The organism is Brevibacillus massiliensis, from assembly GCF_000311785.1.
GTDB lineage: Bacteria > Bacillota > Bacilli > Brevibacillales > Brevibacillaceae > Brevibacillus_C > Brevibacillus_C massiliensis.
In genome coordinates this window covers 1-49,797 of record NZ_HE978545.1, presented here as the reverse complement: position 1 = coordinate 49,797, position 49,797 = coordinate 1, and the positions used below count along the sequence as shown (strand labels likewise).

Annotated in this window: 53 protein-coding genes; 22 read left to right on the top strand and 31 right to left on the bottom strand. The window is 52.5% G+C overall.

Features of this window, described 5'->3' with window-relative positions:
- Window positions 1-405: 405 nt before the first annotated feature.
- Both HGBM_RS19520 and HGBM_RS19510 read right to left on the bottom strand, forming a co-directional pair.
- Window positions 406-894 carry a DinB family protein gene (locus HGBM_RS19520; protein ID WP_019122766.1) on the bottom strand — a complete coding sequence of 163 codons (489 nt, stop codon included), beginning with the start codon at window positions 892-894 and terminating at the stop codon, window positions 406-408.
- A gap of 382 nt (window positions 895-1,276) precedes the next feature.
- A complete protein-coding gene (locus tag HGBM_RS19510) occupies window positions 1,277-1,720 on the bottom strand; it encodes a CBS domain-containing protein (RefSeq protein WP_019122764.1) in 444 nt (147 codons plus the stop codon).
- Window positions 1,721-1,899: 179 nt separating this feature from the next.
- Between HGBM_RS19510 and HGBM_RS19505 the strand changes: the two genes are divergently transcribed.
- Window positions 1,900-2,244, top strand: coding sequence for a YugN family protein (locus tag HGBM_RS19505; protein WP_019122763.1), 345 nt, complete (start codon window positions 1,900-1,902; stop codon window positions 2,242-2,244).
- A gap of 68 nt (window positions 2,245-2,312) precedes the next feature.
- Complete coding sequence (ftsW, locus tag HGBM_RS19500; protein ID WP_019122762.1) at window positions 2,313-3,482, top strand: putative lipid II flippase FtsW; 1,170 nt, start codon at window positions 2,313-2,315, stop codon at window positions 3,480-3,482.
- Window positions 3,483-3,558: 76 nt separating this feature from the next.
- Here the strand turns inward: ftsW and HGBM_RS19495 are convergent, their stop codons facing one another.
- Window positions 3,559-3,897: an Asp23/Gls24 family envelope stress response protein gene (locus HGBM_RS19495; protein WP_019122761.1), complete on the bottom strand. Its 339-nt coding sequence runs from the start codon at window positions 3,895-3,897 to the stop codon at window positions 3,559-3,561.
- 251 nt (window positions 3,898-4,148) lie between these two features.
- Here HGBM_RS19495 and sleB point away from each other — a divergent pair, with 251 nt between their 5' ends.
- Window positions 4,149-4,916 carry a spore cortex-lytic enzyme gene (gene sleB, locus HGBM_RS19490; RefSeq protein WP_019122760.1) on the top strand — a complete coding sequence of 256 codons (768 nt, stop codon included), beginning with the start codon at window positions 4,149-4,151 and terminating at the stop codon, window positions 4,914-4,916.
- Window positions 4,917-4,980: 64 nt separating this feature from the next.
- Here the strand turns inward: sleB and HGBM_RS19485 are convergent, their stop codons facing one another.
- Window positions 4,981-5,223, bottom strand: coding sequence for a hypothetical protein (locus HGBM_RS19485; protein ID WP_019122759.1), 243 nt, complete (start codon window positions 5,221-5,223; stop codon window positions 4,981-4,983).
- 123 nt (window positions 5,224-5,346) lie between these two features.
- On the opposite strand from HGBM_RS19485, the gene cax reads away from it, so the two are divergent.
- Window positions 5,347-6,390 carry a calcium/proton exchanger gene (gene cax, locus HGBM_RS19480; RefSeq protein ID WP_019122758.1) on the top strand — a complete coding sequence of 348 codons (1,044 nt, stop codon included), beginning with the start codon at window positions 5,347-5,349 and terminating at the stop codon, window positions 6,388-6,390.
- A 42-nt stretch (window positions 6,391-6,432) separates the two neighbouring features.
- Here the strand turns inward: cax and HGBM_RS19475 are convergent, their stop codons facing one another.
- Window positions 6,433-6,693 (bottom strand): Fpa/YlaN family protein, encoded by a 261-nt coding sequence (locus HGBM_RS19475; RefSeq protein WP_390620996.1) that lies wholly within the window; start codon window positions 6,691-6,693, stop codon window positions 6,433-6,435.
- A 247-nt stretch (window positions 6,694-6,940) separates the two neighbouring features.
- Here HGBM_RS19475 and HGBM_RS19470 point away from each other — a divergent pair, with 247 nt between their 5' ends.
- A complete protein-coding gene (locus tag HGBM_RS19470) occupies window positions 6,941-7,438 on the top strand; it encodes a molybdopterin-binding protein (RefSeq protein WP_019122756.1) in 498 nt (165 codons plus the stop codon).
- A 73-nt stretch (window positions 7,439-7,511) separates the two neighbouring features.
- On the opposite strand, the gene sda is transcribed toward HGBM_RS19470, so the two are convergent.
- From sda to HGBM_RS19450, 3 genes are all read right to left on the bottom strand, one after another.
- Entirely contained in the window at window positions 7,512-7,673 is a 162-nt protein-coding gene (sda, locus tag HGBM_RS29795; RefSeq protein ID WP_019122755.1) for a sporulation histidine kinase inhibitor Sda, read from the bottom strand.
- 588 nt (window positions 7,674-8,261) lie between these two features.
- A complete protein-coding gene (locus tag HGBM_RS28060; protein WP_019122753.1) occupies window positions 8,262-9,644 on the bottom strand; it encodes a TolB-like translocation protein in 1,383 nt (460 codons plus the stop codon).
- Between the two features lie 124 nt (window positions 9,645-9,768).
- A complete protein-coding gene (locus HGBM_RS19450) occupies window positions 9,769-10,974 on the bottom strand; it encodes an MDR family MFS transporter (RefSeq protein WP_019122752.1) in 1,206 nt (401 codons plus the stop codon).
- Between the two features lie 127 nt (window positions 10,975-11,101).
- Between HGBM_RS19450 and HGBM_RS19445 the strand changes: the two genes are divergently transcribed.
- Complete coding sequence (locus HGBM_RS19445) at window positions 11,102-11,983, top strand: LysR family transcriptional regulator (RefSeq protein ID WP_019122751.1); 882 nt, start codon at window positions 11,102-11,104, stop codon at window positions 11,981-11,983.
- Between the two features lies 1 nt (window position 11,984).
- On the opposite strand, the gene HGBM_RS19440 is transcribed toward HGBM_RS19445, so the two are convergent.
- Complete coding sequence (locus HGBM_RS19440) at window positions 11,985-12,437, bottom strand: DUF188 domain-containing protein (protein WP_019122750.1); 453 nt, start codon at window positions 12,435-12,437, stop codon at window positions 11,985-11,987.
- 88 nt (window positions 12,438-12,525) lie between these two features.
- On the opposite strand from HGBM_RS19440, the gene HGBM_RS19435 reads away from it, so the two are divergent.
- Window positions 12,526-12,840, top strand: coding sequence for a hypothetical protein (locus HGBM_RS19435; RefSeq protein WP_019122749.1), 315 nt, complete (start codon window positions 12,526-12,528; stop codon window positions 12,838-12,840).
- Window positions 12,841-13,621: 781 nt separating this feature from the next.
- Here HGBM_RS19435 and HGBM_RS19420 read toward each other — a convergent pair.
- The 3 genes from HGBM_RS19420 to rnz all read right to left on the bottom strand — a co-directional run bounded on the left by HGBM_RS19420 (window position 13,622) and on the right by rnz (window position 15,603).
- Window positions 13,622-14,170 (bottom strand): hypothetical protein, encoded by a 549-nt coding sequence (locus tag HGBM_RS19420; protein ID WP_019122747.1) that lies wholly within the window; start codon window positions 14,168-14,170, stop codon window positions 13,622-13,624.
- A 128-nt stretch (window positions 14,171-14,298) separates the two neighbouring features.
- Window positions 14,299-14,457 carry a hypothetical protein gene (locus HGBM_RS30480; protein WP_019122746.1) on the bottom strand — a complete coding sequence of 53 codons (159 nt, stop codon included), beginning with the start codon at window positions 14,455-14,457 and terminating at the stop codon, window positions 14,299-14,301.
- 201 nt (window positions 14,458-14,658) lie between these two features.
- On the bottom strand, window positions 14,659-15,603 hold the full coding sequence (gene rnz / locus HGBM_RS19410; protein ID WP_019122745.1) for a ribonuclease Z: 945 nt from the start codon (window positions 15,601-15,603) through the stop codon (window positions 14,659-14,661).
- Between the two features lie 130 nt (window positions 15,604-15,733).
- Between rnz and HGBM_RS19405 the strand changes: the two genes are divergently transcribed.
- The 3 genes from HGBM_RS19405 to HGBM_RS19395 are packed head-to-tail and all read left to right on the top strand — an operon-like array spanning window position 15,734 to window position 18,323.
- The gene (locus tag HGBM_RS19405; protein WP_019122744.1) at window positions 15,734-16,729 is read left to right on the top strand and encodes an ABC transporter substrate-binding protein; all 996 of its coding nucleotides are present in this window, start codon (window positions 15,734-15,736) and stop codon (window positions 16,727-16,729) included.
- A gap of 3 nt (window positions 16,730-16,732) precedes the next feature.
- Window positions 16,733-17,530, top strand: a complete 798-nt coding sequence (locus tag HGBM_RS19400) for an ABC transporter ATP-binding protein (RefSeq protein WP_019122743.1) — start codon at window positions 16,733-16,735, stop codon at window positions 17,528-17,530.
- A complete protein-coding gene (locus HGBM_RS19395; RefSeq protein ID WP_019122742.1) occupies window positions 17,517-18,323 on the top strand; it encodes an ABC transporter permease in 807 nt (268 codons plus the stop codon). The genes HGBM_RS19400 and HGBM_RS19395 overlap by 14 nt, the downstream gene beginning before the upstream one ends.
- 100 nt (window positions 18,324-18,423) lie before the next feature.
- On the opposite strand, the gene HGBM_RS19390 is transcribed toward HGBM_RS19395, so the two are convergent.
- Window positions 18,424-18,801 carry a hypothetical protein gene (locus HGBM_RS19390; RefSeq protein ID WP_019122741.1) on the bottom strand — a complete coding sequence of 126 codons (378 nt, stop codon included), beginning with the start codon at window positions 18,799-18,801 and terminating at the stop codon, window positions 18,424-18,426.
- A 383-nt stretch (window positions 18,802-19,184) separates the two neighbouring features.
- On the opposite strand from HGBM_RS19390, the gene HGBM_RS19385 reads away from it, so the two are divergent.
- Window positions 19,185-19,613, top strand: coding sequence for a DUF2621 domain-containing protein (locus HGBM_RS19385; protein ID WP_019122740.1), 429 nt, complete (start codon window positions 19,185-19,187; stop codon window positions 19,611-19,613).
- Between the two features lie 153 nt (window positions 19,614-19,766).
- Window positions 19,767-20,912, top strand: coding sequence for a glycosyltransferase family 4 protein (locus tag HGBM_RS28055; RefSeq protein WP_019122739.1), 1,146 nt, complete (start codon window positions 19,767-19,769; stop codon window positions 20,910-20,912).
- 64 nt (window positions 20,913-20,976) lie between these two features.
- Here HGBM_RS28055 and HGBM_RS19375 read toward each other — a convergent pair whose 3' ends face one another.
- The 4 genes from HGBM_RS19375 to HGBM_RS19360 are packed head-to-tail and all read right to left on the bottom strand — an operon-like array spanning window position 20,977 to window position 23,901.
- Window positions 20,977-21,498: a hypothetical protein gene (locus HGBM_RS19375; RefSeq protein WP_019122738.1), complete on the bottom strand. Its 522-nt coding sequence runs from the start codon at window positions 21,496-21,498 to the stop codon at window positions 20,977-20,979.
- A complete protein-coding gene (locus tag HGBM_RS19370; protein ID WP_019122737.1) occupies window positions 21,495-21,776 on the bottom strand; it encodes a hypothetical protein in 282 nt (93 codons plus the stop codon). The genes HGBM_RS19375 and HGBM_RS19370 overlap by 4 nt, the downstream gene beginning before the upstream one ends.
- Window positions 21,769-22,875, bottom strand: a complete 1,107-nt coding sequence (locus HGBM_RS19365) for a glycosyltransferase family 4 protein (protein WP_019122736.1) — start codon at window positions 22,873-22,875, stop codon at window positions 21,769-21,771. Before HGBM_RS19365 ends, HGBM_RS19370 begins: the two co-directional genes overlap by 8 nt.
- Window positions 22,876-23,901 carry a CotS family spore coat protein gene (locus tag HGBM_RS19360; protein WP_019122735.1) on the bottom strand — a complete coding sequence of 342 codons (1,026 nt, stop codon included), beginning with the start codon at window positions 23,899-23,901 and terminating at the stop codon, window positions 22,876-22,878.
- A 312-nt stretch (window positions 23,902-24,213) separates the two neighbouring features.
- Between HGBM_RS19360 and HGBM_RS19355 the strand changes: the two genes are divergently transcribed.
- From HGBM_RS19355 to HGBM_RS28050, 3 genes are all read left to right on the top strand, one after another.
- On the top strand, window positions 24,214-25,068 hold the full coding sequence (locus tag HGBM_RS19355) for a YheC/YheD family protein (protein ID WP_161605075.1): 855 nt from the start codon (window positions 24,214-24,216) through the stop codon (window positions 25,066-25,068).
- Window positions 25,069-25,223: 155 nt separating this feature from the next.
- Window positions 25,224-26,225: a GDP-mannose 4,6-dehydratase gene (locus tag HGBM_RS19350; protein WP_019122733.1), complete on the top strand. Its 1,002-nt coding sequence runs from the start codon at window positions 25,224-25,226 to the stop codon at window positions 26,223-26,225.
- Window positions 26,222-27,223: a sugar phosphate nucleotidyltransferase gene (locus HGBM_RS28050; protein ID WP_019122732.1), complete on the top strand. Its 1,002-nt coding sequence runs from the start codon at window positions 26,222-26,224 to the stop codon at window positions 27,221-27,223. The genes HGBM_RS19350 and HGBM_RS28050 overlap by 4 nt, the downstream gene beginning before the upstream one ends.
- A gap of 62 nt (window positions 27,224-27,285) precedes the next feature.
- Here HGBM_RS28050 and HGBM_RS19340 read toward each other — a convergent pair whose 3' ends face one another.
- From HGBM_RS19340 to HGBM_RS19330, 3 genes are all read right to left on the bottom strand, one after another.
- A complete protein-coding gene (locus HGBM_RS19340; RefSeq protein ID WP_019122731.1) occupies window positions 27,286-28,701 on the bottom strand; it encodes a phosphomannomutase/phosphoglucomutase in 1,416 nt (471 codons plus the stop codon).
- A gap of 139 nt (window positions 28,702-28,840) precedes the next feature.
- Window positions 28,841-29,512 (bottom strand): hypothetical protein, encoded by a 672-nt coding sequence (locus HGBM_RS19335; protein ID WP_019122730.1) that lies wholly within the window; start codon window positions 29,510-29,512, stop codon window positions 28,841-28,843.
- A gap of 64 nt (window positions 29,513-29,576) precedes the next feature.
- Window positions 29,577-30,605, bottom strand: coding sequence for a hypothetical protein (locus tag HGBM_RS19330; RefSeq protein ID WP_026074537.1), 1,029 nt, complete (start codon window positions 30,603-30,605; stop codon window positions 29,577-29,579).
- Between the two features lie 275 nt (window positions 30,606-30,880).
- Between HGBM_RS19330 and HGBM_RS19325 the strand changes: the two genes are divergently transcribed.
- The gene (locus HGBM_RS19325) at window positions 30,881-31,726 is read left to right on the top strand and encodes a sulfurtransferase (protein ID WP_019122729.1); all 846 of its coding nucleotides are present in this window, start codon (window positions 30,881-30,883) and stop codon (window positions 31,724-31,726) included.
- Window positions 31,727-31,875: 149 nt separating this feature from the next.
- On the opposite strand, the gene HGBM_RS19320 is transcribed toward HGBM_RS19325, so the two are convergent.
- A complete protein-coding gene (locus HGBM_RS19320) occupies window positions 31,876-32,640 on the bottom strand; it encodes an exodeoxyribonuclease III (RefSeq protein ID WP_019122728.1) in 765 nt (254 codons plus the stop codon).
- 170 nt (window positions 32,641-32,810) lie between these two features.
- On the opposite strand from HGBM_RS19320, the gene HGBM_RS19315 reads away from it, so the two are divergent.
- Window positions 32,811-33,608, top strand: a complete 798-nt coding sequence (locus HGBM_RS19315) for a DUF817 domain-containing protein (protein WP_019122727.1) — start codon at window positions 32,811-32,813, stop codon at window positions 33,606-33,608.
- Here the strand turns inward: HGBM_RS19315 and HGBM_RS28045 are convergent.
- Window positions 33,598-34,767, bottom strand: coding sequence for an MFS transporter (locus HGBM_RS28045; protein ID WP_019122726.1), 1,170 nt, complete (start codon window positions 34,765-34,767; stop codon window positions 33,598-33,600). The genes HGBM_RS19315 and HGBM_RS28045 overlap by 11 nt on opposite strands.
- 183 nt (window positions 34,768-34,950) lie before the next feature.
- On the opposite strand from HGBM_RS28045, the gene HGBM_RS19305 reads away from it, so the two are divergent.
- Window positions 34,951-35,736 (top strand): methyltransferase domain-containing protein, encoded by a 786-nt coding sequence (locus HGBM_RS19305; protein WP_019122725.1) that lies wholly within the window; start codon window positions 34,951-34,953, stop codon window positions 35,734-35,736.
- Window positions 35,737-35,800: 64 nt separating this feature from the next.
- Here HGBM_RS19305 and HGBM_RS19300 read toward each other — a convergent pair whose 3' ends face one another.
- A complete protein-coding gene (locus tag HGBM_RS19300) occupies window positions 35,801-36,562 on the bottom strand; it encodes an FkbM family methyltransferase (RefSeq protein ID WP_245553025.1) in 762 nt (253 codons plus the stop codon).
- A gap of 42 nt (window positions 36,563-36,604) precedes the next feature.
- Entirely contained in the window at window positions 36,605-37,615 is a 1,011-nt protein-coding gene (locus HGBM_RS19295) for a class I SAM-dependent methyltransferase (RefSeq protein WP_245553022.1), read from the bottom strand.
- A 309-nt stretch (window positions 37,616-37,924) separates the two neighbouring features.
- On the opposite strand from HGBM_RS19295, the gene HGBM_RS19290 reads away from it, so the two are divergent.
- From HGBM_RS19290 to HGBM_RS29060, 3 genes are all read left to right on the top strand, one after another.
- Window positions 37,925-39,052 (top strand): glycosyltransferase family 4 protein, encoded by a 1,128-nt coding sequence (locus HGBM_RS19290; RefSeq protein WP_019122722.1) that lies wholly within the window; start codon window positions 37,925-37,927, stop codon window positions 39,050-39,052.
- 39 nt (window positions 39,053-39,091) lie between these two features.
- On the top strand, window positions 39,092-41,335 hold the full coding sequence (locus HGBM_RS19285; protein WP_019122721.1) for a glycosyltransferase: 2,244 nt from the start codon (window positions 39,092-39,094) through the stop codon (window positions 41,333-41,335).
- 66 nt (window positions 41,336-41,401) lie between these two features.
- Window positions 41,402-44,689, top strand: coding sequence for a glycosyltransferase (locus tag HGBM_RS29060; RefSeq protein ID WP_019122720.1), 3,288 nt, complete (start codon window positions 41,402-41,404; stop codon window positions 44,687-44,689).
- 37 nt (window positions 44,690-44,726) lie between these two features.
- Here HGBM_RS29060 and galU read toward each other — a convergent pair whose 3' ends face one another.
- Window positions 44,727-45,602, bottom strand: a complete 876-nt coding sequence (gene galU, locus HGBM_RS19275; RefSeq protein WP_019122719.1) for a UTP--glucose-1-phosphate uridylyltransferase GalU — start codon at window positions 45,600-45,602, stop codon at window positions 44,727-44,729.
- Window positions 45,603-45,634: 32 nt separating this feature from the next.
- Window positions 45,635-46,711 (bottom strand): glycosyltransferase, encoded by a 1,077-nt coding sequence (locus tag HGBM_RS19270; protein WP_019122718.1) that lies wholly within the window; start codon window positions 46,709-46,711, stop codon window positions 45,635-45,637.
- A gap of 288 nt (window positions 46,712-46,999) precedes the next feature.
- Between HGBM_RS19270 and HGBM_RS30475 the strand changes: the two genes are divergently transcribed.
- Window positions 47,000-47,152, top strand: coding sequence for a hypothetical protein (locus HGBM_RS30475; protein ID WP_019122717.1), 153 nt, complete (start codon window positions 47,000-47,002; stop codon window positions 47,150-47,152).
- Window positions 47,153-47,233: 81 nt separating this feature from the next.
- On the opposite strand, the gene HGBM_RS19260 is transcribed toward HGBM_RS30475, so the two are convergent.
- The 5 genes from HGBM_RS19260 to HGBM_RS30465 all read right to left on the bottom strand — a co-directional run bounded on the left by HGBM_RS19260 (window position 47,234) and on the right by HGBM_RS30465 (window position 49,580).
- Entirely contained in the window at window positions 47,234-47,725 is a 492-nt protein-coding gene (locus tag HGBM_RS19260; RefSeq protein ID WP_019122716.1) for a hypothetical protein, read from the bottom strand.
- A gap of 17 nt (window positions 47,726-47,742) precedes the next feature.
- The gene (locus HGBM_RS19255) at window positions 47,743-48,231 is read right to left on the bottom strand and encodes a hypothetical protein (protein ID WP_019122715.1); all 489 of its coding nucleotides are present in this window, start codon (window positions 48,229-48,231) and stop codon (window positions 47,743-47,745) included.
- 19 nt (window positions 48,232-48,250) lie between these two features.
- Window positions 48,251-48,712, bottom strand: a complete 462-nt coding sequence (locus HGBM_RS19250; protein ID WP_019122714.1) for a hypothetical protein — start codon at window positions 48,710-48,712, stop codon at window positions 48,251-48,253.
- Window positions 48,702-48,851, bottom strand: coding sequence for a hypothetical protein (locus HGBM_RS30470; RefSeq protein ID WP_019122713.1), 150 nt, complete (start codon window positions 48,849-48,851; stop codon window positions 48,702-48,704). Before HGBM_RS30470 ends, HGBM_RS19250 begins: the two co-directional genes overlap by 11 nt.
- Before the next feature lie 114 nt (window positions 48,852-48,965).
- Window positions 48,966-49,580, bottom strand: a complete 615-nt coding sequence (locus tag HGBM_RS30465; RefSeq protein WP_154653334.1) for a hypothetical protein — start codon at window positions 49,578-49,580, stop codon at window positions 48,966-48,968.
- Between the last annotated feature and the right edge of the window lie 217 nt (window positions 49,581-49,797).

Here is a 49,797-nt window from a genome sequence, read left to right as displayed (position 1 = left end):
GATCACATAAGTGATTTTTATATGTCGCCATCCATGCCGCGTTTACATGTTTGAACAATCGCAATTGTCCGCACGCACATGTAAAGCGCTTTCATTTCGCCGTTACATACGCAGTCATCCTCTTGAATAAACAGTGTTTTCTGAATTGAAAAAAATTTTCCGTATTTCTATATTATATATGTACGTATAAGTTTTCAAGAACCTTTTGAAAAATAATGGATCCCAAGACGTCAGATACGCCTCGACATGCATGTTTCCCAGGATAAAAGATTGACCGCTTCGCCCAAGATGTCCGTACGTTTTTTCGCTAAAACAAATACCTCCGCATCCAGTCCCGGTCATGCAACCGCAACGGATATACGGAGGTATTTTATCAATCTTGGCGCGATGATGGACCCGCGGTCCCTATCCGTACAGCATGAAAAAGCTCAGCTCGTGTCCCAGCTGCTTCAGGTAGTTGTACAGCTGCGAGCGGTGGTGAAAGAAGTGCGTGACGATTTCAATCAACCACCTGATCTGCACGGTTCCGTGATCCAGGTAGAACGCCTTCGTCGCTTTGTGCAACAGCTCGTCTTCGTCAAGCGACAGCATGTACTGCCGCAGAGCATCGCAATTCGACCGGAGACGTTGGCACAATTCGAGCGGGGCAGATATGTCCCTGGCGCCGTTCTCGACCGCTTCCACTTCCGGTTGTGTCTTCTCCTGCAGGATCGCCAAATCGGAAGCGGGTATCGCCGCAAGATGATGGACCAGTTCGAGCAGCGTGCGCATGTTTTCCGTCGGACGCCAGTCCCACTCCTCTGGCTTGATGCGCATGATGAGCGCTTGGCTCGTGCGGACGGCCAGCTCCAGCTCGTCCAACAGATGATCGCGAATTTCCATGACACCGTTCATCTCATCAATCCTTCCTTCGTGCGTTTGCCTCAAACTGCATGATTCCATTGTAAGGGTTGGCGCCTGTTGCGGATTGTAAAAATCGGACATCCTGCGGCAAATCCGCGAAAAAGACAAAAACGACCCCTTGCAAGGTCGTTTCGCGGATAGACTGCTCAGTTCCGGTCGTTAAATAAGAACAGAAGAATCACCACTACAATAATGATCCAGAGAAGCTCTTCATTTTCGCCAAAATCAAAAAAGCCCATATGGATCCTCCTTTCCGTCTCGTTACCAGCCTATGCAGGCGTATGGGAGGATGCCATGGTCGATCAAGCCCATTTCGAAAAAATGCGAAGGGCCTTTTCTCCCATCAATGGAGAAAAGGCCCTTCGCTCAGCGATTAATGGCGGGAAGCCGGTTCGGAAATCTGGTTCAGCGCTTCACTGGCTTCGTCTTGATGAACCTGGCGCACAGCCATGTCTGCCAGGGCGACGATGCCCACCAGCTTATTATTTTCGACTACCGGCAGGCGGCGTACCTGGTGTTCCGCCATCAGCTTTGCCGCTTCGTCTACCGTCATGTCAGGCCGGCCGAGCACGATGTCACGAGACATGACCTGCTCGATCGCAGCCGATCCTTCCCGTTTCTCGGCAATGCCGCGAATGACGATGTCCCGGTCGGTGATGATCCCGATCACATTGTGATTTTCGTCTACCACGGGAATGGATCCTACATTCCAGTCGCGCATTTTGCACGCCACTTCGTAGACATTGTCCTTCAGGCTTACGGTTTCTACATCTTTTGTCATAATTTCACGCAAGGTGCGATTTTCCACTTTTGCCATCCCTGTTTCCTCCTTTTTTCATGAACAGTTTGTAGTTTTTCCCGCCCCCTTCGTTCTCATGCACTGTGACAAGTTCCGAAAGAATCCCGTTTACACATTGCGTTAAGGCGGAAAACCTACTATCATAAGAGAGTGAATGATTCCCTACAAACAGGAAGGTTAGTTAAGGAGGAAAACATATGCAGTTGAAAGACACAGGGATTGGCAACAAAGAGCTGATTCTTGCTGAATTAGACGAAATAATGAACGGGCTTGGCTTTATTCGCTGGGCATGGGATTACAATCACGCTACATACGATTATAAAATGGAAGATCGTTCCAACACATACTATCTTCGCGTTCCGGCGAACGTTGTCGAAGGCGGCCTGGAAGATCCGCACACGCTGCTCAGGACGGATGAGCCATTTATCGGCAAGCACCTCTTCCCGCACGGTTTGGACTACGATGCAGAAGTGCCGAAAGCCATTCTCGACTCCGCCAATCGCAAATTGAGCCAACTCAAAGAAAAGTTGTCGAGTTACTAAATATACTCCACATTTGGCAGAGAGGGAGCAGGGATCCTCTCTGTTTTCCGTCAAGGGGGTATCATCTGTTGAAAACGCGCGGTGTCCCGGACTTTTTACTCCTGTTTTTGGCAGCTTTACTGGTGGGATTCGGCATTACCATGGTGATCAGCGCCAGTTCGATTTACGCATACGTCGATTTTAGCATTCTCGGATGCGGCGATCCCTGTAAAGGAGACTCCCTCTACTTTATCAGGAAACAAATCACCTGGGTCTGTATCGGTACAATCGGGATGTTTATCGCCATGAATATCCCCTTTTCGTTCTACAAAAAAAACTTTCTGCTGATCGCCGTCTTGAGTTTTATCTCGCTCGTATTGGTGTATGTACCAGGTATCGGGGATCCAATCAAGGGGGCGCGGTCATGGATAAAACTTGGACCAGCCAGTTTGCAAACCTCTGAATTCGCCAAATTGGGCCTGATTCTCTACTTGGCCGCGATCATTTCCAAAAAGGGAGAGCGCTTTCGCGATTTCAAAACGGGTCTGATGCCGGCACTGGTGGTAACAGGAGTGTTCTTCCTCCTGATCGCCCTGCAGCCCGATCTGGGAACAGCCGCGATTCTTTTGGGGACAGCCGGAATTGTCATGATCTGCGGCGGCGCCAATCTCAAGCAGCTGATCCTGCTGACAGTTCCCCCCGTCGCTCTCTTTTTAACCTGGTACATCTCGGTTAAAAATCACGCCCTTGCGCGGATCCTCTCCTTTACCAATCCGTGGGCCGATCCCAAGGGTGACGGGTGGCAGATCAGCCAGTCGCTCTTCGCCTTTGCCCGCGGCGGGATTACGGGAGCCGGGTACGGGAAAAGCATTCAGAAGTATTTATATTTGCCGGAAGCCCATACCGATTTTATTTTTTCCGTCATCGGCGAAGAGTTCGGATTTATCGGAGCGACGATCTTTTTGCTCGTGTACCTGGCGTTTTTGCTGCGCGGCCTGTACATCTGTCTGAAGTGCAAGGATGCCTTCGCCAGCCTGACGGGGATTGGCGTGGTCGCGATGATCGGCATCCAGGCGCTGATCAACATCGGGGGCGTTACGGCCTCTATTCCGCTGACCGGAGTACCGCTGCCCTTTATCAGCTACGGAGGCTCCTCCCTGTTGGTCTGCTTGCTCGGAACGGGCCTTTTGCTCAGCGTGTCGCGTGAAGTAAACCGGCAAAAGGCCTTGGAGCTGGTTCAAGCCAGGGGCCAAACCTGAAACCCGCCTTTACTGCTGCGGTGCTCCTTTCAACGAAAAAGAGGCTTTCCCGCGAAGGAAGGCCTCTTTTTTCTACTCAAGCTGTTTGGATTCCCTCGACGCGGACGTTGATCTCCCTGACCGGGATCCCGGTAAGCTGCTCAACCAGCTGTTTGACCTGAGCCTGCAGCGCCCGGCAAACCTGGTGAATCTGCAGTCCGTACCGCACGACTACCCGCATGTCAATCGTCGTCTCCCCTTCCTCCAGCTTCACCTGTATGCCCTTGGCCGTATTTTTGCCTCCCACGCGCTTGGAAAATTCTTCGTACAATCCACCTTTGGTCACAATTCCCGGAATATCCTGAGCTGCTACACTGGCAATGACTGCCACCACGTGGTCGGCAACGCGCACTTCTCCCCTGATTCTACCTTCCATGCTTCACACCTCTCCCGGATATAAGTAGGTCAATCCGTACATGCCATGTATGTTGACACGCCGTGTGAAAGCGTGCTCAAATGCGAACTTTTACTTCATTATACCGGGCGAAAGCTTGGGTGTAAAAGAGAAAAAACGGATGATTCGACCGGCAAAAAATGACCAGTATTTTACTCCCATGAATCCTCCTAAAAGAGCGCGGAACGGGACAAAATAACCGCAGAAGCAAGATCAGGAAGGAGATACTTTACATGCGGATGACAAAGCGGATGAAATTTATCCTTCTGACCGTTCTTCTCTCCCTGGTTGCCGTTACATCCGGAATCCAGACTGTGACAGAAGCGTTCAGCAACCAAGTGATCAAGGTGGGCGCGACGGGCAAGGACGTTCGCGAATTGCAATACCGTTTGAAGCATTTGGGTTTTTACCATGGCGCTGTCGACGGCCAGTTCGGTTGGCAGACGTACTGGGCACTGCGCAACTTTCAATACGAATTCGGCCTTGAAGAGGTAGACGGAGTTCTGGGGCCGAAAAGCAAGCTGATGCTTTACAATGCAACCAAGGACTACCGCCCGACTGCCGAGGAATTGGGCGTCGGAACTGCACCTTCAGCCCAGCCTGCTGCGCCGTCGAGTCCGGCTGGCACCACGCACTCGAAGCGCTTCCCGGAAAATGAATTGAGGATCATGGCTCAATGCGTTTACGGGGAGGCGCGCGGGGAACCGTACGAGGGTCAGGTCGCCGTGGCCGCCGTGATCTTAAACCGGGTAAGAAGCCCGCAGTTTCCCAATACGCCGTCCGGTGTCATCTTTGAACCGCTGGCCTTTACTGCAGTAGCCGACGGGCAAATCTGGCTGACCCCGAACGACACCGCGAGAAAAGCTGTACAGGATGCCATCAACGGGTGGGATCCAACTGACGGTGCGCTGTACTATTTCAATCCGGAGACGGCCACCTCGAAGTGGATATGGAGCAGGCCGCAAATCAAGAAAATCGGCAAGCATATCTTCTGCTACTGACAAGCCGGAAACAGCGAATAAAAGGAGGAAGCTGCTGAACAATAGCAATCAGCAGCTTCCTTTTTTATCCTTTTTGTGCCATTTTGATGAAGCGCTCTTCCCGCTCGATGGTCCCGCACACTCCGCACTGTACCAGAAAAGCGTCCCCGCGATAGGGCTGATGAAACGCATCGAGCTCTTCGATGGATAAGTTTTTTACGATCTCGCCCGTTTGCGGATCCATCCGAACCGCTTGCGGAACCTGTTGAATGATGTTGAAGCGCATCCGATTGGATGTGCAGGTCGGACAAAAATACGGTTGTGTCAAGCAAACTCCTCCTTTCCTCCAGCCCGTTTTTGTCTTTCCTATTTTTTCACGTCTTCTGCACGATATGCATTCGTCATATAAATAGAGCAGCCGCAGGACAGACTATGTACCGAGGTGACACGGGTGAACCTGAAACGCTTTTATACCTTGATTGCAGCCAGCCTGCTGCTTGCAGCCGGCTCTCACTATCTGTTACAAAATGAAATCATCAAGTTTGTCATGGCTTCGCTGTCCATCATCATCCTTGCCGCTTGGCTGGGAAAGGCAACGGAGAGTGTAGCCTACTACGCCGGGGACCGAATCGGCGGATTTCTCAGCGCTACATTCGGAAATGCCGCTGAACTGATTATCGCCTTTTTCCTGCTGAAAGAGGGCCTGTTCGATATGGTGAAGGCCTCCATCACCGGCTCAATCATCGGTAATATGCTGCTCGTGCTGGGCCTGAGCGTGCTGTTTGGCGGCTTCAAGTACAAGGAACAAGAGTACAATGGAACGCTTGCCGGACACAACTCCTCCTTGATGGTTCTGTCGGTTATTGGCTTGTTTGTACCAGCTGTGTTCATGGGCGGCTTGGCGGAGGAACAGATCAACCTGCTCAGCGTTGTGATCGCGATCATCCTGATCGTGGCCTACACCCTCTGGTTGTTGTTCTCCATGGTGACGCACAAAGAGTTTCTTGCCGACATTGAGCCAAACGAGCACGAACCGCTCTGGTCGAAAGGCGTCTCCGTCATCATGATGATCGTCGCCACATTCTTTGTCGCCGTCGTCTCGGAATGGCTGGTTCACAGCATCGAATCCGTAGTGGATACATTCGGCTGGTCAGATCTGTTCGTGGGTGCCTTTGTCATCGCAATTATCGGCAACGCTGCCGAACACAGTGCCGCCGTCATACTGGCGATGAAAAACCGGATTGGCGGCGCAGTAGAAATAGCCATCGGCTCCAGTCTGCAAATCGCTCTCTTTGTCGCCCCGACACTCGTTCTCATCAGCCTGCTGCTGGGCACGCCGATGAACATCGTCTTTACCCCATATGAACTGACCGCCATTACCGTAGGGGCTTTCATTGCCATCTCCATCTCGCGCGACGGGGCAACAAACTGGTACGAAGGCGTCCTGCTGTTGGCCGTCTACCTCATACTTGGAACTGCCTTTTACATCACGTAAAATAAGCTTGAATCAAAAGCGAGGGATGAGATCATCCCCCGCTTACTTGTCTTTATTGAACATTTCGTGAAGCAGTGCAAGCTTCCGTTCCAAATCCCCCATGATTTCCCGCCCGGCCTCTTCCTCGATCAGACCCAAGCGAACGGCAAACTCAATTTCACGGGAGAGCCCAAACATTTGCGTGTCCAGTACCTCCTCATAGAGAGGGCACTGCGGCATGGTCAGGTTTTCCATCTGTACGTCAATCAATTTATAGATCTTATTCGCATCATCTCGCAGCAGAGCGAGTGCTTTATTTGCCATGTCCGGAATCCTAACCTGTGTCAAAACCTATCCCTCCGTTTGCCACTATCTATCATACATAGTACGCCATTTACGTCCATTTGAAAAGAGGAGAAGCGCTCTGATTGTGTTTCCAAGGAAAATTTAGCTGATTGAAACTGGGATGAAGGCGTGATTTTCGGGCAGGCGAAGGGCAAAGGCTGCCGCGGGACTGTACTTATCCACCGTGATGAAGTAATGTAAATAAGTGAGCAAAGGAGAGATGGATATGGCTGACGTAATTGTGATTAAAGGGGCCGTTCGCTTTGGGATTACGCTTGACCCCAGCGTTTGGATTTTTGATGATCGAAAGTTCGATCTGCGCACGTATCGGCCAGATGGCGAAGATGCTGACAAAGAGCAATCCGCTTATCTGCAAGGCACAGGAGCACAATGGGACAAGGAACTGCAGGAAGGAGCAACCCCGCCTTCTGAACAGCGAAGCCTGCTTCAGGTGCGGAAAGTACTGGATGGCGACTACGCAATCAAGCTCGAGCCGTTTTTGGAAAATGCCGAACCGCTGCCGGAGGCGACCCTTCTGCGCATCCATCGCGAAAACAAGGAAACCATTACCCTCCCGTTGGAGCGGGCGAAGCGGGCGATTCTCCAGTTTGCCAAGGATGGGAAGCCGATTCGCGAACGCGGACCGGTTCTGTTCTATCTGCCGGAACAGGTAAACGGGGAGCCGATTGACTCCATAACGGCCTTTGAACTGGCGGCGGAGTAAGCTCCACTTTATGAAAAAGCCGCCCGTGCAGAAGCGGGCGGCAACAGGCTCGAGGCAACGTTCGGATCGATTGCTACGCCGTTCTTGTTGCCTGGTCTTGAGTGGAAGCTTCAAATTGGACTAAATTGCGGTCTTGCATCTCAGAGTAGAGTAGCTCGATAAACGCCTGCTCTAATTGGAGTTCTTTAGCCCGTTGATACACTTCCAGCAATAGAGCATCGCTTAGGTACTTCACGTCTTACACCTCCACTCATTTTTTTCATTGTAGCATGTCCGTCCAGGCTCGAACAACCGTTCCGATATCCACAGGTTCTGTGGACATCACTGTTGGTAACCTGTGAATAGCTTGTGTAAAACTGTTACAAAACGAAGAATACCAATGTGGATTTGACTCTGCTTCTTATCCACAGAAACTCGATATTTGTCGAAAAAAAAGGAGCTTTCCCCATAATCTCAGAGGAAAAGCTCCTTTTTTCTGGCAAGCACTGCCTCTATACAATCGGTTTATTCATTACCGTATAACATGAACAGATAAACGCACGATCTCGGTGACGACGACCATTGCGAACACAAAGAAGCCGATCGATCCTGTAACAAACAGCATTTTTCTTAACTTTTTACGCTCATCCATAGCAACACTCCCTCTTTTCATCTATAACCAAAGGTTTCTATTATATTATACGAGATAAAGGCGGAAAAAGTTACATTCGTTATGGTATTTTTTAGGAAACAAATTTCTCCATCAAACGTCAGGTTTCTCTCCGCTCGCCTTTCCTCTGTTCTTTCGCTGAAAATCTTTCGCAGAAAAAAGAGGGATTCGCTTTTATCCGCTGCGCCGCGGCCGTTCCCAGAAGACCTGTATCCAGCTTGGATAGTAGTTGCCGTAATATCCGAACTCACCCGACAGTCCCGTCAGCCATGGAACGGCAGGGCCATTGGGGTACTCCTGAACGTAAAGGGAGCCTTTGTGAGCTTCATGCAGCCGCATAAACAGCAGCTGCCTGCAGTCCGGGGACACCTGCGGATCGTAGTCGGCCGTGCTGTCCGGTCCTACGGTGATCGCCTGCTCCTGACCGTCCCGGCCGCGTATCCAGATGCGCTGTCCCGGCACCAGAACGCCGCCGGATTCTGTCGTGCCCATCTTGAACGATTCCCTCCCCCGGGCAAACACAACAGCGTAAGGCTGCTTGGCTGTCCAGCGTGGCTGGGTATCGACGTAGCCTTTCATTCCGCTGTCCACGATGGCAAATCCGGCGCTGACATCGACGATGAACAAATGCTTGTTGTCCGTCGCTTCCCGCCGCCCGCCTTGAATATAGGCCAACTGTCGGCTGTCGGGCGACCAGGCCAGCCACTGCGGGTATCTCAGTCCGACACCCAACTCCACGATCCAGTTGGGTTTGGTGGTATCCAGCAATTGAATGGCCACCCCGTCCGCCGACATCGATCCGGAACTGACCGTAACGTGGAAGGCCAAATACTTGCCATCCGGCGACCACGTAAGGCCGGAAGCCAGGTATGGGTAGATTCCGACATTCGGATCAACCGGCCCTCCCTCGGCCATCAGACGGGTGCGTTTTCCCGCAAGCGTGACCCGGTCGATCAGCAGCGGTTCAGTTTTGAGCCGCTCCAGCGAGACGGCGAGGCTCTTTCCGTCAGGTGCCCAGGCAAACGCTCCGACCCTGCTCTTGCCAGGCAAAAGCACGCGTGAAGAAATCTGACCGTCGGCGTACACCGTGGCGATCTTTAGATTTCCTTCGGGCAGCTGCCCAGCAGGATCCAGCGTACTGTAAGCGATCATGTTCTGTACGGGCGACCAGGAGGCTTGATCAGACAACGGCTGGGAATCAACCTGCCGGGTGACACTGCCGTCCGCCTTGGCTGCCCACAGATAGGCTGGACCAAATTCCTTGGTTCGCTGCTGGTACAACAGCCACGCCCCATCGTGTGACCAGCCGATGGCGTCTACAGATCCCTTGGTCTGAACCTTGACGGGCTTGGCCTCCGGCTTGCTCCCCTCTACGATCCAAAGCGCATTGCCGGAAACAAGCGCAATGCGGGCCGGGATCGTCACAGGCGAGACCCGCATCGGCAGGGGTGGCGCCGTTTCATCCGAGACTGCCGGCTGTTCCGCCGTCACCTGCAGCGGTTGCAAAATCAGAGTGGCGAGCAGCGATAGTACAACAGTCCCATACTTCAGCATCATCGTTTCCGATCCTCCCATGCTTGTTACTGGAATGAATTCTTCCCTCAGGGTATCCAAAATCCGCTTCGGTATCCCCTGCAGAAGAGCTTCGCTGTTTTTGCCGATGGGAGAAATCTGTCTTGATCTAGGCTGACTGGCCTCTTACTTTTACGTGCAGCTTCCCTTCCAATGTATACAATCCCCAAGCGACCAGCATGCCGATGACCAGGCAGATCGACCAGGGGAGCCACGGCAGATCGAGCTGTACTCCCAGATCGTACATCCAGCCGCCGAAAAAGGTGCCGATGGAGCCGCCAAACGCCAGCGAGTACCCGTTGAACCCGTAGTAGGCGCCGATGTATTCTTTGGGTGCAAACCGCGGGACCATGTCGATCAGAAAAGGCGCAGAGATCATGGTGCCGATCGCAAAAATAAATACGTCGAGCATCATCGCCCAAAGCGAGCCCGCGAAGGAAAGCAAAAACAGCCCCGCTCCCATGACCAGCGCTCCTATGCCGATCAGGGTAAAACGCTGCTGAAAGCCTTCAACCCAATGCAAGATTTTCATTTGAAACAGGATGACGGATACGGCAACCGTAGCAAGCACAACCCCGACGCCAGTCTTGCTGCCCAGCACGTGCTCCGCCATCTGCGGCACAGACAAGAACAACTGCATATTCACATAGTAGAATCCGATCAGGATCCCCGTGTAGCTGAGAAACGAGCCGTCCCGCAAAATATGCCGGAAGCCGGCGCCCATCCCCCCTTTTTTGTTGCCAGCCTGGATTGGCGGCAAATAGAAAAAGGCGACTGTGGCACAGCCGACGTACAGCATTCCGGAAAAGAGCGACAGCCAGAAAAAATCCACTGTTGCGAGCACGGTGCCGATCAGCTGCGAGCCGACGACGCCAACGTTGTTCAGCACGTTCTTGAAGGCGAAGACTTCCTGGCGAATGGACCCGGGTGTCAGGATGACGTACGCTGCGGAGACGGCAGGATCAAACAGGGAGCCGCCCATTCCGGAGAGAAACGCCGCCAAAAAGAACTGCCAGGTCTCCGTGCAAAAAGCAAACATGGTGAAACCGGCGGCCCGCACGATCAATCCCAGCAGCATTGTGGCCTTGTAGCCAAATTTGTCGGCCGCCATCCCGCCGATAAAGGCAAAGCCCTGTTGGGAAAACTGCCGGACGCCAAGCATCAGTCCGGCCATCGCGACCGTCCAGGCAAAGCTTCCGGTCAGATACAGGGTTAAATAGGGGATGAGCGCATAGAAGCCCATGTTCATCAAAAACGATACGGCCAGCAAACATTTGACTGAAACTGGAGTTTGCCGCCAAACTTCTCGATTCATGTAAATCCTGCCCACTTTCAACCGTATTTCAATGAAGCTACCCCCAGCTTACATAAAATTGTATAATTTGAGAAACGAACAATTTCGTTCAGTGTTATCAATCTTTTTCATAAGAGGTAATCATTTGATGGACTTCGAGCAGCTAAAGGCCTTTTATACCCTGGCACAAACGAAAAATTTTACCAAGGCGGCGGAAAGCCTCCACCTCGTACAGTCGACCATTACGATGCGGATCAAGCAGCTGGAAGAGCGGGTGGGAAAACCCCTGTTTATCCGCGACAAAAGGAGTGTGGAAATTACACAGGCGGGACTCGCCCTCCTTCCTTACGCCGAGCGGATCCTGAAGCTGGCCCACGAAGGTTTGAGCGAAGTGGCCGCTCTGCAGCCGTACGAAGATCGCTTTACGATCGGCAGCCTGGACTCGATCTGGACCTTCATGCTGGAACCGATCTTGAAGGAATACCACCTGCGCTATCCAAAGATCGCCATCGGGACCAAAACCGGGCATTCCTCAGACGTCATCGGTTATCTGCTCGACCACATCATCCAGCTGGGGATCGTCTACATTCCGCCGTCCCTGCCCAACTTCGAGGTCATCCCGTTCTACGAGGACGAGATTGTGCTGGTCGGCTCGCCTTCCCATCCGGTGACACAAAAACAGGTTGTCGATGTATCGGAGCTGGCGCAGCTGCCGCTGTTGTACGTCAACTGGGGTCCGCCCTTTCACGAATGGATTCACCAGTCCCTGCCGCCCAGTTACGTGCCCAAGCTGCAGCTTGACAAGCCGCAATTGGCCATCGACTTCGTCAAGGAAGGACTGGGTGTCAGCCTCGTCACCCGTTCGACGGTAAAAGCGGAGCTGGCTGACGGGACGCTCAGGCAAATTACGATCAGCGGCAGCACACCGCCGAAGCGCTCCGTCTACATCGTGCTGCCCCCGGAAAAAAAGCATCGGTCAAGCGTCGAAAAGTGGTTGAACCTGATGCGTGAATTCGGCTACCCCGTTTAGGTCACTCGCGCTCATCGGCTGCGGCGAGCAGGAGGCGCAGCGAGGCGGCAAAGCGCTGATCGTCTTTGCCGGTGCGGGCAGAGGGTCCGCGAGTCCTTCCTCCCCCGCGGCGGTACCTGGCCTGTTCATTTCGCTTTTCCAGCTGAAAAGCGATATTCTCGTGGGAAAAGACTTCGCCGTGGGGCGAGAGGGCCTTTGCCTGTTTGGCCAGGATCAGCGCTGCCAGACCGATATCCTGTGTGACGACGATATCGCCTGGCAGCGTGTCGTTTGTCAGTTTGATGTCGACCGCTTGCGGTTCGGCATCGACGACTGTGTGGTTGGGACCGGTTCGCAGATGGTTGTAACTGGCGTAAGTAAGGCATGTCCAACCGTATTCTTTGCAGACCGTTTCGACGATGGCAAGCGCCGACCTGGGACATGCATCGGCATCAACGAGCACCCGATGAGGCAACGGAATCAACCCCTTCGCTTTTTCTCTACATTGTACCACGCTCTTCTGTGATATGATGTAGAGGACGAGAGAGGAGTGAAGCAGGATTTTGGACCATTTTGTCTTGGATCATCGACTGGGGATTCCCCTTCCCGCCCTGGATCGGGAGTGGGACATGTACTCCACTCAGGAGCGGGCCGACATGCTGCTGAAGTGGGAAGAAATTCGCGCGCGAATTCCTGATCGGATTCTTCAGTTGGAGAGAATCATCAACCAGAAGCAGGAACAGCTGCATGACGAAGAAAATTTCCAGCGTTCATGCGAGCTGATCAAAGAAATCGCGGAATTGGCCAGCGTCATCAACGATTTGAACATCTGGTTTCGGGTTCAGCAGGACTTTGAACCCGGGCAGACTCACCAATAAGTGCACCACAGTGAAAGCCACCCGTCGGCGTCCCCAAGCGCCGCGGGTGGTTTTTGGCAAATTTGGTTGATCGACCAGAACAGGAATGAAATTGTCCCATATACTTCTTATTGAAAGAGAAAAGGATCTGGAAAAAGGAGTGATTGATGAATGTCCCGTTATAAGCGAGCTTTGGCAGGGAGTATCGGAAAATGGTCGATGGTTCATACCAAAGCGGGGGCCTACTTGGGGAGGATTGAAGGCATCCATCGACGGGGAATCACGGTTTTGGTACCGGGCCATTACGCGGCCCAAGGTCCCATCAAGGTCCTGAAAAAAAATATCAGTCTCAAGGCATCAGAGACAGCCGGCGTGCCTTATCCTTACGGTCGTTTGGCGTCCGGGCCATTTGTGCAATGGTTTATTCCTTTCTGGTTCCTTCTCCCGTTCCTGCTTATCCCCTTCATTTAAGCAGAGAGCAGAAATCAGACCCATGCAAAAAGAGCAGTCAGCCTCTCGTTCTGAAGGCTTTCTGCTCTTTTTGCATCCATCAATGGCATTCGCAATCAGCCTGGGCGTCGAAGGAGGAACCTCTTGTCTGCAAGCTTAATTTTCGAATTCGGCGATAATCACTAAAAGAATAAACAGCACTAAGATGATGAGGAAGTTATCGAATTCAAAGAAACCCATTCCTGCTCTCTCCCTTCCATGAAAGATGTAACAGACAATACAAGGTATGATGGAGAGCAGCGAATTTCTTTAGATGCTTATCCCAAATTGACAAAAATGGATGTTTGTCCTCTCAGGAAATGTTTTTCAACAGGTCTTGGATATCCGGATCCTGCATCATTTTCATAATTTTCGAGAAATCGAGCTGATGATCATTCAGCAGTTTGGAGTGTTTTTTCAGCGCTGCCTTTGTCTTTGGATCCTGGAGTCTCTCCATGATTTGCGACAAATCAATCCCTTGCAGCAGTTCAGACAGCTGGTTGGCATGATCGGTACGCGGTTGTTGTCTCTGCGGGGCGCGAGAGGCGCCAGTTCCAGGCCTGACTTGCGGCGGGGCAGGGACTTGCGCTTCCATGACAGGCCTTTTGGACTTCGCTCGCCCCTCCGATCTTTCCTGTCTCTCGGCTCTTTCGCGTTTCCTCCTGTTTTTGGAAAACAGCGACAGGATTGGCTTGTTGCGCTTTTGCATCTGCAGCTTGATTTCATTAATATCGCTTTGGATCAGGCCCAACACCTCGGAAGTCCGCTTCAGCGACGAATCCATGGTCGTCAGTGAGTGGGCAATGTCTCTCAGATTGATGTGTCTAGCGGGCGAATTTCGCTTTTTCCTCTTTTCAGCCACGGCATAACACCTCCCTCGTATATCCAATGTATGTCGAAATACGCTGTGTGGGATAGGCTATACACTAAAATCATTCGGGAAAAAACAAGCAGACAGACCCGCTATGGAGGCTGTCTGCTTTGCAGGATTCATTCGGCAGCTTCCGTCACGCCGCGGCGAAGGACTCGCCTCCCCCAGCCGATCCGGTAAAAGACTCGCTCCAGAAGCGCAAAGATCGAACCGGCCACCCAGTACAAAGCTGTTGCCGCAGGTGCTTTCCACAAAAACAGCAGCAGTACTGGAACCATCCGTTGCCCACAGGTCCCTCCAGGCAATCATGCGGGGCTGTGCCAGCGGTCTGGCCAGAATGAAGCCAGACAGGCAGCTCACAATCCCCGTCAACAGCAAAAGCAGTGCCGGATCAAATGTCCACTCCACCATGCACACCTCCTTTCTCCCTTGCTTGTACCATACATGTTCCATATCGTCGAGACTCGATCAGCTGATGACTATGTAAGCCGCCGACGCTTTACCTCAAAGCGGGCAAAATCTTCCGCGAGCCATGTGTCGGGAAATACGTCTCTGGCCTCGCTGAGCAGCGTCTCAAGGGTAACTTCGGCTTCGGGATCGTCATAGCGCGGGCTGAAATGGGTCAGGATCAACCGTCTGACCTGTGCCTCGCGGGCGATGCCGGCGGCCCCTGCGGCAGTGGAGTGTGCGCTCCTTTTGGCCAGCTCCAGATGCTGCTGTGCGTAGGTAGCTTCGTGGATGAGCACATCCGCTCCCCGCGCCAGCGAAATGAGCGCTTCGCACGGTGCCGTATCGCCGCTAAAGACGATCTTGCGGCCCGGCTGGGCGGGGCCCACAAAATCTTCGCCGCGAAATACGCGTCCATTCGCAAGCCGGATCGTCTCGCCGCGCTTCAAACGCCCGTAAAGCGGCCCGGGCGGAATGCCCGCTGCCTTTGCCAATGTACTACGAAAAGCGCCCGCTGTCGGTTTCTCTGTGAGTGCATAGGCGAATGCAGGAATGCGGTGGGAAACGGCGGCGCAGCTCACTTCAAGCGTATCGTCCTCAAAGACCTTGCCCGCTTCCACCGTCTGGATGGACAGCGGGTACTGCAAGTGAACCGGGCTGACCGACATCACCGCTTCGACGTACTGAGCCAGCCCGGGCGGACCGTACAGCTGTACGGGCGACAGCGCTCCGCCGCGCAGGGATCTGCTGGCCAACAGCCCGATCAGTCCAAACAGGTGGTCGCCGTGCAAATGGGTAAGAAACACCTTCTCCAGCCCGCTCAGCCTGAGCGGGGTGCGCTGCAGCTGGTGCTGGGTCCCCTCGCCGCAGTCAAACAGCCACCATTTGCCTCGTTGGATAAACCAAAGCGCGATGGCGCTCACATTCCGTTTTGTGGTGGGAGCGCCCGAACCGGTTCCCAAAAAGATCACGATCACAAGCACCTTGCCTCCTTCGTACGGTCTCTTTCCTCTAAGGATTCCCAGCCCGGAATGAAAGGAGCTGGGCATTCACCATTTTTTCCGGGCCGCATACCCTATTCTAGACATACGCCTAGGAGGGATTAGCATGAAACGATGGCTTTCACTCGCATTTGCCTTAAGCCTGGGGGTTGTGGCTTTCCTTTCCGGCTGTTCTGGCAGCAGTCCGGAAAAAGTGCGAATCGGCGAAGTAACGCGCTCTCTTTTTTACGCTCCACAATATGTCGCGATCGAAAAAGGATTCTTTAAAGACGCCGGACTGGAAGTGGAGCTGACCACCCTCTGGGGAGGTGACAAGACGATGACTGCGCTCTTGTCCGACGGGGTGGACATCGCTTTGGTCGGTTCCGAAACCAGTATTTACGTACATCAGCAGGGGGCAACCGACCCGGTTGTCAACTTCGCGCAATTGACTCAGACAGACGGAACCTTTCTCGTCTCCCGCAAGCAGATCGCAGGTTTCACCTGGGATCAGGTAAAGGGAAAAGACTACCTGGGGCAGCGTCCCGGCGGGATGCCGCAGATGGTGGGAGAATTCGTCTTGAAGAAAAACGGCATCGATCCGAAACAAGACGTGAACATGCTGCAAAATATCGACTACGCCAACATCCCGGGGGCGTTCGCGTCAGGCACCGGAGACTTCGTCCAGCTGTTCGAGCCGCAAGCCTCCCAGTTTGAACAGGAGGGCGTCGGCCATGTCGTGGCGTCGTTCGGAAAAGAGAGCGGCACAGTGCCGTACACCTCATATATGGCAAAAAAGAGCTATATCGACAAGCACAAGGATGTCATCCAGAAGTTTACCAGCGCCATCTACAAAGCACAGCAATGGGTCGCCGCCCACTCTCCCGAAGAGACAGCACAAGTGATCGCCCCCTACTTCCAGGATGTAAAACCGGAGATCTTAACCAGCTCGGTAAAACGTTACCTCGAGCAGGGTTCTTACGCGACCGACCCGACTCTGGGCGAACAGGCATGGAACAACCTGCAGGATATCATGCAGGAAGCAGGCGTCCTGAAAGAACGTGCCGACTACGCGAAGCTGGTAGACACATCCTTCGCCCAGGCAGCGAAAGAGGGGAAATAACAGATGATTCATCTTTCTTCTACGCCTGCCAAGATCGAACTTTGCCATGTGACCCACCTGTATGTTACGCCAACCAGCGCCTTTATGGCTGTCAAAGGGATCGACTTGCGAGTAGAGGAAGGGGAATTTATCTGTCTTGTCGGTCCGAGCGGTTGCGGAAAAACCACATTGCTCTCTCTGATTGCCGGACTGGAGCGTCCGACCGCGGGAAAAGTGCTCATTGACGGAAAAGAAGTGACAGGAACCACGCGCCGAGTCGGCTACATGCTTCAGCACGATTATCTGTTTTCCTGGCGCAACATCGAAGACAATGTGCTGCTGGGTCTGGAAATACAAGGGATGAAAAACGCAGAAAACATCGAATACGCGCTGTATTTGCTGGAAGAAATGGGGCTCGGCGAATTTCGCAAGGCGTATCCGGGGCAGTTATCCGGCGGGATGCGGCAGCGGGTCGCACTGGTGCGGACACTCGCCTGCCAGCCGGATGTGCTGCTGCTTGACGAACCTTTTTCCGCTCTCGACTACCAGACAAAACTGAAATTGGAAGACCTGATCATCGCCACCCTGCGCAAACACAAAAAGACGGCGATCCTGGTGACGCATGATCTGTCGGAAGCCGTGGCGATGGGGGACCGCTTGTTCGTGCTGGAGCGCAATCCCGGCCGTATCCGCAAAGAAGTGATCGTCCCGGAGCCGATTCGCCAGGCACTTCCTCTCCACGCCCGCAACGAAGTCGGCTTTACCCAGCTGTTCCGTGAAGTCTGGAAAGAGATGGAGGGAGACACGGTTGAAAACAGTTGACACCGAACAAATTTATCGTGACTACGTCAGGTCCCAAACTCGCCAGCGGTGGTTCGTCTTTGGCGCGCAGATCGGTCTCTTCGCCCTTTTTTTGGCCATCTGGGAATGGACCGCGCGGATGGGCTGGATCAACGTTCTGATCTTCAGCTACCCCTCGAAGGTCTGGAGCCTTTTCTGGGAGAAGCTGCTGGACGGCAGCCTGCTGCCCCACATTTTCGCCACTGTCCTGGAGACGATCGTCGGCTTCCTCCTCGGAACCATTTTCGGCACCCTTGTCGCGATCCTGATCTGGTGGTCGCCTTTCCTCTCGCGGGTATTGGACCCGTACCTGGTTATTGCCAACAGCATGCCGAAGGTGGCCCTGGGCCCCCTGTTCATCGTCGGTTTGGGGCCGGGGCTGCTCTCCATCATCGGAATGGCCTGCTCGGTGTCCATCATCATCACGACGCTCGTCGTCTACACGAGCTTTAAAGAAGTGGATCAAAACTATATCAAGGTAGTCAGGACTTTCGGAGCGAGCAAACGGCAAATGTTCAGTTTGGTGATCTTGCCGGCGACCATGCCTACGATCATTTCGACACTGAAGGTGAATGTCGGACTCTCCTGGATCGGGGTGATCGTCGGAGAATTTCTCGTCTCCAAACAGGGTTTGGGCTACCTGATTGTTTACGGATTCCAAGTCTTTAATTTTACCCTGGTCATGGTCAGTCTGGTCGTAGTCGCCGTCGTCGCGACGCTGATGTACCAAGCCGTAGCCTACCTGGAACGGAAGCTGACCAACCAGTTCAAATAAATGGCAGCACCCGAAACGAGCGGCCCTTTCAGGTGCTGTTCGTTTCGCCTTTCGAAAGAGAAAAGCGATTCCCTCTGCCGGAACCGCTTTTTCTCCCCTGTCAAATCCAGGCCTTTATATTCACTTTTCGTATAAACTCCTCCGCGGACTCTTTTACCGAGTTTTCGCTCTCTTCCTCGACTTCATCGGAGATTCCCATCAGGTGTCGAAACAGCATTTCATTGCGCGTAGCCAATGCCCAGTCCAGCAAGGCCTCACGCTGCACCTTCTCCGCTTCCTGCTCCAACAGCTGTTCTTCCAACGCGATGTCTTCTTCCGTGACAGGAAGGTGTTTATCTACTTTAGGAATACGGATAATCCAAGAAAACGCGCTGTCCGGGTTCCGGTCGCGCCCGATGATATAAGCGTATTCTCCGATAGGTAGGGATTGCTCGAAGGAGTCGGCAACGATAATGACGCGTTGTCCAAGCTTGAACATATGCGCCAACCTCCTTTACTCGCCCGCTTGAAGACCGTGAGCCGGTCTGTCTGCCGCAAGCGCTTTACTTATATGATACCTGTAGTCAGCCGTATTGGAAAGAGGAAAATAAGCAAATCTGAACACTCGCTCTGGCCAGAGAGGAGTCGCTTCGTGATTGGCTGCTGTCGGCAGAACGTTCGTTCCATTTTTTTTAACGGATGCTGTATGAAAACGGCCGTTTTTTTGGTACATTAGTAAGTATATTCATCGTGATTTGCAAAAGCGGCAGGCTTACTACACCAATATCCTATCAGCGCCGTTTGTGAAAGTGAAGTCTTGCGGCTGCATGATAGAGCCGGCATACGAAAATCATGCGAAGTTGAGGTGTGAACGAGAGTCAGATGAACACTGGATTTTCGATCTTTATCATTGGATGGACATTTCTTTTAGTCGGCCTGTTTGCGATTGGCGGCTACTTCATGTTCCGCAAGTTTCTCAAGTCGATGCCAAAGCAGGACGGCAAGTCTGAGCTGGATTGGCAGGATTACTACATCGAGCAGACCCGCTCCATGTGGACGGACGAAACCCTCCGCTTTCTAAACGAATTGGTTGAACCGGTGCCGCAGTTGTTTCGCGATGTCGCCCGCCGCTCGATCGCCGCTAAAATCGGGCAAATCGCACTGGAAGAGAAGGCAACCACCATCAGCCCCGAACACGTCATCAAAGGGTACATCGTTGCCACGCCGAAACGGGACCACAAGTGGTTGATCGCTCACCTGCAGGAGAAGCAGATCAATTACGCCCCGTATGAAAAATACTTAAAAGCTTGAGCCCGAAACCAAGGCGCTGCTCGTCAGACGAAGGCAGAGAGCCTTGGTTTTCTAGTGTCCGCTCGCTGACGTGACTATCGTACAATCGAAGAAACCGTAATAGACATAAGATGTTTATGAGAAACCCCACAGGGAATGAAGGGGGGAAATCTGATGAACATCTTGATTATTGCGCCACCTGCATATACTGTCTCCGCCAAAACGGGAGGATCGGTTGAGATTAGCATATACGAAACGGCGAAACGAGTCGCCGAGAGGCATGACGTCACGATCATCAGCCGAAAATCAAAGCACTACCCGAACAGCACCAAAGATGGGAACCTGACGATCAAGCGCATAGAGAGCGAGCCCGGCTACCTGTCGGGTGTCATACAATACATCAAAACCCGCCAATTTGATTGTATCCAGGTAGAAAACCGTCCCCAGTACATTCCTGTTCTGCGCAGCTTTTTTCCCAGACAGACGCTTATTCTCGTGCTGCATTCCCTGACGTTCATGACTACGCTGCCCAAAAAAGAGAGGCGTGACGTAATCAAAAAAGCTACTGTCGTGATCTGCAACAGCCACTTCATCCGAAAGCACTACGCAAAGGAATTTCCCCGTTATTCCAAAAAAATCATCAATATCCACCTTGGGGTAGACTTATCCCGGTTTCGGGCTCCCAACCTGTTAGAAAAGGAGATTGCACTCGCCCGCTATTCTTTGACAAATTCGTACAACATCCTTTATACAGGAAGGATCATTCCCAAAAAAGGAGTTCACGTGCTGGTTGAAGCGACGGGGATTGTAAAGCAAAAAATCCCTTCGGTGCGGCTGATACTCGTTGGTCGATGCAGCAAACCATACAAGCAATTTTTAAAGCAAACGGCCAAAAAGTCAGGGGTCGACATACGCTTCCTGGGAAAGGTAAGCCCCGCTGACATACACCAGATCTACTGGTTGGGAGATTGCTTTGTCTGTCCCACTCAGTTTAAGGAGGCTTTCGGGCTGGTCAATGTGGAGGCGATGGCTAGCGGACTGCCCGTCGTCGCGTCCAAACGGGGAGGCATCCCGGAAATCATCAACCCGCAAAACGGCATCCTCGTCCGCGACTACACAAATCCGCAGGAATTCGCCAAGGCGATCGAAAAGCTGATCTTGACCCCAAGCCTGGCAGACACATTGGCTGCCGAAGCACAGCTGACCGTGCACAACCATTTTGATTGGGCGATGGCTGCGGCCCGTTACGAAGAGATCTATGTGAAGTTCGGAGAGCGGCACCAGAGTGAGCGGCCAACAGCGGCAGAGCTGGAGCCATAAGGATTCTGCAGGAAGGATAAGGCGCAAAACTCCCTGTTGGCGGCAACGGGGAGTTCGTTTTATGTCAGCCGGCGTACTCTTTTGTGCCCCGGAACGCCAGCCATCTATGGATGATCTTCCTCAATCGCCTTTGCCGGTATCGCAGCAGTCGCCGGATAAACTGCCGCTCCTTTTCCCGCAGAAATCCCTTGGGAGCGCACCTGATGGCAGCGTCGATCTCCGAGCGCGACAAGGACTCGATTTTGGCAATCATCGGTTCAAGTCTTTGCGCCGACGACTGAAGCTGCAGCAGCCCTTTGGGTACGTGGTAATGGCGCCACAGCCGTCTCCAGGTGGGTGAGTTCCACTTTCCGTAATATCTCCACTTGTTGGGTGAACCGTAGAGAGTAAGTCCGTGATCGATCAGGTACCAATTGTATTTTTCACCGGAATGCTCCCGGTAGAGGATCAGATTTTTCCCTGTCGAACGGTCAATATTGGCGATCCAAGCGTCGAAGACGACCAGCTGGCTGAGCAGCCCGGTACGGTTTACATACTTTTCCGGATGCCTTTTCACCTCGGGAGCGGCATCCTTCCATCGAATCACTTCCGCAGCCTTTTTCGCCTTGGATACAATTCCCTTGCTTTTTTTCCGTCTGGTCCCCGGACGTCAGCTATCTCCAATGAAGCGACGGGGAAACCGAGCTTTCTGGCAAGTGCGGCGGCAATGAATTCATTGGCAATCATCGGCCCGGAGAAAAACCATTGGCGCTTTGTCGCAAACTTGAAGTATCCTCGCCTGCCGTCCTGGTCCTCCACAATCCAGACAGCCCCCTGTCGCTTCGCTTTCCAGGCCGTCTTCAACGTCCATCTATGTCTAGACATCCATGGCCTCCTCCTCTCCCGCGGTGATGGATTCAAACAAACCGCGATAACGGGCGGCAATTGCCTTCCAACTGTATTTGGCTGCGGCGGCCAGACCGGCTTGGACCCGCTCTTTGGTGTGTTCTTTCTCCGCCCACATATTTTGCACCGCCTTGGCAATGGCGTCCTTATTGACGGCCGGAACGACCTCGGCCACTTCGCTGCTCACGATCTGGGCGAGACCGCCGGAAGTGGTAGAGACAAGCGGAACGCCGCTGGCAAGCGCCTCCAGCGCAACCAGCCCAAACGACTCCCGACGGCTGGGAACGATGACCGCTCCGTAACTGCCGTACAGCCTTCGCACCTCTTCGGGCTGGCGAAAACCCAACCAGCGGATTCTTCCGGCCACCTTCAGACGGGCAGCTTTTTGCTTGAGCTTTCTTTCAAACTTTCCGATCCCCTTGCCGACGATTCCAAGCCTTGTTTTTGGGTTGACCTTGGCCAATTGGGCGACGGCCTCGATCAGCTCGGCGATTCCCTTTGAATACGTCAGCCGCCCTACGAACAAAAGCCGATGCCTTGGCGAACTGCCCGGTTTTTTTCTGACGTGTACACCGTTTTCGATCACAACTGTCTTGCCGTAGCAGAACGGGTAGAGTGTTTGCAGACTCTCCTTTTGCCACTGGCTCGGCACCACGACACAATCGGCGGCGTGAAGCAGCTTTTCCTGCCGCTTGGCTACCAGCCGGCGACGGGGAGTAAGCGATTCCTGAACAACCAGCGAGTGACAGGTATACACGACGGGTATCCCCCATCTCTGCTTGCAGAGCATAGCCGCATCGGCAAATGGCACACTGTGAATATGGATGAGATCCGGTTTTTTCCATCCCTTCCGCCTGGCTAATCCCTGCAGAAAGCTCCCTTGGTAGGACTCTCGGGGTATCCGAACCAGCCGAAGCGACTTTTCACGCACAATGCTTGGCCGCTGCTGCCTTCCCCTCGTAAAAACGGTCATTTCCGCACCGCCTGCCGCGAGTGATTGGGTCAGATTGGTAGCAACCGTCCCGAGCCCGCCGATAATGAAGGGCGCGTATTCGTTCGTCAACACCCATATACGCATCTAATCCACATCCTTCGCGTAGTCCGCAAGATGCTGGAGAAAAGCAGGAATGCGCTGTTCGCCCCTGGCTGCTTCTTCCAATTGTTTCACGATTTTTCTCCTGACACTGCCAGATCTGGTCCGCCGATACTGTTTGATCAGCTTGCATGGCTTATACGGAAATTGCAGCCAGACAGCCAGGAGCTCATAGTCGGCCGGTTTGAGCGGCGTGACAGAGCGATAGCCGTCGAGTATGGCACGGGTGAGCGAAAAGTTCCAATCCGAATTTTTGCCGATGGAACGGACGAAGCGAAAGAGATCGTACACCGGCAAATCGACACGCAGGGTTTCAAAATCGATGATGACGGGTCCTTGTTTGGTAAGGACGAAGTTTTTATAACCGGAGTCCCCGTGGCAAAGCGATCCCGTCTGTCTGGCCTTCTGACAGAGGTCCCGGTAGCTGCTTTTGCGCAGCCGCTCCAGTGCCGACTTGGCCCGTTTGCTCCACTCGCTGCCGTATTTCAGCATAAGCCCCTCCCATTTGGAAAGGGGTTGTTTCGCCTTTGCCCGTTTCACTTCCTTTTCCATTTTATTCCTTTCGTGTGTCAACATCTCCGGCCAGCGTCCGATATAATAAGGGGCTCCCTTGCCCCTCGTCCCCGCAAAACGGCTAAAGCGGTGAAACTGGGCCAATCTTTTCCCGCATTGGTAAAGGTCTGTTTTCGACGTGACACGAGGTTTGCTTCCCGATATCCAAGGGGTCAGGATATACTTGGCTCCTCTGCCCCCCGGCCGGACAAACGCCCGTTTTCCCTTGCTCCTCTTCGGATCCCGCCAACAGATGTAAGCAAAGCCCTTACGCTTGATCTTACGCAAAGTCGAATCGATCCAGCGGAGCTGATCCGTCGGATAAGCCATCCGCTTCAGGCAGTACACATTGCCGCTGGGAGACAGGAGGCGGTACACTCCCGATTTGATCTCCTCCATCTCTTGCGGACGAAGGCCAAACCTTCCGGCAATCTTGAACACGGTCTTCCTGCCCGGCATGCAATCCCCTCTTCTTTCCCCTGATTTTGTTTTCGTAGAAAGGTCTCCTGCACGGGTTGACGGGAGCTCGGCAGCAGCGTATACAGAGGATTTTCCTTATTTTATGGCGGGAGCTCTTTTTGTGAGACAAAGAAGGAGTCCATCCGGGAAAAGAAGGCGTCCGCCCCCGAACGCAAGCCTTGATTTCTCTATGTCCGCCGATGACTATGATGGATGTCCATACAATGGAAGGCGACGATACATAGGATAGAGTAGATTCACTTCTCTATTTCGGACACGTTTTACGGAGGAATTTATCAGGGGGTGGTTGTCGTGCAGCAGAAACCACGTTTACGCCAGAGCAGATGGAAACAGTGGCAAGCCATCCGAAAAATCAAGGCATTAAGGGGACATCAACCACTTACCGGCCTATACTCGCCCATGCTGCTTCACCAATTTCTCGACCGGTTCGACTCCGTCTTTATCAAACCAGAAAAAAAAGTCCCCAAACATCTGATTTTTCTGGTGCAATGGGTGACAAAATCGCATGAACGAAAAGTCATCTACCTTGATGAATCCATAAAGCCTTTGTTGGTCCTGCATGAAGATCAGCAGCTTGCCTTTTCCAGTATCCGCAGTTTTGATTTTTGGCTCGATCTCTATCGCGAGGGAGAACAGTACATCATCCAGCAGGCGATTGAGCGGATAGAATGGGAGGAACGTCCGGTCGATCTGCAAACGATCCTGCAGATAAACCGGCAAGGACATTGGGAGATAACAGGCCAGTTCGCCAGAGTGGCGCAAAAAGGCACAATGGTGACTGATCCAAAGTGGGGGGGAAAAGCCGTTCGGATCGAAGAGTATCTGGATGGCATCGGCATGGAGATGCGGGAACAGAAAGAGATCCGAAAAAAACTCGCTTTTCTTTCCGTGATCGCGGCCAAGGGGCTGGCCGCCACATACCGGAATACGATTTACGCGCTCAATTTTGGGCTGGATCGGGATAAAAAACTTTGGCTGATGGGGCTGAATACGAAACCGGACATCCAAATCCTGCGATCTGTTGACCAAAAAATGTTCCTTCGGGCCAACAGCCTGCAGAAAAAACGCGGCCGGAAGAAGCAAAAAAACTCATTGGACGAAGGGATTTCCGAGCAAAAAGCAGCGGACAAACCAAAAAACAAATAACCGGGAACCGTTTGGCTTACTCGCGCAGACGGTTTTGTTTTTTTAAACGGCGCTGCCCCGTACAAATCCGCATCCAACCAGCGTGGCAAGCGAACTCCTTTCCCGGCGTTACCATAAACTATGTCGAGAATGACTACAAGGGGTGAGTCTGGAAAGTGAAAACTGCATTCATCACCGGCGTCTCCGGACAAGACGGGGCCTACCTTTCCAAATTTCTGTTGGAAAAGGGCTACCGCGTCACCGGGCTGCTCCCGCGCCGCAGTACGACCTCATTGTGGAGATTGGCTTACCTGGGCATAGAAGATGAAATTGAGCTGATCGACGGAGACCTGTTGGATCTTCCGTCGCTCATCAGGACGATCAAACAGGCGCGGCCGGACGAAGTGTACAATCTGGCGGCACAGAGTTTTGTTGGAACGTCGTGGCAGCAGCCAATCACCACCGCGAAAGTCACTGGAATGGGCGTCTTGCACGTACTCGAAGCAATCAGGGCAACTGATCCGGGGATCAAGTTTTACCAAGCTTCTTCAAGCGAAATGTTCGGACTCGTCCAACAGCCGATTCAATCGGAAGAGACCCCCTTTTACCCGCGAAGCCCCTACGGCGTCTCCAAACTGTTCGGACATTGGATGACCAAGAATTACCGGGAAAGCCACCAGCTGTACGCCTGCAGCGGAATTCTGTTCAACCACGAATCCCCGCTGCGCGGACTGGAATTTGTCACGCGCAAGGTGACCGATGCAGTCGCCCGGATCGCAGCGGGACAGAAGCATGAGCTTCGCTTGGGCAATATCGACGCCGTACGGGATTGGGGGTACGCCGGCGACTATGTGGAAGCGATCTGGCTGATGCTGCAGCAAACGGATCCTGACGATTACGTGATTGCCACGGGCCGATCGACGACAGTCAGGGAGATGTGCAAAGTAGCATTTAACCACGCCGGGCTAAACTACGAAGATTACGTCGTCATCGATCCAACGTTGTACCGCCCCGCAGAGGTAGACATCCTCCTGGGCAACCCGGCCAAGGCAAAAGAAAAGCTGGGTTGGGAGGCCAAAACAACTCTCGAGCAGTTGATCGGGATGATGGTGGAAGCAGACATGAAGCGAGTCGGCTGTGAAGTCGCCAACAAGTGCAAAGGAAGCCTGGGATCATGAAACTGGTGCTGTTATGCGGCGGTTCCGGCACAAGATTATGGCCCTTGTCCACCGGGGTGCAGGCCAAGCAGTTTTTGCGGGTGCTGAAGAACAGCCAGGGGGAAGACGAGTCCCTGCTTGAGCGAATGGTGCGCCAGATCGAAGCGGCGGGATTGCTCGATCATTCGTTTATCGCGACGGTACAGCCCCAGGCAGAACTGATCAACACCCAGGTGAAGGGCAGGATCCCGCTGATCGTCGAACCGGAGGGCAGAGACACCTTCCCGTCTGTAGCCTTGTCCTGCGCCTATCTTCGGGACATCGCAGGTGTCAGCCCTGACGAAGTGATCTGCGTCTGCCCGGTCGATCTGTATGTAGACGATACTTTTTTCCAGACCATTCGAAAAGCAGAACAAGCTTTGCATGAGACGGGCTGCGACATGGCCATGATCGGGATACCCCCTGCTTATCCTGCGGAGAAGTACGGTTATATCGTCCCTGAGATTGATACCGACAGCACACGGTCGTTCCGTAAACTGAAGCGCTTTACGGAGAAGCCGAACCGGGAACAGGCTGAACGGCTGATCGCCCGGCAGGCGCTGTGGAACAGCGGTGTCTTTTGCTTTCCCTTGCGCTTTCTGCTGCAGCTGCTGGCAGAACGGGATCTGCCGGTGCGCTACCGGCACATGCGGGAGTCATTCGAACGCCTGCCCAAGATCAGCTTTGATTACGAAGTGGCAGAGTGCATCACGTCTGCTGCGGTCGTGGTTCACGACGGGATGTGGAACGATCTTGGCACGTGGGATACGCTGACAGAGAAGATGGGGAACCCTGTCATGGGAAAAGGCATCCTGAGCGGCGATTCCAAGAACACGTCGATTATCAATTATCTGGATATTCCGGTACTTGTCGTCGGGCTGCCCGATGCGGTGGTCGTCGCATGCGAAAACGGCATCCTGGTCAGTGACAAGGCAAATAGCGGCAGGCTGAAGGATTTTTTGCAGCTGGTCAAGGAATGAAGCAAAAAGTCAACCTGTCATGTGACGGGCTGACTTTTTGCGGTCCATGGAAATGTTGTCTGTTACCAGGGGATGGACAATTCCGGACAGATGCCGGCCAGAGCCTCTTCGATTTCGCTCTTGATCTGAACCAGACCATCCTGTGAGTCGGCTTCTGCCCGCAGGACCAGGCTGGGCTGCGTATTGGACGCTCTGATCAATCCCCAGCCGTACGGAAATACCACCCTTACTCCGTCCACGTCGATTACCTCGTATTTGGACTGAAAGTGCTGCTTGACTTGCCCGATGATCGTCTGTTTCTGCTCCTCCGCACACACCACCCTGGTCTCCGGGGTCGAAGCGTATTCCCGAACCCCTGAAAACAAAGCGGACAGTCTTTGATTGGTCTGTGATAAAATGCGCAGCAGCCTGCCGGCGGCGTAAAGCGCGTCATCATAGCCCAAAAATTCATCCCTGAAGAAGAAGTGCCCGGACATTTCTCCGGTGAACGGAGTATTCAAACTTTTCATCGTTGCCTTGATGTGTGAATGGCCCGTACGATGGAAAACCGGTTTGCCGCCGAGACGAGCGATCTCCTCCACCAGCGCCTGGGAGCACTTCACTTCCACGAGCGCCTGGCAACCGGGATACTTCGGCATGATTTCCCGCCAAAAGAGGATCATCAACTGGTCCCCCCACAAGATGCGGCCCCGGTCATCTACGACCCCCAGCCGGTCTCCGTCACCGTCAAAGGCAAGCCCGACATCCGCTCTCTGCTGTTTCACCAGCTCCACCAGATCGCGGAGGTTTGCAGGATCGGCGGGATCCGGGTGGTGGTGGGGGAAGCTCGGGTCTGACTCGCAGTACAGCTGGATGACCTCACAGCCCCATCGGTCCAGCGCTTTTGGGACAAAGGGCGACGGCGTGCCGTTGCCGCAGTCAACCACCACTTTCAGCCGCCTCGGCCCCAGCCTGATCTTCTCCTGCAGGTCATCCAGGTAAGGCCGTTCGATATCGAGCTTCTCGGGTACCCCTGACTGTGCTTCCGCTCGATCTCCCTTCGAATCCAGGACCTCCCGCATCAATTTGCCCAGGCTGCTAATGGCTTCGCCATAAAGCGTGGTTTTGTCCATCGCCAGTTTAAACCCGTTGTCCTCGCCGGGATTGTGACTGGCAGTCACCATGATCCCGGAGGAGATATCCAGATGATGCAGACTAAAGTAGAACATCGGAGTCGTGACCTCGCCGATGTCGACCACCTGACATCCCGATTGGATAAGCCCTGAGATCAATGCGGCGTGAAGCTGCGGAGAAGACGTTCTGTTGTCTCTGCCGACGATTGCCTTACGTTCCCCCGCCGTTTTGATCCTGCGGCCAAACGCCAGGCCGAGCAGGCGGGCAAAGTCTCGACTGATCTCCCCTTCCGCTTTTCCTCGTATGTCGTACTCCCGAAAGACATGGGAAGGCAGCTTCCCGCCGTCTTGTGCTGGGAATGTCAATGGTTATCAGCCTCCTGTGTCCCTCTGCTCGATGAAAGTGGCGCCGCATGCGGCTTAAACTAATGTATGCACGGGAGAATCAACCGGTTCGAATCCCTGAGACAAATCTGCCGCCCCCGCTCTCCGGAGACGGCAGATATCAAGGCAAATGAACCGTTTTTAAATGCTTCTCGTTCCAATAGTTTTTTTCTCCTTCCCCCGTCACCAATTCAATCATGTTGTTTTCAACCTTTTGCAGGAGGCCAATCTTGCGGGGATGGTCACCTATATCAAAAATGACGAGATTATTTTCTAATTTTTTTAAATTTTCAGTAAATGTACGGGGCAGTGACAGGCTGATTGGCTGAACGGGCAGATGTTGACTGCCGAGCGTGTATGGCGCGGCATTGGCTGTATAGGGCGACAGCCATTTGACATGGTAGAGAGAGATGAACATCGTTTTGTATACAGGTGAATAGAAGACAAAATAATCCGTCAGAATACTGGTGACATAACCGTGCAGCGTCTGGTTCCCCGTCACGAATATCTCGATAAATTTCCCTCTGGCGTGACTCAAAATCTTTCGGTAGGATATGTTGTCAAATGGCTCTTCAGCCATCGGAGCATCGCCGGCTGAAACGGAGAGAATCGAGTCCTGCTCCAGATTCTCTCTTACGTGATGAATCTGCCCCAGGGGAATGTACAAATACTGTCTGCCATTGTAGAGGACGACTATGTCCAGCCCGTAATCGATCAATATTCCTGTCAGCTTGATTTTCCCCGACAGTTCGACGTCAACTTGTTTCGTGAGATATTGATCGAATGGAATCATTTGTTCCCCTCCTTTGCAATAAAGTTCCGATTCTATGAGGGCAAGGGGCAAACGTGTTCGCTTGTTATGCCCTTTGCTTGACCCTCACTTCTTTCATTCCTCGCGAATTGTAGACAGCTTTTACGATCTCCACTCTGGGACGGATTGCTCCCTTGTGTTTTCTGCGGCTCTTCGCCGCCTTTCTATGATATTGCACTGCGGCTTTTTCATGATAGCGGGCTGTCGTTTTTTCACGATATCGCGTTACCGTTTTTCTGATGTAAACTCTGCTGACTTTCCGTGAACGCCGCTGGTACCACTGCCGAACCGATTTCCTCTTCTTATTGCTGTTCTTGTTCTTATTCTCGTTTTTATTCTTGTTCTTGTTCTGTTTGTTTTCATTGCTCCCCTCGTTTTTATTTTCACCGTCCGAATTCTCTTTGCTCTTGTCGACCTCGCTGATATTGCGAATGTGGAACACCAAGACCCTGTAGACTTCTTTATTGTGGACGACTGTGATATAGTCATCGTCTACCTCAGTGAGTACGCCCTCAAGGGACTCCGGACCGCCGCGGTTCACCCTCACCCAGCAATGGAGCATCTCTTTCAACACTTCATGGAAGTTTTTTACATGTTGATAGCTGGGCTTCTCTTCGAAGTCTCCTTTTTCGCACTCCTCGGAAGCGTCGCCAATGCTTTTAATATGACGAATTTGATAGTAGAGCGTACCGTCTTCTTTCGTCTGCAGGGCGATAAAATCGTCTCCAACGTCCAGCAACTTGCCGATTCTGGATTCCGGACCGCCGCGGTCGACCTGAATCATGCCGTATTTAAAGCTTTGCAGCACTTCTTTCAGATCGCTGTTCTCCAGGTATTCCTCAAATAATTCACGGCGGTGCTTGAGCGGCAAAGAAGGTTTGCCGAGGTCCCGGCAGATCGTTTTAATATGTTCCAGACTGTAGTACAGGATATCTCCTTCGGGAGTATCCAGCATCAGGTAATCGTCCGCAACCGAGAGCAATCTGCCGTCTTTTGCCTCTGGCCCTCCCTTGTAGATGCGGAGTGTCTTCCCCACCATCGATTCAAGAAAACTCATATCCTGAACATGCTCCATCTTTTCTATCCCCTTTCGTCCTTACGGTTTATTTATACTGCATCTATATGAGCGGAGAAGTCCTTCGCTCTAGTCGAATTCCCTAGTAAATGTAAAATAGACTTCTATTCATCCGCAGATATCATATAAACCTCCGCTTTCGTTGATAGACTCAAGGCGTTTGTCCCAAGTTGGCACCCAAGCATGTGTTTTCCGCTGTCCCAATTCCGCGAGACGGGAAGGCGCCCGTTTTGTTATGATGAGGAAGGGAAGATTCAGAAAGAACAGGAGCTGAGATGGCTGTGAGAGAAAACCTTGTCTCAATCGATTGGCTGGCCGAACATACAGACGACCCGGACGTCGTGATCGTCGACTGCCGTTTTACCCTGGGGAAGCCGGGGCTGGGTCTCGCCGAGTACCTGCAGGACCATATTCCGGGTGCGCTTTACTTTGACCTGGAACAGGACTTGTCGGCACCGAAAGCGGGCAGCGGTCACGGTGGACGCCACCCGCTGCCGGCCGCGGACGCATTGGTGGAGCTGTTTTCTTCTGCCGGGATCGACCGTGATGTAACCGTCGTGGCATACGACGACCAGGATATGGCGATGGCCGCCCGGCTCTGGTGGCTGCTTCGCTACATGGGCCACCCTCGGGCAGCGGTTTTGAACGGCGGATATGCGGCGTGGCGGAAAGCAGGATTGCCGGTAACCTCTGAGGTAGAAAAGCGAACCCGGCGCACGTTCGTCCCCGATGTCCAGTCACACATGCTGGTTACCGCGGCTGAGGTGGCCTCCCGCAGCGAGCGTACGGCTCTGCTCGACTCCCGCGCAGGTGAACGCTACCGCGGCGAACTGGAGACGATCGACCCGAAGGCAGGACACATCCCGGGGGCGCTTCACTACTTTTATAAGGAAAACCTGTCAGCCGACGGCACCCTGCGGCCGGCCCATGAACTGAAAGAACGCTTTGCTCCGCTGGCCGAGGCGGATGAGTTGATCGTCTACTGTGGATCAGGCGTTACGGCATGCGTCAACCTCCTGGCGCTGAATGAAGCGGGGCGCAGTGACGCGAAGCTGTACCTCGGCAGTTGGAGCGATTGGACGTCTTATCCGGAAAATCCGGTGGCGACGGGAGAAGAGTAAAGCCGGGAAGCTATGTGAAAAGAAAGGGGCTGCCCTTCGGCGGAAATATTCTGCCGATGGTCCAGCCCCTGCCACAATGGAATTGGAAAGATACGACCCACCGCTTGTGTCTGCTGATGCTTCAGGTTTGCCGTGATCTGCTTGCCTCGTCACCCATTTTTCACTGCGATTTTCAAAAAGACAGGGCAGTGATCGCTGCCTGTAATATGGCAATCGATCCCGGCATCCATTAGCGACGAATCCAGCCTCGAAGAGACCAGGAAATAGTCAATTCGCCAGCCGATGTTCCGCTCCCTCACCTTTGGCATGTACGACCACCAGGTGTAGGCATCCCTCTGCTCGGGGTAGAAATACCTAAACGAATCGATAAACCCGGCGTCCAGCAATCGGGTCATCTTCTCCCGCTCCTCTGGGGTGAAGCCTGAGTTGTTTTGATTCGATTTCGGGTTCTTCAGGTCAATCTCCCGGTGGGCCACATTTAAGTCTCCGCATACAATCACGGGTTTTCTGCTGTCCAATTGTTGCAGGTAGCTTCGGAAGCGATCTTCCCACTCCAGTCTGTACTCCAATCTGGACAGGTCACGCTTGGCATTCGGGGTATAGACCGTGACGAGGTAGAAGGAGTCGAACTCGAGCGTGATGATCCGCCCCTCGGGCTCGTAGTCCTCTTCAAGCCCGTACCATGCCGAGAGCGGTTTCAGCTTTGTAATAATCGCTGTTCCGGAATAGCCCTTTTTCTCTGCATAATTCCAAAACTGAAAATATTCACCATCCAAATCCAGGCTGATCTGCCCTTCCTGCAGCTTCGTCTCCTGTATGCAGAATATATCTGCTTCCGTTTCCTTGAAGTAGTCGTAAAACCCTTTATTGACACACGCCCTTAGGCCGTTCACATTCCAGGATACCAGCTTCATGTCTTCTATCTCCTTGCTGTTTCTATCAAATTTTAACCATAGTGTACCACAACTGGATCTACATAGGTTAGTTGCCGGGTGCAGCGTCGAAACTTCGGCGGTTTTTTCTTGTAGTTCTTGACGGAGTATGCTAAAAGTGTGTATACGCCGATTCACGAAGGAGAAGGTTCATGAAGCGCATTGGTTTGTTTCTCTTTCACTTTACTCTGCAAGAAGCACTCTCCTGTCTCTTCCCCGTCTGCATTTTCTTGCTGCTGGGGCTGTCGCAAATTGTCGCCATCCCAGGCCTGCCACGGTATGATCTGCTGTTGATAGCTTGTCTGGCGGTTCAGGTGGTCATGATCAAGACCGGCCTGGAGACGAAGGACGAGCTCAAGGTGATTACGCTCTTTCACTTGATCGGCCTGATGCTGGAGATATTTAAGGTACATATGGGCTCCTGGTCCTATCCGGAAGCGGCCTACAGCAAGGTGTTTGGCGTTCCGCTTTACAGCGGCTTCATGTACGCCAGCGTCGCCAGTTACATCTGCCAGGCCTGGCGCCGGCTGGACTTGGCTGTCGTGCGCTGGCCGAGGAATTGGGCGACGATCCCGCTGGGCGCAATGATCTACCTCAATTTCTTTACGCACCACTTCGTCGCCGATATTCGCTGGTATCTGACAGCGGCCATTTTTCTTCTCTTCTGGCGAACGCGTGTCGGCTTTACCGTCAACCGGGAGCGGTTTTCCATGCCGCTCGTGCTCAGCTTCTTCCTGATCGGATTCTTCATCTGGGTGGCGGAGAACATCGCCACCCTCCTCGGCGCATGGCAGTATCCCAACCAGCGGGACAGCTGGCAGCTTGTTCATGTGAGCAAGATCAGTTCGTGGTTTCTCCTGGTCATCGTCAGTTTTATCATCGTCGCCCAGCTCAAACAGATCAAAACGGCCACACAGCGGCACGTGCCTGACTATCGTTCTAACGCGTGATCGGTTTGGACCCGATCCTGAATTTGCTTCCGATCCAGCCCGCAATCAGACTGGCGACAGTCACGACCAGAAAGGCGCCAAAAAACGATTGGTTGACAAAGCCTGTCGAGCCGGCCACCAGCGGACTGATAATCGATCCAATGGACAGCACAGCCGCGTAGATGCTGAAAGCCGTCCCGTAAATATGCGGAGGCGCATGGTATGCGAGCAAAGTCGTCATCGCCGGGAAGAGCACACCCGTACAGGCGCCGATGATAAACATCGTCAGGTATAGCGAGACAGGCGCCGCCACCGCTATCGTGTACATCATCAGCCCGAGGACAAACAGGGCTGCGACGATCCTTCCGAGCGGCGACGTGCGGGTTAACCAAAATTGGCTCAAAATCGCCAGCGAGCCAAGTCCCATCACGCTGAACAGGATGCCGGAGACGGTCGATTCCAGATGCTGCCGCTGCAGCAGCAGGGGAATCTCGTACATAAACGTGCCCTGGGCGTACATCACGGCAAACCCGGCGACGTAGGCCGGATAAATCGAGAACGTGGCGACCATCGTGCGAAAGGGGGAAATCGCTGCCCCCTTGGATCGATTATCTGCCGGGCGAAGGGCCGATTTGTTCGGGAGGCTGCTCAAGGTGACAAAGCTGGCCAGCATCATGATCACGCCAAAAATGAAAAAGGCCTGGGCGTAACCGAATTTGGCCGCCAAAAGCCCGCCGATCGCCGGCGAAACGATAGCCGCCGCGGTCAAGACCATCCCCTTTTTGACCATGAATACTCCCTGCTCTTCATTGTTTCGCGCCAACTGCCCCAGGAGCGCCGAGCACGCAGGGGTGACAAACGCCATCGTAAACCCGAAGATGAGGCGAAGCAGCATCAGCGTATCAGGTGTGTCCACCAGTCCGTGGCCGATCAACAGCCATCCGGCGATAAACAGTCCCGCGCAGATAAACAGCTTTTTGCTGTAGCGGTCGAGAAACGGCCCTGCGACCAGGTGGCCGAATAAATTGCTGATGGAATAAGCGCCAAGCAAGATGCCAATCACCATCGAAGTAGCGCCGATCGTCCGTGCGTAAGGGGCCAGCAGCGGCATCTGAGCGTGCATGTCAAACGAAGCCAAAAACAAAATGACGAACAAGACCCAAATATACCTGCGTCTCATAACTCTCCCTCCTCGTCCTATGTATATGTGCCTGGCCAGGGAAAAAGGATTTCCTGAAGGGGAAATCCTTTTCTGATCATCCGGACGCCAGTTGTCATATGATGAACCGTCAAGAATCAAGATGAATTGGCGAGGAAATACCCGCGCCTGCCAAAAAGCCATGAAAAAGGAGAGACTGCCTGCATGTTGAAATCCCAGATCTGCAAGCAAGAAGATTTTGAGACAGCCTGGTTTCGGCAAGCCTGCGACAAATGTAAAGAACCTTTTCGCTACCACCGAAAGCTGTGGGAATTTTGCTACATTTACCAAGGGCTTTTGGAACGCGGCGTCCTTTCGCCGGGAAAATGCGGGTTGGGCTTCGGGGTGGGGACCGAGCCGCTCGTACCCTTGTTTGCCTCACACGGCTGCCACATTACCGCTACGGATCTCGATTATGACAGCGCTCTTGCACGGGGATGGGTGCAGACCAACCAGCATTTTAGCAGCATGGCCAAAATAAACGAAAAAGGCATATGCGACCCGGAACAATTCCAGCGCTTGGTCCGGTTTCAAACGCTGAATATGAATTCGATTGGTCCCGAGTACCACAATCAATACGACTTCACCTGGTCGTCCTGTTCTTTCGAGCATTGCGGTTCGATCGAACTGGGCAAGCAATTTACCGTCAACCAGATGGATTGCTTAAAACCGGGCGGCATTGCCATTCATACAACCGAATTTAACCTGTCATCCAACGACGGTACGCTTGACAGCGGCCCTACCGTGATTTTCCGCCTGCAGGATATCGAATGGATGGTGCAGACGCTAAGGCAGATGGGGCATTCCATCGACATCGATTATTCCGTCGGCATGAGCGAGCTTGAATCGTATGTGGATGTTCCCCCGTATCTGAGCGATACACACATGCGTTTGCAACTGGGGCAATACATTTCTACCTCGATTGGACTCATTATAAAAAAAGCGGAATGACACAACAAAAGGACTCCCTCAAGAAGCGAAGCTGCGGGAGCCTCCTGTCGGGCAGGCTGGGCCGCTATGTTCTTGTCAGCAATAAATCGAGATGGATCACCGGGCTGATACTGGCGAGATCTTCTGCGCAGGTCGGAACCGTAATTCCGTCCCTTTGCAGAATGTGAAAGTGAAAGCCGCGTTCCGCAAAACGCTGAAGAATGGGCAGCGGCTCATACCCCTTCCAGATACTTGGCAGGTATTCCAAAAAAACGACCATCGGTCCATTATGGTCAATCACTTCACACAGACTATGCATGATCAGCGGTTCGGAGCCGTCGATATCGATTTTGATCACATCCGCTTTCAGGCTTGGCAAGTAGTCGGTAAGCAAGCCCTGGGGAACGATCGTTCTTGTGATTGCGTTTATGTCCTCCAGACCGTGAAAAAAAATGCTGGTGCCCGCCTCGCCGGTGGTTAGCATTTCTGTTTCTCCGCGTTGATTGGACACCATGACCTTATTCAGTTTTACGCGATCATACAAACCGTTAAACGCGACGCTCTTCAGCAGGTTCTTATGATGAAATGGATTGGGCTCAAAGGCGTGAACAAACCCTCCGGGACCTACCAGGATGCCAGCCAATAAAGTAAAATAACCGTGATGGGCGCCAATATCCAGGACGGTCATTCCCGGTTTGACTACTGACAAAAAAGTGGCGGTAACCCAATCTTCCCAAGAACCTTGCATCAAAATCGCCAAATTGACTGGATCGCGAGTGTCCAGGAACATGGCCGGCCCGTGAACTAAATTGGTCAGCACCGTATGTTCCCCCAAGTAGTAATTCATTCGGTCCACACTCTTCCCCTCCCGGACATTCATTCTATCCTCTCAAAGCTGTCCCATGAACAATTGCGGAATCCGCACAAAACAACCCCCGCTGTCGTATTTGCATAAGCGCACCTCAACATGGTGTTCGTCCTGGGACAAGTAAAGCAAATCCCGAATTGCACCAGATTGTCTCACTATTTTCCTCAGCAACACTTTTTGACCGTAATTGGAGGTTATATCCAAAACAAAATGCCTTGGTTCCGACATCTCGATGACCATATCAAACCGGTAGACCTGGCGGTGCAAAGAAATATAGGGTCCATAAAAAAGATAGCCGGAAGCATAAGCGGGAAACCAACCGTTTTGGTCGAATTCGGATGCCCTTATAAAAGGGGAATGGTAATAGCCGCCAATACTGACCGGAGGATTGTATTGAAGCGTTTCTTCATCATCTTCGACTGTCGGATTGGCATCCGCTATTTTTTCCAAGGAAATGACAGCAATCCCGTTCGAATTGGGAAACGGACTATCGTAATACGTCTCCTCCAGAGTTTTTTCCTCACACTGCATCCACAGCTGCTTTGGAACCTCTGCACCGACCTCTGCATCCATTTTTTTGAAAAAGGCCGTTTTGATCGCTGCATGCGGAATACCGTATTTTTTCACCACGAGACCCAGGTATTTGCTGCTAAATTGAATTTGCCAGCCGGCATCAATCAACCTCCCAAACGGAACGGTTATCAGCGCCCGCCCTCCCGGTTGAAGCAGCTCATAGATTTTCAGAATCGCTTTTAACGGCGCTTCCCTGCCACCTGGCTGGGTCTCTCCGTACTCCATCTGTCCCACGTGTTCTACCGTAGAGATGGATACGATCCCATCGTACTTGACATCGAAATCCATCAAATCGACATTCATCACGCCATGGCCCTGCTCAAATTTGTCAAGAACGTCGATTTTGCCTATATCGGAATATGGAGCCAATAGAGGCATGTAATGGGACAATACGTTGCCAACCTCAAGAATTCGTTTATTCGTCCCCATTTCTCTTAAAAAGTCAATGGCAATTGGCACTTCGATAGCCCTCTCGGATCTGTTGTTGTATGGAATGGTGTTATATGCGAGCGGTTTATTGTGATATAAGAATACAGGCTGGCTTTCGTACCCCATGATTCCCATCTCGTTCACCCTCTTTCTAGACTGCCACTGCGCTACAGCAGTATATGTTTGAGCAGCAGTTGAGGTATAGACAAATGGTCGAGATTCGGGACCGGCAGGGAAAACTTCACCTATTCTTTGCTTCATTTGATCATAACGCCTAATCCACCTTATTTTTCCACCATATACTAATGAAAGATCGGCAAAGAGGAGATGTTGATTCAGATGACATATACTGGTATTTATTGGATGGGGCCGGTTTATGATAGAGGCGGGTACGGGAATGTCTCGCGAAATTATTTAAAAGCGATAGAATCGATCGGAATCCCTGTTTACATCCACTCTTATGGAGAAGAGCATCACGAAATCGGCGAAGATACCAGGCGTTGGCTGCAAAACCTGTCAACGAATCAACTCGGAGATCGGGTTGTATTGGTTCGTCACAATTTGGCAGAGGTGTTTGGCGTCCCCCTTGCTGTCCCTCATCTAGCAAAAAATATCGGGATCACCCTGTTTGAAACGGATCGCCTGCCGGGTAAGTGGGCGGCATATTCAAATCTGATGGATGAGGTCTGGGTCCCTTCCCGGTTTAATTACCACACGTTCACCCGCAGCGGCGTCGAACCCTCAAAGCTGCGTATCGTTCCCTACCCGATCGATGTCACGAAATACTATCCGGGCAGACCGTTTCGAAAATACGCTCTTCCCCACCCGCTACGGTCATTCACCTTTTTATACGTATCAGGTTTTGACTACCGCAAGGGCTATGATTTACTGCTGAAAGCCTTCTGCGAAGAATTTTCTCCCCATGAAGACGTCTCTTTGATCGTCAAAGTGTATACGTACCCAGCGCAGAACAAAGATGAGATCCTCTCTGAACTTCGCTCCTACATTCCCAATGAGCGTTTCCAAACGCAAATCGCCATCATGACAGATCCGATCAGCGAGCATGACTTAATCGACTTGTACCAGAGCTGTGATGTATACGTGTCCACCGATCGAGCAAGCGGCTGGGGAATGCCCGTTATGGAGGCGATGGCCCTGGGGAAACCGGCAATCGCTTTGAACTGGGGAGGTTCGACGGAATTCATGAACAATACCAACAGCTTTCTCATCGAGACGGAAGGAGTGCTCGTGCCCGTCGATGAGAAGCTGCAAAAAGCAAGACCCGACCATTACCGCAACCACCGTTGGCCCGATGTAAAGGTGGAGAAAGTTCGAAAGGCATTGCGCGAGGCATATGAGAATAAGCCCAAACGGGAGCAACTTGCCAAAAAGGCGGCGTTGGATATCCATCTCAACTATTCCCCTGCTTCCGTTGGAGCCATCATCAAAAGGTTGTTAAGTGAATAGAGCTGTCGACAAACATCATCGGGATAGGCGGTGAAGTGCGTGAACATTGCGATTGATATGTCGTTTGTGAAGGCCCCTTCTTATCAGGGAGGAATTGGACGGTATTCCCGGAGCCTGCTTAGGAACATCACACTCCAAGGAACTGACCATTCCTTTTCTTTTTTCTACCCCGAACCAAGCGACAGCCCGGTTCAACTACGGGAGCAGCTGCAGCGATTCCTCTCGCAAAACCAAATCGAGTTGTTTCATATTCAGAGTCCGTTTGAAATTACCAGTTCTGCCTTGTTGATGCGCAAAGAATGGTTTGGCAAAACCAGAGTTGCCGTTACGATTTACGATTTCATCCCGTTTCTGTTCCCCCATGTTTATTTAAGCCATCCGTTTTTCCAAAATTTCCACCAAACCGTTTTGCATTTTGTGAAATCGGCAGATGTAATTTTCGCGATATCGGAGACGACCAAGCGTGATGCTGTTCGTCTCTTCAGAATCGATTCCGGTAAAATCCATGTCATTTTGGCGGGTTTGGATGACTCATTCAAGTGGAGGCCCGATCCGAACCGGTCCGAACTATTAATCCGGTACGGCATTACAAAACCGTATATTCTGAGCTCCGGCGGCGCTGATTTTCGTAAAAATATCCCCCGATTGATCGAGGGGTTTGCCCGTGCAAACAAGGCGCTGCACTCTGCCTACCAATTGGTTTTATCCTGCAATGTCAGCACCGGGGACAGGCAAAAGTTGCGATCCGCCGCCGAGCAGGCGGGAGTGGCCGGTGATGTGGTGATCGCCGGTCATGTGCCAGAGGCCGACCTGGTCCGATTGTACAACGGTGCCTCCCTCTTCGCCTTTCCTTCTCTCTACGAAGGTTTCGGTTTGCCGATCCTGGAGGCGATGGCATGCGGCGTTCCAGTTCTTGCCTCGGACAATTCATCACTCGCGGAGATATTCGCCAATGCCGCCTACCTCGTCAATCCGGAAAGCATTGATGAAATAGCAGCCGGCATACACGCAATGCTGACAGACCCCGCCTTGCGGAATGCATATCGCGAGAAGGGCCTTTTACACTCCAATAAATTCCAATGGAAGGAGGTCGCCTCCAAGGTTTTGAATATCTATCGGCTCGTTGCCAGAAAGCGGATAGCCATCTTTTCCCCTGTACCGCCCATCCAGTCCGGAGTTGCCGATTTGCAGGAGAGAATATTGCCGGATCTCGCACAGTATTACGATTGCGACATCTTTATCGACGACGGCTACACGCCCAGTCTCTCCATTAGCCCGGGCAGTGTCCAGGTGTACAATCACCGCTCCTTCCCCGAGCTTGCCAGTCGATACAATGCCATTATCTATCAAATGGGAAACCACACCTACCACCAGTATATGGTGCCGTACCTGAGGTCCCATAGCGGGATTGTAATCATGCACGAGGCGAATGTACACGGAATGAGCATCATGTCGACACTGGGCAGACAAGATGTCCAAACCTATTATCAAGTGCTGAGTGAAAATTTCGGAAGCCGCGCGCAAGAAATCCTGACCGGTGTGCTGAGCGGCAGCATCCCCAATCCCCATGAACGGTTTATGATCAACAAATATTATGTGGCGGGAGCGAGGCACGTCGTTGTTCACAATCAGTACACATACGACATTTTCGTAAAAGAGGGCGTACCGAATGTAACGATCTCACGGCTTCCCGTCAGCCTGCAGGCACATTCTTCCCAGCGCCAGGACAGCCGGTTTGTATTTGCCAGTTTTGGTTTTCTCGGGCCGCAGAAACACATCGACAAGGTGATTCGCTGTTTGAAAAAGCTTGTTGACTCCGGCTGCAGCAATGTGTACTACCATGTCATCGGACTATGTGAGCCAGGTTATCTGTCACAGCTTGTTTCTCTGGTGCAGACGCTGCAGCTCGAATCTCGCGTAACCTTTTTCGGCTATGTGCCAAACGAAGAACGCCATCGGCATATCAGCGGCACGGATGTTGCCGTTAACATTCGCTACCCAACCTGCGGCGAGTCTTCGGCCTCTTTGCTCGATACGTTGTCACATGGAATCCCAACAATCGTATCCGACATCGGTTCATTTCGCGAATTTCCAGACGAAGTGGTCAAAAAAATCCCCGCCGGCCCAGATGACGAGCAGGCGCTGTTCGAGTCGATGCTTCTGCTTTACCGAGACAGAAACCTGCGAACCAGGATGTCTCAATGCGCGAAAGAGTACATCGACCGGCACCATTCGATCAATCATTACGTTCAACATTTGCGTCGCTTGATTGAAGGCGGCTAACGCCATCGAAGCGAAAGAACACCTGCCCCGTCCCCTCCATAAGATGAGGAACAGGAGGTGCTCGCCTTGAAGCAGGACCGTACATCTGTCATGTGGGAAGGTCCACAGTTTTCGACCCACAGCTACGCGAAGGCAAACCGGAATATTTGCAAATACCTGCTTGCATTCAGAAACATCGACCTTTTTATCAGGCCTCACCAGGATGGTTTCCCCAATGTCGACGGACCGGAATGGTTCGACTTGCACAAACGGACGGCAGCCGCCAACCAGAGGGCTGACATCAGCGTATGTCATCAATGGCCGCCCAACTGGAACGTGACCAGCAGCACGTACAGTATTTGCATGCAGCCTTGGGAATTTGGCGCTCTCCCCAAGCAGTGGTATATTCCGATGAAGCATTGGACGGATCAGGTCTGGGTGTACAGCAAGTACAATAAGGAGTGTTACGTCCGCTGCGGCATACCGGAACAGAAAATTAAAGTGATTCCCCTCGGGGTAGACGAAACAGTCTACCGTGACGATGTCGAGCCGCTGAAGATCCCCGACGACTCTTCTTTTCGTTTTTTGTTTGTCGGCGGAACCATATTGAGAAAAGGGATCGATATCCTGCTTCAGGCGTATCTGAGCGAATTCTCTCCCGCCGACGACGTTTGCCTGGTGATCAAGGATCTAGGCAGCCATTCTTTTTATAAGGGAAGCGCGATTGACAAGGAAATTGTCAAGCTGGCAGCTGATCCGCGTTACGCCCGCATCCTGTACCTTTCCGCCTATTTCTCCGAGCAGGAACTCGCCGGTCTGTATAAAGCATGTGACGTGTTGGTGCACCCGTACCGCGGTGAAGGATTCGGCCTGCCCATTCTGGAGGCGATGGCCTGCGGTACACCTGCGATCGTCCCCGACCTCGGGGCCTGCCGGGATTTCTGCGACCACAGTACGTCATTTCTGCTTAAGAGCGAAGAAGAGATGATCAAACCGGAAATGGCCGTTGGCCTTGATACTGTCACCGATCCTTGGTGGCTGAAAATCGATCAGGCGGAACTTCAAATTCTGATGCGCAGCGTATACGAAAATCGGCACGCAGTCGAACTGCGCGGACAAAACTCCAGTAAAAAAGTCAGGTCAACGTTCACCTGGAAGCAAACTGCCCGTGTCGTAGCTGAGACATTGCAGCAGCTGGAGCCGAAAAAGCAAAACCCGAAAGCAAGCCATGTCGAGATTATTCATGCAGAACTGCAATCCGGCATTCAGCTGTATTCGCAAAATCGCTTTGCAGAGGCCTTGCAGTGTTTTCAGGCCATCCTGTCGATCTATCCCCAAACCGCAGCGGCCCGGTATTTTGCCGCCCTCGTATGCCTCAAGCAAAATGATCCAAAGACCGCCCGCGAACAGTTGTCCGCTGTAGCCGAAGCGATGGCGAGTGAGCCCGAATCGTTTCAGGCCGAGATATGGAGCTGGCTGGGCGTTTGCTATTCGCAGGAAGAGGAATTTGATCTGGCAGTCAACGCCTTTCAAAAATCTTTGAGATTGAATCCGGCCCTGCGGTCGAGAGAAATCTTGGCGCTAAAAAAAGCTTTGCAGCAGGCGGAACATCGATTAGCGAACACGTATCGAGAATTAGGCGAATGTTACTTTGCAATCCAGAGCGATCTCAACGCGGAAGAGATGCTGCAAAGGGCACTTGCCTGCGGAAGCGACCCCGCAATCGTGCTTCCGACATTGGAGCAGGTACGCAAACGCATAGATGCCGTTACATCCACCGTTGCTTCCGTGACACAGCCGACATTGCCAGCCGCTCCGCCCGGCCAATCGCAACCGATCATGTGGCTTGAGGCACCATTGCATCCCCCTGTCGATGCAGGTGATGTGATTAAGGAACGAAGAAATCGCTGGAGTCCCTATTTTACCGGTGGGGATCGCGTGCTGGCAATCGAGTGGCGGAATCAAACCGATGCCGAGAAGCCGGCACAGTTCAAAGAGAGATGCGACGGACTGCTACTGTTTCTGAAGGAGAAAGAGACGTATGCAGCAGATTGGAATCAACTGGTAAACACTGCACTACAATGGGTAAAAGAGACGGGCAAAATCATCATCGTGGCCGAACATCACGTCGATGCCGATACGCTGTCCATCCAGGACAGCTTGGCTGTCGCAATGCACTCGGCAGCTTGGCAGATAAGAGAGTTAAACACATTAGAGGACAGGAATGCCTTATATCTCGTTGCCCAAAAAGTACCGTACGAACTGCTTTGGCAGTGTCCCCTGTTCGACCAATCCGGGTTTGCGGAAGAGCAAAGAAAATTTCTCGAAGGCATACGTCCCTATCCTCTCCGCGTTCAGGTGCACCCCATAGGCGTATCAGAGCCGGCGGAGTCCTTCCCGACTGAGTGGGGCACGTACGTAAAAGCACTCAAAAAGCAGCGGATTCTTACACCGCTCATTCATTATCAAGCGCTGCCCGTCTTTGGCTTTGCGTTTCCCGCGGCTCCTATATCTATCGCCAGAGCCATGTTTGAGACGGATTCGCTGCATGAGAACTGTGTAGAGGTCTTAAATGAAATGACCGAGATTTGGGTCCCGTCCGAATTTAACCGAGAGACGTTTGCACGAGCAGGCGTGAGGCCTGAGCGCATTCACATCATCCCTGGGACAGTGGATGAAGACATTTTTAACCCGGCTGCGGCCAGAGCGATTCCTCAGGCTGCTGCTCGCGGCTTTCGCTTCTTGTCCGTATTTGACTGGAGCGTCCGCAAGGGTTGGGACATCTTGCTCCGCGCCTATTTTGAAGAATTTACCCAGGACGACGACGTATCGCTGATCATCAAGGTGACGAAACTGAACCACCCAAAGGCCGATCCTACCGGTAAAATCAGGGAATTAGTAAAAAAACTCGGAATTCGCCAACGTCCGCATATCGAAATCATCGAAGCGAGTCTGTCTGAAGAACAAATGGCCGGGTTGTACGCAGCAGCCGATTGCTTTGTCTTGCCATCCCGCGGTGAGGGGTGGGGTCGGCCTTATATGGAAGCGATGGCCATGGAGCTGCCGACAATCGGGACGAGATGGAGCGGACAGCTGTCGTTCATGAATGACCGCAACAGCTATCTGATCGATATCGAGGGCCTGGTTCCTGTCGATACGTCCGAGATGCCCCCCCACTTTTCGGGACATCGCTGGGCCGAGCCAAGCGTTGATCACCTCAAAAGCTTGATGAGGCATGTGTACAGTCACCGAGATGAGGCCAGATTGAAGGGCCGAACGGCGAGACAAGATGTCTTTCCCCGCTTCTCAAAGCGGACGATCGGCAGGCAAATTTTTCAACGAATTGCTGATTTAGTAACACATTACTACAACTGACGCGAAAAAATCCGCTCCTGTCGGCAGCGGATTTTTTCTATTGTTCAGTTTGTTGCTGCAGGTAACGGCGAAGGAATTGACGAAACTCCGCGTGCAGGGAATCCCGTTTCAGGGCATACTCTACTGTCGCCTGCAAAAATCCCAATTTGTCACCGACGTCGTACAACCGTCCTTGGCATTGAAATGCGTACAATGAGCGGTCCTTCAGCAACTCCTGCAGCGCGTCTGTCAGTTGGATTTCTCCCGCCGCGCCCTGTGGTATTCGTTCCAGAATGGGAAAAATATCGGGCTCCAGAATATAGCGGCCGATGATAGCCAGGTTGGACGGAGGTGCATGACTGGGCTTTTCAACCAGCCCGTTTACGGCATACAGGCTGCTTGTGATCGGCCTGGCATCGATAATCCCAAACTTTTCGGTCTCCGGCCAGCTCACTGGTTTCACGCCGATAATCGAGCCCCGGCACTCTTGATAAACGTCGATTAACTGCTGCAAACAAGGGGGATTGTCGTCGATGATAACGTCACCCAACAAGACAGCGAACGGTTCCTCGCCAATGAACTTTCTTGCACACCAGACGGCATGGCCCAATCCGAGGGTCTGCTTTTGCCTGACATAGTGAATATCCGCCAGCTCGGACACCTGTTCCACGAGCTTGAGCAACTCGCGCTTGTTTTGCTCCCGCAATGTCTGTTCCAATTCGAAGTGGTGGTCAAAGTGATCTTCAATCGAGCGCTTGGTTCGGCCTGTGACGATAATAATGTCTTCGATACCGGACGCGACCGCCTCTTCAACGATGTATTGGATGGTCGGTTTATCCACGATCGGCAGCATTTCCTTCGGCATCGCCTTGGTTGCGGGAAGAAAACGGGTGCCAAGGCCGGCTGCCGGAATAATCGCTTTTTTGACTTTCATGGGCCGATACTCTCCTGCAGTATTCCGTTGTTTCATTTTTGTCTGATCAACTCTTCCAGCACATACAGGTTATGCTGCAGATCTTCATCGTTTGGTCGGTACGTAAGAGCAGTTTTCGTATGTTGGTACGATAGCTCGTAATCACCCAGGCGGTAATAGCATATGGAGAGGTAGATATGCGGCAGCCAGGTCCGGCAGGATTCAAACGTCGTCAGCTGCTGCCTTTCGGGTACGGGCAGATCAAGGGCCAATTTGCACCAGAAGACCGCTTGTCGATCTTTTTTCTGATCCATCATCCTCAGAGCAATCCGGCAGCAAAACTCGGGCCGCGGAATGTCGTATTGAAACGATTTGAGCAAATACTCCCACTCCCTCTCCCGATCCCCCAGCTGGTTGTAACATTCAGCCAGATGATTGCAAGCCAGAACCTTGTAATCCGAATCGATATTCTCCACTTCCATAAACCTCAGAAAATACTCTTTTGCCTGCTCAAACCTTTGATTATGGTACAGCTCCATCGCATAATTCAAGAGATCTTGCGGGGTCAGCTCTTTTCCGTCCCGCAATTGCTTTTCAAAGATTTTCAGGTTTCGGTCGGTGAATCGATGCATTTGTTTATGGGTTACCACAATATCTGTTTCGATCACGCGCCCGCTGACGATCAGGTCTTCGTGAACAACGCCGCGCCATTGAAATTGCTTCTCACGCTTTACCAACCTGGTGCGTTTTACTTTAAACGTTACATTGCCCTGGTCGTCAAAGGCGTAATCATACTCCATGGTGACAGCGTCTGCCGCAGGATCAAGCTGTCTTTTCAGACGGCTCAGCTTTTCGCGATCTGCCGGCAGCAATACATCATCCGCGTCCAGCCACATAATATAATCCTTCGTCGCCTTCGCAAAAGAGAAGTTGCGGGCAGCCGAAAAGTCATCGATCCAGTTGAAGTCGTAAATTTTTTTTGTATATCGGCTCGCGATTTCTTTCGTCCGGTCGGTGGAGCCCGTATCGACAATTACGATCTCGTCTACAAGATCTTTCACTGTCTCCAGGCATCTCGCCAAAGTCTCCTGTTCATTTTTCACAATCATGCAAAGACTGATCGATACCATAACCATCCTCCTAAAAACTGCGGCGACCAAAGCTTGCAGCCGCCTTTTGTCGGCCAGATATCATATGATTTTTCCGCGGGAACCGTGCTCCTGGCATCCGATGAATAAACAGCGAAAAGACGCCCGGGAGCGCCTCTACGGCCACTTTATTTTTCGGCGGCGGTTAAGGAGAGCGGGGCAAATCGTCACAACTGATTGGATCCGCACATAAAATAGGAAGAAACGCACAGCGGGAAAACCTGTATCCACCTGTAAGAAGTGTATTTTACAAAAAATGGAGGTTTCTGCATGACAGACATAGCGAACGATCCGGAACTGGTGATAAAAATCAAAGAGGCTGTGGAAAGAGTACTGAACAACCCCCTAGCGGACATCAATATGCTGGAAGAAGAACTTACCCGTGTTATCCTGGAACATCAAAAATCCCGGCCGCAACCGTAGTTTCTGGCTAAGAGACGATTTCTGCCTAATCGCAAACAGCCGACACAAGTCGGCTGTTTGCCACACGCTTCCGGCCTTTGGCTAAAAATTTTCCTTTCTGCCATTATCATCGATCACTTCACCGTCGAAGTGAACGGGACCGTCTATCACGGCAACGATCGTTCCAGGATCCACAAAGCTGGCAATCCTGACGAAAACAACTGTCAATGTATACTGCAGCCTGGAATGCGCAACCCCCGTTTCCACATGGTCAAAACTGGTCGTATTATCGCTTGGGGCACTGGAGACGAAGCCTGTATCGCGCGTACTGAATACGATCGGACCGACGATCCCGCCGCGGCGAATCCGAAATTCCAGGACCGGTTGATCGCCATCGGATCTCCGCCATCCCACCGTTGCTGTCAGACGAATCCGGTCATCCGGTTTGATTTCGCGCAGGATGAATGACGCGAGTTCAAATTCAGTCGGTTGTGCACCAGGCGGGGGTACAACCAGTGAGATAGGCGGAAAGGTTCCAGTCTGGCTACTCGGCTCATCGAAATTGAAGTTGACAAGCTCTCGTTGTCGTTTCATGATCTATCCCCCTTTCTCTATGTGGAGTTATCGTCTATAACGGATCCTTCGAAGTGAATCGGGCCGATGATCTGAGCAGGAGTTGTTCCTGGCCCGGCTCCAGGCGCATTAACCAATACAACTGACAACGTATATTGGACGGAATGGCTGATCCCACCCTCGGTATACAGAAATTTGGTCGTAATTTCACGAAAATCCTCAATCGGGAAGCCGGAATCACGTGCGCTGGATACGAGCACACCAGTTGTGCCGCCGCGGCGAATCCGAAATTCTAATTCCGCCTCGTTGGAAAACGGCCCTGATACCGCGACGACCCTCCAGCCGACCGTCGCAGCTAATCGAACCCGATCATGCGGGCGAACCAGATTCAGGTTGACAGTCGCCAACGGGATTTCCGTCGGCAATGCTCCAGCGGCGGGAAGAGTTAGCGGAATGGGAGTTATGCTGCCGCTGAAGCTGTCCGGTTGATCAAAATCGTAATAGACGAGCAATCGCTCACGACTCATTCGTATCATCTCCTTCCCTTTAACGTGGATTGTCGTCGATCACGGAACCTTCGAAATGAACAGGACCGATGATCTGAACGGGAACGTTACCTGCCGGTGAAAGGGACTGTATCAGGCGAACAGTTAATACGTACGTTTGGATGGAAGAACTAAGCCCTTTCTCCGCATGGTCGAATGTGGTTGTAAAATCAAAAGTGGTCCCATCGGTCGCACCCGTATCGCGGTTGCTGAAGACCACCGGTCCATTGATCCCCCCGCGGCGAATGCGAAATTCCACGACTGGGTTTCCGAAGAATCCCCTCCAGCCGACCGTTGACGCCAGCTCTACGCGGTCATGGGGCCGAATTCTCCTCAGAGTGATCTCAGCCAGTTGCATTTCTGCAGGATTCGGGCCAGCTACCAAAGAAACGGGGCCAAAGGTGCCTGGCTGGCTGCTCGGTTGAGTGAATGCATAGTAGACGAGTAATCGCTCACGAGCCATATTTCCCCTCCTTTCCTCTTGTTTCATCATATTCTTGGCTGTCCATCCTGACACGCCATATGCCCTTGACCACAGTTGGGATAAAATCCAATTTTACGAAAGGTTTTGCTTCCCAACCGACCGCAGCCGCCAGTTCCACCCTGTTATCCATCCTGATTTTGTGCAGAGTAATGGAAGCCAGTGGAATTTCTACTAAAAAAAATCTCATCCCGACCTGCAGGATGAGATTGTAGGGCTATCCATCAATCTAAACTCATGTGTCGTTTTCATCAATGACGGAACCGCCGAAATATACAGCCTGAACACTCGGCGTTACAGCTATCGTGATTGTAATCCCAACCGTGATGCCGAGGACCGAAATGGAGATGGTATTCGCACCGACAGTAAGCGCGGAAAGCAGGTTAGACAGAATAATCGGGGCAGCTGCTGTGGCGGTCAGGAAGTAGGTGTGTTCGTGTATATTCGAATGGGAGCTGGATGATGATGCGGGAATGACTGGCACATTTGTATCCGTCGTTATAAAGGTAGTTGTCGCTGTGGAAACTTGGGCCGCAGTTACACTGGCACCAGGTGCGGTGCCGGCAGCGAGACTGGCAGACAATCCTCCCGTCCTGAAATCCGTCGCTTGGCCAACGAGTGTTCCGTTCTGTCCGCCGATCGCATCACGCCAGACCCTGAAGGTAAGCTGTTCGAGCGGAGACAGTGAAATTGTCAATGGGACTGCCAGTGTTACCCCTGCAGCCGATAACGTCACCGTGGCGCTTGTGGAAATATTCCAAATCACCGTGGAACCCAACTCTACTCGGTCACTCGGATTGATCCGGTCCAACGTCAAGTTGGCGATCGGCGTTTCGACATTTATTGGCAAGACAAAGAGGGGGGGGCGCCGGAGTACCTGTAGGAGATGGGATAGGCACAAGGTTCGGCGGGTTTTCTGTGAAATCATAGTATTTAAGTAAACGTTCGCGGTGGCTCAATTCGTCAAACTCCTTTCCTGTTCAGATTGATACTCACTATAAGAGATGCAAAAGTTATACATTGTGACTCGTCAAATCACCCGGGGCATTCGCACTTTTTCTATTTCC

Coding starts and splice junctions, on each gene's coding strand:
- HGBM_RS19260 (WP_019122716.1), bottom strand. CDS start 47,725: ATGAAACGACAACGAGAGCTTGTCAACTTCAATTTCGATGAGCCGAGT.
- HGBM_RS19330 (WP_026074537.1), bottom strand. CDS start 30,605: ATGGAGCATGTTCAGGATATGAGTTTTCTTGAATCGATGGTGGGGAAG.
- HGBM_RS19445 (WP_019122751.1), top strand. CDS start 11,102: ATGGACTTCGAGCAGCTAAAGGCCTTTTATACCCTGGCACAAACGAAA.
- HGBM_RS19385 (WP_019122740.1), top strand. CDS start 19,185: ATGAACACTGGATTTTCGATCTTTATCATTGGATGGACATTTCTTTTA.
- HGBM_RS19400 (WP_019122743.1), top strand. CDS start 16,733: ATGATTCATCTTTCTTCTACGCCTGCCAAGATCGAACTTTGCCATGTG.
- HGBM_RS30480 (WP_019122746.1), bottom strand. CDS start 14,457: ATGGTTCCAGTACTGCTGCTGTTTTTGTGGAAAGCACCTGCGGCAACA.
- HGBM_RS19390 (WP_019122741.1), bottom strand. CDS start 18,801: ATGTTCAAGCTTGGACAACGCGTCATTATCGTTGCCGACTCCTTCGAG.
- HGBM_RS19255 (WP_019122715.1), bottom strand. CDS start 48,231: ATGAGTCGTGAGCGATTGCTCGTCTATTACGATTTTGATCAACCGGAC.
- HGBM_RS28055 (WP_019122739.1), top strand. CDS start 19,767: ATGAACATCTTGATTATTGCGCCACCTGCATATACTGTCTCCGCCAAA.
- HGBM_RS19520 (WP_019122766.1), bottom strand. CDS start 894: ATGAACGGTGTCATGGAAATTCGCGATCATCTGTTGGACGAGCTGGAG.
- HGBM_RS19405 (WP_019122744.1), top strand. CDS start 15,734: ATGAAACGATGGCTTTCACTCGCATTTGCCTTAAGCCTGGGGGTTGTG.
- HGBM_RS19290 (WP_019122722.1), top strand. CDS start 37,925: ATGACATATACTGGTATTTATTGGATGGGGCCGGTTTATGATAGAGGC.
- HGBM_RS19510 (WP_019122764.1), bottom strand. CDS start 1,720: ATGGCAAAAGTGGAAAATCGCACCTTGCGTGAAATTATGACAAAAGAT.
- HGBM_RS19300 (WP_245553025.1), bottom strand. CDS start 36,562: ATGAATTACTACTTGGGGGAACATACGGTGCTGACCAATTTAGTTCAC.
- HGBM_RS19325 (WP_019122729.1), top strand. CDS start 30,881: ATGGCTGTGAGAGAAAACCTTGTCTCAATCGATTGGCTGGCCGAACAT.
- HGBM_RS19360 (WP_019122735.1), bottom strand. CDS start 23,901: ATGCCGGGCAGGAAGACCGTGTTCAAGATTGCCGGAAGGTTTGGCCTT.
- HGBM_RS19305 (WP_019122725.1), top strand. CDS start 34,951: ATGTTGAAATCCCAGATCTGCAAGCAAGAAGATTTTGAGACAGCCTGG.
- sleB (WP_019122760.1), top strand. CDS start 4,149: ATGCGGATGACAAAGCGGATGAAATTTATCCTTCTGACCGTTCTTCTC.
- HGBM_RS19505 (WP_019122763.1), top strand. CDS start 1,900: ATGCAGTTGAAAGACACAGGGATTGGCAACAAAGAGCTGATTCTTGCT.
- HGBM_RS19495 (WP_019122761.1), bottom strand. CDS start 3,897: ATGGAAGGTAGAATCAGGGGAGAAGTGCGCGTTGCCGACCACGTGGTG.
- HGBM_RS30475 (WP_019122717.1), top strand. CDS start 47,000: ATGACAGACATAGCGAACGATCCGGAACTGGTGATAAAAATCAAAGAG.
- HGBM_RS19370 (WP_019122737.1), bottom strand. CDS start 21,776: ATGTCTAGACATAGATGGACGTTGAAGACGGCCTGGAAAGCGAAGCGA.
- HGBM_RS19470 (WP_019122756.1), top strand. CDS start 6,941: ATGGCTGACGTAATTGTGATTAAAGGGGCCGTTCGCTTTGGGATTACG.
- HGBM_RS19335 (WP_019122730.1), bottom strand. CDS start 29,512: ATGATTCCATTCGATCAATATCTCACGAAACAAGTTGACGTCGAACTG.
- HGBM_RS28050 (WP_019122732.1), top strand. CDS start 26,222: ATGAAACTGGTGCTGTTATGCGGCGGTTCCGGCACAAGATTATGGCCC.
- galU (WP_019122719.1), bottom strand. CDS start 45,602: ATGAAAGTCAAAAAAGCGATTATTCCGGCAGCCGGCCTTGGCACCCGT.
- HGBM_RS19315 (WP_019122727.1), top strand. CDS start 32,811: ATGAAGCGCATTGGTTTGTTTCTCTTTCACTTTACTCTGCAAGAAGCA.
- HGBM_RS19250 (WP_019122714.1), bottom strand. CDS start 48,712: ATGGCTCGTGAGCGATTACTCGTCTACTATGCATTCACTCAACCGAGC.
- HGBM_RS19475 (WP_390620996.1), bottom strand. CDS start 6,693: ATGGCAAATAAAGCACTCGCTCTGCTGCGAGATGATGCGAATAAGATC.
- HGBM_RS28060 (WP_019122753.1), bottom strand. CDS start 9,644: ATGATGCTGAAGTATGGGACTGTTGTACTATCGCTGCTCGCCACTCTG.
- HGBM_RS19450 (WP_019122752.1), bottom strand. CDS start 10,974: ATGAATCGAGAAGTTTGGCGGCAAACTCCAGTTTCAGTCAAATGTTTG.
- HGBM_RS19320 (WP_019122728.1), bottom strand. CDS start 32,640: ATGAAGCTGGTATCCTGGAATGTGAACGGCCTAAGGGCGTGTGTCAAT.
- HGBM_RS19365 (WP_019122736.1), bottom strand. CDS start 22,875: ATGCGTATATGGGTGTTGACGAACGAATACGCGCCCTTCATTATCGGC.
- HGBM_RS28045 (WP_019122726.1), bottom strand. CDS start 34,767: ATGAGACGCAGGTATATTTGGGTCTTGTTCGTCATTTTGTTTTTGGCT.
- HGBM_RS19270 (WP_019122718.1), bottom strand. CDS start 46,711: ATGGTATCGATCAGTCTTTGCATGATTGTGAAAAATGAACAGGAGACT.